This window comes from Desulfobacula phenolica (genome assembly GCF_900105645.1).
GTDB lineage: Bacteria > Desulfobacterota > Desulfobacteria > Desulfobacterales > Desulfobacteraceae > Desulfobacula > Desulfobacula toluolica.
Genome location: NZ_FNLL01000002.1, coordinates 519044 through 573891, shown reverse-complemented (window position 1 = coordinate 573891; position 54848 = coordinate 519044). Strand labels below are relative to the sequence as shown.

General features: G+C 42.9%; 52 protein-coding genes and 2 pseudogenes (1 of these 54 cut by a window edge). 14 read left to right on the top strand and 40 right to left on the bottom strand.

The features are described 5' to 3' along the window. The 8 genes from BLT94_RS05015 to BLT94_RS04975 all read right to left on the bottom strand — a co-directional run. Nucleotides 1–377: 4Fe-4S dicluster domain-containing protein (locus BLT94_RS05015; protein WP_139168982.1), on the bottom strand; the 377-nt coding region annotated here is incomplete at its 3' end. A gap of 35 nt (nucleotides 378–412) precedes the next feature. Continuing rightward, on the bottom strand, nucleotides 413–946 hold the full coding sequence (locus tag BLT94_RS05010; protein ID WP_092231076.1) for a 4Fe-4S dicluster domain-containing protein: 534 nt from the start codon (nucleotides 944–946) through the stop codon (nucleotides 413–415). Between the two features lie 17 nt (nucleotides 947–963). Beyond that, a complete protein-coding gene (locus BLT94_RS05005; protein ID WP_014955906.1) occupies nucleotides 964–2970 on the bottom strand; it encodes an aldehyde ferredoxin oxidoreductase N-terminal domain-containing protein in 2007 nt (668 codons plus the stop codon). Between the two features lie 421 nt (nucleotides 2971–3391). Next, the gene (locus BLT94_RS05000) at nucleotides 3392–3844 is read right to left on the bottom strand and encodes a GNAT family N-acetyltransferase (protein ID WP_092231073.1); all 453 of its coding nucleotides are present in this window, start codon (nucleotides 3842–3844) and stop codon (nucleotides 3392–3394) included. 270 nt (nucleotides 3845–4114) lie between these two features. Then, nucleotides 4115–5251: a 6-oxocyclohex-1-ene-1-carbonyl-CoA hydratase gene (oah, locus tag BLT94_RS04995; protein WP_092231071.1), complete on the bottom strand. Its 1137-nt coding sequence runs from the start codon at nucleotides 5249–5251 to the stop codon at nucleotides 4115–4117. A 76-nt stretch (nucleotides 5252–5327) separates the two neighbouring features. Next, nucleotides 5328–6077 carry an SDR family NAD(P)-dependent oxidoreductase gene (locus tag BLT94_RS04990; RefSeq protein ID WP_092231069.1) on the bottom strand — a complete coding sequence of 250 codons (750 nt, stop codon included), beginning with the start codon at nucleotides 6075–6077 and terminating at the stop codon, nucleotides 5328–5330. A 29-nt stretch (nucleotides 6078–6106) separates the two neighbouring features. After that, on the bottom strand, nucleotides 6107–7219 hold the full coding sequence (had, locus tag BLT94_RS04985; RefSeq protein WP_175530275.1) for a 6-hydroxycyclohex-1-ene-1-carbonyl-CoA dehydrogenase: 1113 nt from the start codon (nucleotides 7217–7219) through the stop codon (nucleotides 6107–6109). 435 nt (nucleotides 7220–7654) lie between these two features. After that, nucleotides 7655–7837 carry a DUF2080 family transposase-associated protein gene (locus BLT94_RS04975; protein WP_014955911.1) on the bottom strand — a complete coding sequence of 61 codons (183 nt, stop codon included), beginning with the start codon at nucleotides 7835–7837 and terminating at the stop codon, nucleotides 7655–7657. Nucleotides 7838–8494: 657 nt separating this feature from the next. Between BLT94_RS04975 and BLT94_RS04970 the strand changes: the two genes are divergently transcribed. From BLT94_RS04970 to BLT94_RS04960, 3 genes are all read left to right on the top strand, one after another. After that, on the top strand, nucleotides 8495–9490 hold the full coding sequence (locus BLT94_RS04970; protein ID WP_014955912.1) for a TRAP transporter substrate-binding protein: 996 nt from the start codon (nucleotides 8495–8497) through the stop codon (nucleotides 9488–9490). Between the two features lie 94 nt (nucleotides 9491–9584). Then, entirely contained in the window at nucleotides 9585–10079 is a 495-nt protein-coding gene (locus tag BLT94_RS04965) for a TRAP transporter small permease (RefSeq protein WP_092231061.1), read from the top strand. Next, nucleotides 10076–11392: a TRAP transporter large permease gene (locus BLT94_RS04960; RefSeq protein WP_092231058.1), complete on the top strand. Its 1317-nt coding sequence runs from the start codon at nucleotides 10076–10078 to the stop codon at nucleotides 11390–11392. Before BLT94_RS04965 ends, BLT94_RS04960 begins: the two co-directional genes overlap by 4 nt. A 217-nt stretch (nucleotides 11393–11609) precedes the next feature. Here BLT94_RS04960 and BLT94_RS04955 read toward each other — a convergent pair whose 3' ends face one another. The 12 genes from BLT94_RS04955 to BLT94_RS04900 all read right to left on the bottom strand — a co-directional run bounded on the left by BLT94_RS04955 (nucleotide 11610) and on the right by BLT94_RS04900 (nucleotide 24364). Then, nucleotides 11610–13004, bottom strand: coding sequence for a sigma-54-dependent transcriptional regulator (locus BLT94_RS04955; RefSeq protein WP_092231055.1), 1395 nt, complete (start codon nucleotides 13002–13004; stop codon nucleotides 11610–11612). Next, entirely contained in the window at nucleotides 12979–14523 is a 1545-nt protein-coding gene (locus tag BLT94_RS04950) for a two-component system sensor histidine kinase NtrB (RefSeq protein WP_092231052.1), read from the bottom strand. The genes BLT94_RS04955 and BLT94_RS04950 overlap by 26 nt, the downstream gene beginning before the upstream one ends. Further along, the gene (locus BLT94_RS04945) at nucleotides 14520–15026 is read right to left on the bottom strand and encodes a hypothetical protein (RefSeq protein ID WP_092231049.1); all 507 of its coding nucleotides are present in this window, start codon (nucleotides 15024–15026) and stop codon (nucleotides 14520–14522) included. Before BLT94_RS04945 ends, BLT94_RS04950 begins: the two co-directional genes overlap by 4 nt. Continuing rightward, on the bottom strand, nucleotides 15019–15591 hold the full coding sequence (locus BLT94_RS04940) for an EMC3/TMCO1 family protein (protein WP_014955918.1): 573 nt from the start codon (nucleotides 15589–15591) through the stop codon (nucleotides 15019–15021). The genes BLT94_RS04945 and BLT94_RS04940 overlap by 8 nt, the downstream gene beginning before the upstream one ends. Before the next feature lie 221 nt (nucleotides 15592–15812). Next, complete coding sequence (locus BLT94_RS04935; RefSeq protein WP_014955919.1) at nucleotides 15813–17507, bottom strand: sulfite exporter TauE/SafE family protein; 1695 nt, start codon at nucleotides 17505–17507, stop codon at nucleotides 15813–15815. A 38-nt stretch (nucleotides 17508–17545) separates the two neighbouring features. After that, nucleotides 17546–17917 carry a hypothetical protein gene (locus BLT94_RS04930; protein WP_092231046.1) on the bottom strand — a complete coding sequence of 124 codons (372 nt, stop codon included), beginning with the start codon at nucleotides 17915–17917 and terminating at the stop codon, nucleotides 17546–17548. Continuing rightward, entirely contained in the window at nucleotides 17914–18690 is a 777-nt protein-coding gene (locus BLT94_RS04925) for a 2Fe-2S iron-sulfur cluster-binding protein (RefSeq protein ID WP_014955920.1), read from the bottom strand. The genes BLT94_RS04930 and BLT94_RS04925 overlap by 4 nt, the downstream gene beginning before the upstream one ends. Then, nucleotides 18683–19132, bottom strand: coding sequence for a CBS domain-containing protein (locus BLT94_RS04920; protein ID WP_014955921.1), 450 nt, complete (start codon nucleotides 19130–19132; stop codon nucleotides 18683–18685). Before BLT94_RS04920 ends, BLT94_RS04925 begins: the two co-directional genes overlap by 8 nt. Nucleotides 19133–19173: 41 nt before the next feature. After that, nucleotides 19174–19389, bottom strand: coding sequence for a peptidase associated/transthyretin-like domain-containing protein (locus BLT94_RS04915; RefSeq protein ID WP_014955922.1), 216 nt, complete (start codon nucleotides 19387–19389; stop codon nucleotides 19174–19176). A gap of 94 nt (nucleotides 19390–19483) precedes the next feature. Further along, the gene (locus tag BLT94_RS04910; protein ID WP_014955923.1) at nucleotides 19484–21649 is read right to left on the bottom strand and encodes an NAD(P)-binding protein; all 2166 of its coding nucleotides are present in this window, start codon (nucleotides 21647–21649) and stop codon (nucleotides 19484–19486) included. Nucleotides 21650–21666: 17 nt separating this feature from the next. Continuing rightward, nucleotides 21667–22182, bottom strand: a complete 516-nt coding sequence (locus BLT94_RS04905; protein ID WP_092231043.1) for a 4Fe-4S dicluster domain-containing protein — start codon at nucleotides 22180–22182, stop codon at nucleotides 21667–21669. Between the two features lie 100 nt (nucleotides 22183–22282). After that, on the bottom strand, nucleotides 22283–24364 hold the full coding sequence (locus BLT94_RS04900) for a molybdopterin-dependent oxidoreductase (RefSeq protein ID WP_014955925.1): 2082 nt from the start codon (nucleotides 24362–24364) through the stop codon (nucleotides 22283–22285). Nucleotides 24365–24821: 457 nt separating this feature from the next. Here BLT94_RS04900 and BLT94_RS04895 point away from each other — a divergent pair, with 457 nt between their 5' ends. Continuing rightward, on the top strand, nucleotides 24822–25637 hold the full coding sequence (locus BLT94_RS04895; RefSeq protein ID WP_092231040.1) for a M48 family metallopeptidase: 816 nt from the start codon (nucleotides 24822–24824) through the stop codon (nucleotides 25635–25637). Nucleotides 25638–25653: 16 nt separating this feature from the next. On the opposite strand, the gene BLT94_RS04890 is transcribed toward BLT94_RS04895, so the two are convergent. The 3 genes from BLT94_RS04890 to BLT94_RS04880 are packed head-to-tail and all read right to left on the bottom strand — an operon-like array spanning nucleotide 25654 to nucleotide 28143. Further along, nucleotides 25654–25980, bottom strand: coding sequence for a gamma-glutamyltransferase (locus tag BLT94_RS04890; protein ID WP_245742952.1), 327 nt, complete (start codon nucleotides 25978–25980; stop codon nucleotides 25654–25656). Nucleotides 25981–26020: 40 nt separating this feature from the next. After that, the gene (locus tag BLT94_RS04885; protein ID WP_092231035.1) at nucleotides 26021–27376 is read right to left on the bottom strand and encodes an ATP-binding protein; all 1356 of its coding nucleotides are present in this window, start codon (nucleotides 27374–27376) and stop codon (nucleotides 26021–26023) included. Continuing rightward, the gene (locus BLT94_RS04880; RefSeq protein WP_269764188.1) at nucleotides 27373–28143 is read right to left on the bottom strand and encodes a response regulator; all 771 of its coding nucleotides are present in this window, start codon (nucleotides 28141–28143) and stop codon (nucleotides 27373–27375) included. The genes BLT94_RS04885 and BLT94_RS04880 overlap by 4 nt, the downstream gene beginning before the upstream one ends. A 193-nt stretch (nucleotides 28144–28336) precedes the next feature. On the opposite strand from BLT94_RS04880, the gene BLT94_RS04875 reads away from it, so the two are divergent. From BLT94_RS04875 to BLT94_RS04860, 5 genes are all read left to right on the top strand, one after another. Further along, nucleotides 28337–29299, top strand: a complete 963-nt coding sequence (locus BLT94_RS04875; RefSeq protein WP_092231033.1) for a DUF2860 family protein — start codon at nucleotides 28337–28339, stop codon at nucleotides 29297–29299. Between the two features lie 22 nt (nucleotides 29300–29321). Then, nucleotides 29322–29528, top strand: a complete 207-nt coding sequence (locus BLT94_RS21755) for a hypothetical protein (protein ID WP_139168980.1) — start codon at nucleotides 29322–29324, stop codon at nucleotides 29526–29528. A gap of 72 nt (nucleotides 29529–29600) precedes the next feature. Beyond that, the gene (locus BLT94_RS04870; RefSeq protein WP_092231030.1) at nucleotides 29601–30971 is read left to right on the top strand and encodes a TolC family protein; all 1371 of its coding nucleotides are present in this window, start codon (nucleotides 29601–29603) and stop codon (nucleotides 30969–30971) included. A gap of 14 nt (nucleotides 30972–30985) precedes the next feature. Then, nucleotides 30986–32119, top strand: coding sequence for an efflux RND transporter periplasmic adaptor subunit (locus BLT94_RS04865; protein WP_014955930.1), 1134 nt, complete (start codon nucleotides 30986–30988; stop codon nucleotides 32117–32119). A gap of 1 nt (nucleotide 32120) precedes the next feature. Next, the gene (locus BLT94_RS04860) at nucleotides 32121–35237 is read left to right on the top strand and encodes an efflux RND transporter permease subunit (RefSeq protein ID WP_092231027.1); all 3117 of its coding nucleotides are present in this window, start codon (nucleotides 32121–32123) and stop codon (nucleotides 35235–35237) included. Nucleotides 35238–35463: 226 nt separating this feature from the next. Here the strand turns inward: BLT94_RS04860 and BLT94_RS04850 are convergent, their stop codons facing one another. The 8 genes from BLT94_RS04850 to BLT94_RS04820 all read right to left on the bottom strand — a co-directional run bounded on the left by BLT94_RS04850 (nucleotide 35464) and on the right by BLT94_RS04820 (nucleotide 40504). Then, the gene (locus tag BLT94_RS04850) at nucleotides 35464–35880 is read right to left on the bottom strand and encodes a hypothetical protein (protein ID WP_092231022.1); all 417 of its coding nucleotides are present in this window, start codon (nucleotides 35878–35880) and stop codon (nucleotides 35464–35466) included. A gap of 145 nt (nucleotides 35881–36025) precedes the next feature. Further along, a complete protein-coding gene (locus BLT94_RS04845) occupies nucleotides 36026–36313 on the bottom strand; it encodes a hypothetical protein (RefSeq protein WP_092231019.1) in 288 nt (95 codons plus the stop codon). Nucleotides 36314–36352: 39 nt separating this feature from the next. Next, nucleotides 36353–36916 (bottom strand): MEKHLA domain-containing protein, encoded by a 564-nt coding sequence (locus BLT94_RS04840; RefSeq protein ID WP_092231015.1) that lies wholly within the window; start codon nucleotides 36914–36916, stop codon nucleotides 36353–36355. Between the two features lie 64 nt (nucleotides 36917–36980). Continuing rightward, nucleotides 36981–37520 carry a tRNA wybutosine-synthesizing 3 family protein gene (locus BLT94_RS04835; RefSeq protein ID WP_092231010.1) on the bottom strand — a complete coding sequence of 180 codons (540 nt, stop codon included), beginning with the start codon at nucleotides 37518–37520 and terminating at the stop codon, nucleotides 36981–36983. Next, entirely contained in the window at nucleotides 37490–37678 is a 189-nt protein-coding gene (locus tag BLT94_RS04830) for a hypothetical protein (protein ID WP_245742950.1), read from the bottom strand. The genes BLT94_RS04835 and BLT94_RS04830 overlap by 31 nt, the downstream gene beginning before the upstream one ends. A 534-nt stretch (nucleotides 37679–38212) precedes the next feature. After that, nucleotides 38213–39346, bottom strand: a complete 1134-nt coding sequence (locus BLT94_RS04825) for an MBL fold metallo-hydrolase (RefSeq protein WP_175530274.1) — start codon at nucleotides 39344–39346, stop codon at nucleotides 38213–38215. Then, nucleotides 39321–39848 carry a hypothetical protein gene (locus BLT94_RS21930; protein WP_175530273.1) on the bottom strand — a complete coding sequence of 176 codons (528 nt, stop codon included), beginning with the start codon at nucleotides 39846–39848 and terminating at the stop codon, nucleotides 39321–39323. Before BLT94_RS21930 ends, BLT94_RS04825 begins: the two co-directional genes overlap by 26 nt. Beyond that, complete coding sequence (locus BLT94_RS04820; RefSeq protein WP_092231004.1) at nucleotides 39845–40504, bottom strand: hypothetical protein; 660 nt, start codon at nucleotides 40502–40504, stop codon at nucleotides 39845–39847. The genes BLT94_RS21930 and BLT94_RS04820 overlap by 4 nt, the downstream gene beginning before the upstream one ends. A 630-nt stretch (nucleotides 40505–41134) precedes the next feature. Between BLT94_RS04820 and BLT94_RS04815 the strand changes: the two are divergent. The 4 genes and pseudogenes from BLT94_RS04815 to BLT94_RS04800 form a co-directional block, all read left to right on the top strand. Further along, a pseudogene (locus BLT94_RS04815) lies at nucleotides 41135–41410 on the top strand (type II toxin-antitoxin system RelE/ParE family toxin); the annotation flags it as partial. 3 nt (nucleotides 41411–41413) lie between these two features. Continuing rightward, the gene (locus tag BLT94_RS04810; RefSeq protein ID WP_092230999.1) at nucleotides 41414–41716 is read left to right on the top strand and encodes an addiction module antidote protein; all 303 of its coding nucleotides are present in this window, start codon (nucleotides 41414–41416) and stop codon (nucleotides 41714–41716) included. A gap of 139 nt (nucleotides 41717–41855) precedes the next feature. Beyond that, entirely contained in the window at nucleotides 41856–44444 is a 2589-nt protein-coding gene (locus tag BLT94_RS04805) for a PEP/pyruvate-binding domain-containing protein (protein WP_092230996.1), read from the top strand. Nucleotides 44445–44467: 23 nt separating this feature from the next. Next, the gene (locus BLT94_RS04800; protein ID WP_014955945.1) at nucleotides 44468–45475 is read left to right on the top strand and encodes a protein-tyrosine phosphatase family protein; all 1008 of its coding nucleotides are present in this window, start codon (nucleotides 44468–44470) and stop codon (nucleotides 45473–45475) included. 14 nt (nucleotides 45476–45489) lie between these two features. On the opposite strand, the gene BLT94_RS04795 is transcribed toward BLT94_RS04800, so the two are convergent. The 9 genes and pseudogenes from BLT94_RS04795 to BLT94_RS04760 form a co-directional block, all read right to left on the bottom strand. Further along, nucleotides 45490–45852: a response regulator gene (locus BLT94_RS04795; RefSeq protein ID WP_092230993.1), complete on the bottom strand. Its 363-nt coding sequence runs from the start codon at nucleotides 45850–45852 to the stop codon at nucleotides 45490–45492. Further along, nucleotides 45827–47863, bottom strand: a complete 2037-nt coding sequence (locus tag BLT94_RS04790) for a two-component system sensor histidine kinase NtrB (protein ID WP_092230990.1) — start codon at nucleotides 47861–47863, stop codon at nucleotides 45827–45829. Before BLT94_RS04790 ends, BLT94_RS04795 begins: the two co-directional genes overlap by 26 nt. A 16-nt stretch (nucleotides 47864–47879) precedes the next feature. Continuing rightward, nucleotides 47880–48806, bottom strand: a complete 927-nt coding sequence (locus BLT94_RS04785; RefSeq protein WP_245742949.1) for a phosphate/phosphite/phosphonate ABC transporter substrate-binding protein — start codon at nucleotides 48804–48806, stop codon at nucleotides 47880–47882. Between the two features lie 134 nt (nucleotides 48807–48940). Continuing rightward, on the bottom strand, nucleotides 48941–49705 hold the full coding sequence (locus tag BLT94_RS04780) for an IclR family transcriptional regulator (protein ID WP_014955949.1): 765 nt from the start codon (nucleotides 49703–49705) through the stop codon (nucleotides 48941–48943). Between the two features lie 545 nt (nucleotides 49706–50250). Further along, nucleotides 50251–51015, bottom strand: coding sequence for an IclR family transcriptional regulator (locus tag BLT94_RS04775; RefSeq protein WP_092230987.1), 765 nt, complete (start codon nucleotides 51013–51015; stop codon nucleotides 50251–50253). Nucleotides 51016–51164: 149 nt separating this feature from the next. Further along, a complete protein-coding gene (locus BLT94_RS04770) occupies nucleotides 51165–51521 on the bottom strand; it encodes a 4Fe-4S dicluster domain-containing protein (RefSeq protein ID WP_245742961.1) in 357 nt (118 codons plus the stop codon). 78 nt (nucleotides 51522–51599) lie between these two features. Continuing rightward, nucleotides 51600–51674: pseudogene (locus tag BLT94_RS22270) on the bottom strand (4Fe-4S binding protein); the annotation flags it as partial. 30 nt (nucleotides 51675–51704) lie between these two features. Further along, nucleotides 51705–53645 carry an aldehyde ferredoxin oxidoreductase family protein gene (locus BLT94_RS04765; RefSeq protein WP_014955952.1) on the bottom strand — a complete coding sequence of 647 codons (1941 nt, stop codon included), beginning with the start codon at nucleotides 53643–53645 and terminating at the stop codon, nucleotides 51705–51707. 1 nt (nucleotide 53646) lies between these two features. Continuing rightward, nucleotides 53647–53928: a hypothetical protein gene (locus BLT94_RS04760; protein WP_041279209.1), complete on the bottom strand. Its 282-nt coding sequence runs from the start codon at nucleotides 53926–53928 to the stop codon at nucleotides 53647–53649. A gap of 298 nt (nucleotides 53929–54226) precedes the next feature. Between BLT94_RS04760 and BLT94_RS04755 the strand changes: the two genes are divergently transcribed. Next, a protein-coding gene (locus tag BLT94_RS04755) for an aldehyde ferredoxin oxidoreductase N-terminal domain-containing protein (protein ID WP_092230984.1) crosses the window boundary here: on the top strand, nucleotides 54227–54848 show its 5' portion. The gene runs 476 nt beyond the window's last position; 622 of the gene's 1098 nt are visible here — the first part of the coding sequence; it begins with the start codon at nucleotides 54227–54229; its stop codon lies beyond the right edge, outside the window.

Here is a 54848-nt window from a genome sequence, read left to right as displayed (position 1 = left end):
TTACGGTCTCCCTGCAAGGGGTTGCCTTCGGAAATCAGACTGGCTCGGGCAGTACGGGCAGACCGGACAGAAGTTGGAAAAACTTCATATTCGGTTGCCACTCTTCTCAGGGCCACGCTGACATCTATCTGTTTGACGCCTCTGGGGCACTGTGACGGGCACATTCCGCAGGTTGTACAACGCCATATATCTTCGCCTTCTATTTCAGTTAAACCAAAAGCCGCCTCTCGAATGAGCTTGCGCATGCTAAAGGGTCGAACCTTATTCCACGGGCAAACCGAATCACACAATCCGCACTGAAAGCATAACTTGAAGACGTCTCCACCGGCCTCTTTTATCTCATCTATTACTTCTATGAAGGGGGCTATAGTTTCCACTGTCTTTATTAATCCTCTTCTTTTGCCTTATTGATTTAGTCTTTCTGTGACAGTCGGGCAACGGCATCCATGATTTTATCCAAGCCATATTTGTTTGCCAATGATTCCAACCCGATCTCCATATCCTCCTGCTCTTCCTGCTCTTCGACTTCTTCTTCTCTTTCTTCGATGGTCAGCGCATCAACCAGGCACCACTTGACACACAAGGGTTCTTCTTCGCCTTCGCACATATCGCATTTAAGAGGAAGACCGGAATCAGGTTCTTTAAATTCATCCCTGGATGGGCAGGATGCTCTACAGAAGGAACACTCATCGTATTCTTTGCCGTCAATTGTATATTTGTCTCTGCCGGCACATTCAGCAACAGTATATTCTCCTGCATAAACCGGAACATAAATATCTCTTAGCGGTTCTCGAATAATTCTGATACGGGATCTGGCAGGGTTATTGCTGCTATATTTAGGTGAAGCGTGAAAAGCCGAGCAGATGACTTCACAAGCTCTGCAACCATTGCATTTATCTACATCAATTTTTATTGTTTTAATTATTTTCTTCTCTTTATGACCCAAGGTTCACGCCCTCCACTCTAATTATTCTCTTTTTCAACTGATGACTCTTCTAAAGGAGCGTCTTCAGCATCCGTTAAGATTCCCCGCTCTATAAATTCCTCAGCCACATAGTCCAAACCCATCTTATTCAAGAATTCTTTAGTCGGAATACCGTCATTGTTCCACCCTTTGAGTTTGTAGTAACTGTCCAAGAGTTCCTTTTCAAGTTCGGGAAATCTTTTCTTCCAGTGATCTTCAGGCGGTTTTTCATCTTTTCTTCTCATGCCTCGTCTTATATTAAAGGCTCTGACTAAGGTTCGATATCTTGTGGCGGCCGCTGTCAATTTTTCCTCATCCATCTCAATTCCGGCACCGGCTGAAATAAATTTAGGATAATTGTGGATGTGATACGGCGGTTTTAAAGGAAAGGATGACAGACCTGCACATTGGCCTAAAGCATCATCAATGTAGTGCATTCTTTCTTGCCAGTCAACAATATCACAGGTCATTTCAACTGTTGGATAGAATGGAAGTGAATTTTCTCCGCGCAATTCCCAGTCGATAAAATATTGCTTGAATTTTTCATGGGGAACCTGAATCCAGTCCTCACAAAATTTTTCTCTGTGTTCTTTTTTGGGAAAAGGCGCTTGAGGGAACTGGCCTTCAATCTGAGTAATGTTCATTTTTTCGCCGGTACAATACATAAGAAAATAGATCGGATTGAGCATGGACAGTTTGAGCGGCAGTTGTTCGTGTTTTTTGATATTATTGTGTGCATATTCTTCCGCACCATTGCCGATCTCTTTGGCTGCCCAATAAGTACCATTGGCCAAAATATCTCCGATTCCTTCACGATTGACAATTTTGTCAAGCAGATAATAAAACTTGCCCTCATTGTCTTCCGGAAGTCCTGGAAAGTCATCTTCGCTTAAAATACCGTTTTCCAGAAGTTCAAGGCCAAAGGCCATGACCTGTGGAGTTGAAAATCCGTCCAATCCATACTCTGTAGCTTTTTGAGCGATTCGTAAACCAAAATCCAAATCTGAAAAAGCACCCATTGTATAAGTTAACTTTGTGAAGCATTTCATCATGTAGGTCGGAAGTCCCGGTAAAGAAAGCGTTGCACCGCATTTCATGGGGCAATTAAAGCAGGAAATCAGCCTTGTTCTGGCATTTTCCAGGGTTTCTGTCCAGCTTGACTCGACTTCTTCAGTCCAGAATCCTTTTCGACGGGTACGGGAATTTCCCCACATAAAATTTTCAGTGTGCCATTTTTCATCATGAACTTTCATTTCCTGGGGAGATCCAAGTCCGGCAAGGATCGGCATAACTCCAGGGATCGGGTTTCCGTCCCGGTGTTTGATGTATTCCAGAACGCCGTTACAAAGTTCCATAAATTCAGCAGGCTGGGAAAGGTTGATGTCCTTTGTTCCCCGGACAACAATGGCTTTTACGCCTTTGTCACCCATGACAGCCCCTATGCCACCTCGACTTGCACTGGATCTGCCCTGCTCGACAGAAGCATAATACACCCTGTTTTCACCGGCAAGCCCGATAGCGGCCACCTGAGCTTTGGGCTCGTTGAGTTCTTTTTTAATGATTTCAGCTGTTTCAATAGCACCTTTTCCGTGCAGATGAGATGCATCCCGTATTTCCACCTTGTCATTGTTGATCCACAAATAGACAAGGTCTGGAGATTTGCCGCGAAGGATTACTTTATCATAACCGGCATATTTTAATTCCGGTGCCCAAAATCCTCCCATCATTGAAAATGCCATTAATTTGGTTTGAGGCGAAATGGTCGTAAGAATGGTACGATTACAACCGGTCGCAGGTGTCCCGCACAAAAGGCCGGCACCAAAAATTAATAAATTTTCAGGAGAAAAAGGTTCAACCTCAGGGGGAACCCTATCCCATAATATCTTGGCGTTAGTACCTAATCCCCCAAGATAAAGCTCTGTATCTCTTGGGTCGGTTGCGACTTTTTCAATATTTCCTCGGGTTAGATCAACCTCTAAATTAAACCCTGTCTCTGCATACCTCATTTTATCCCCTTCTCCTTGCTGTCAAAATCCATGCCATTAGTTCAGAGCTAATAAGCCTTTAAAATCGAATCAAAAAATCGCGCTTTGGCAAAAAAACGCCTACGGTATCTGATACGATGTGATCACTTATAAGCTACATCGTAACTATATGTCAAGAAAAAAAATAGTTGTTTTAAAAAATACAATAGCTTTGATTGATTGATGTTGCAGGCATATCTTAAAAAAATGCAAAAAGAATGTTCATAGTTTTGAAGTGGTTGGCATGGGCTAAGCTGATTACACGGGCAAAAATTTTCCTTTGACTGCATTGAGGAAAATCGTCGCCGGAAGGCCTGAAAACGAAGAAGCAGCTTTACCCTTTGAAGTCAAAAAGGGTAAAGCTGTAAATTATTTGATTTGTTTGCATCAACCGGATTTTCCCTTAAATATCCAGCTCAAGGTTTACCATGTCGCCTTTCTGGAAGCCCAGGCTGTTGAAAAATTCCAAAAGTAGCGGGTCTCGTCGTTTTACAAAAGTAGTGATGGTATCTACCCCCATTTTTTTAAGCTCATGTGTCATTTTTTTGAACAGCATCTTTGCGATTCCCTTTCTCTGATAGTCCGGGTCTACGCCAATGGTATCAACCCATCCGATATTCTCGGGAACACCATATTCCCATCTGCTTGCACCTCCGATAATAAAACCGATCACCTTACCATCCATTTCAGCAACAAGAGAGGAAAATTGCGGTTGTTTTGACACTAATTCAAGCTTCATTTCCCAATATTCAGGCCTTGATTTTCCCAGAACCTTGACGTCTATTTCAATGATTCGTTCCAGATCCGAGGCAGCCATTGTTCGAATAACAGGTGAATTAAAAGATCGATAAGTCATATTACCCTCCTTGATTTAAAGAATTAATTTAATGATAAAATAATTCGTCAGAAGACATAACAAGCCTATCATATAAATCCCATCATGTCCAAAAAATCTATGGTGTTGAACAGGAGAGTAAGATCGTAGGTTTGAAACAGGGAATAGCGTTTTTTTTAAATCTTTTGTTCCAAAATTATTTATGGTTCAAAGCCGTTCTTAAGGCTTTGAACCATAAATGTTTTAAACTATGTATCAGTAATTATTGATACGATATTTTTTGTTTTGATACTATTCTTGAGGTTTACCCATTACTTCAGCAAACATTTCATCATTCCACAGTCTTGAATCTGCAACGTTTTGACGGAATTTGATAAAATCAACCGTATCCTGACCGGTAATTTTCTTGGTATTAAAAGCGCCAAATCCCAGGAATGCTTCGCCGGACATGTTTGCAGCCAGCCAATGTCTGTGATCATTTTTCATTGTATCCCAGAAGAATTTCTTTTTCTGACGGATGCCGTCAATGGATTTGATCAGGCAGCCAGGGAACAGGTTGGCAAACTTCCAGATTACAGTGTTGACTTCTTTATCAAGAAGTTCAAAATCCGCGTTGGCCTGGTGCTGTTTGATCAGTGCGCGACCGTCTTTGAGATCCTGTCCGGTTTTGTATTCGCCGTAAACAATCTCACCGTCTTGAACATATGTGTCAGTGATGATAGTTGGGTTTCTGACCCACTCTCCGTCTATTTTAAGAACAGGAACAACCTTGGAAAGCATGCCTTTTGCTTTCATTTTATAGGCTGACCACATCTCGCAGGATACGCAGTTCCACATTGCATCTTCAGCTGTCAGGAACCAGGGGAGAAAATCCGAAGATCCGCCGGCAGGTGCTGAACCATGTTTGGGGCCTGCCTGTCCAAAAATAGCAAGGTCGGAAGATATGGCAATATCACATGCCAGACCGATTTCCTGGCCACCGGCAACTCTCATGCCGTTAACACGGGAGATAACAGGTTTTTTGCAGGCAAGAATTGAATCAACCATGTGGTTGAACAATTCCATGTACTGGCCATATTCATCACATCTTTTTGAATAAAATTCTGAATACTCTTTTGTATTCCCACCGGAACAGAAAGAATAGGGGCCTGTGCCTGTAAACACAACAGCGACAACGCTTCTGTCAAGAGATGCATTTTCAAACCCTGCAATAACACCCTTTACCATGTCTGTGGTATAAGAGTTAAACTGTCTGGGGTTGTTCAAGGTGATCCAGGATACAAACAGTCCATCCACAACATTGCCCTTTGGGTCGGTCAATGGTTTTTTTTCATACACAGTGCAGGGCGCTTCTGTTCCCCAATGGGGATTTCTATGCAACGCATGATCTTTAACTTCGTTTTCTCTTGGCATCCACTCAAGACTCATCTTAAATCTCCTTTAATATTTAAATTTTATGGTTTTTTATTTGCCATATAATATTATCATTTATTTCAAAAAATTATTATCCTATATAGCCGCCGTCCACACCCAGTACCTGTCCTGTGATATAACTTGCATCATCAGAAGCCAGGAATACGAATGCAGGGGCAACCTCTTCGGGTTCTCCAAATCTGCCAAGCTGAATTCTGCCTTCATAAATCTTGCGAAGTTTTTCATCTGACTGAAGTTTGCCTGTCATATCAGTTTTTGTGATTCCGGGGCAAATAACATTTACATTGATTCCGTATCTGCCAAGTTCACGGGAAGCAGATTTTGAAAATCCAATGATTCCGGCTTTTGCAGATGCATAATTGATCTGGCCAATGGTGCCGAAAATGCCTGCAGTTGAAATAACGTTAATGATCTTGCCGTATTTTTTTTCTTTCATGTAGCGACCGGCAGCCTGTGTTGTATTGAAAGCGGCCTTCAAATGGATATCAATAATGGAATCCCAGTCTTCTTCTTTCATTTTTAGCAGCATGGAGGGTTTTGAAACACCGGCGTTATTAACAACAATATCAACTCCGCCCAGCTGTTTTACACATTCATCCACCATGTTCTGTGCGCTTGTGTAATTTGCAACATCAGCTGCCACAGCAACACCTTTGCGTCCCAGTTTTTCAATTTCTGCAACCGTGTCTTTTGCTGCCGCATCATTAGAGTGGTAGTTTACAAGAACATCCGCTCCTTCTTTTGCATACATCAGGGCAATAGCTCTTCCGATGCCTCGGCTTCCACCGGTAACAATGGCTTTTCTTCCTTCTAACTTCATTTTTTAATCCTTATAAAATATTAAAAATATTAAAAATCAGGTACAAGTACGATTCTCTTATCAGGAGACTGCTTGTGAGCTTCAGCATAAGTTTCCTGTATGGTACTCATAGGCCTGGTCTGGACAAATTCTTCAAAATTGATTTTTCCGCTGGTAACCATACTCAAGACGGATGGATAATATTCCGGCAGACATCCCCAAGAGCCGATCAACTCTGCATCAAAGGCCATGAGTCTTGAAATGGAATATTCAACCTTTTGCGGACCAAATCCGACTATAACCATTTTTCCTACAAAGCTTAAGAGTGCAAGACCCAGCTCCTGGCCTGGTTTGGTCCCGGATACTTCAAAGATTTTCCAGCCGGTTGAGGGCAGGCTGTTCTCTTTTCTGAATGCTTTGATTTCACCGGCAATTTCTTTCGAGGTTTTACCCATTGAATTAACGACAAAATCCGCACCGTTTTTCAACATGTTATCCAGGCGTTCCTGGTTAATATCAATGGCAACTACATTGGCAGCACCAAGGGCTTTGAGAATCTGGACCATATATTGTCCAACACCGCCGACACCGATGACAATGGTGTTATCACCCACTTGAACGTCCGCACGTTTTGCTGCCTGAAAAGGAGTGGTGGCGGCATCAGCAACAACAGCAAGTTTTTCAAGAGGGATGTCTCCACGATTTGTTACTTCGCAAAGATCAATTGCAGGTACTGGTATGTGGCTTGAATTTCCGCCATAAATTCCCATGCTGTTACCAGGCATTTTCTGGGCAAGGCATCTGTTGCCACGTCCTGTTTTACACAGATAGCATTTTCTGCATGGCATGACCGCAGGGATGATTACTTCTTTTCCAGTCCAGGATTTTACGTCATCGGCTGCTGCCACAACAGTTCCGGAAATTTCATGGCCCAGTGTCAGAGGAGGCTTGTTTACAGTGGGAACACCAAAATAAAAATATCCAAGGTCTGTATGGCATACACCACAACCTGCTACCTTGACCAGTACCTCTCCCGCCTGAAGTTCAGGAACATCAATTTCGGTTTTTTCAAGTTTGCCAGGCGTTACTTCACCGGTTTCTCTGTCTTTTTTAAATGGTGTTACCATTTGCCAAGTCTGAATTTTATCTGGTACAGTTGTCATTTTTTTTCTCCTTTTAATTGTCAACAGTGTTTAAACCTTCCAGCAGAACCGGCAAAAAATTTTTACTTAAATTCGGATGCCGGGTTTTTGCACAAATTTTGCTTGAATGAATCATTTGATTCATTATCACCGTCATCAAGCATCTCCAAGTGTGTTTTGAAGGTAATGCCGGATCATTTCGTTTTCTTTTTTTCTTCCAGACAAGATTGTAAAAATCAATATCTTTATTATCCATATCTGGCCGATAGCATTGATCACTGCATTTGCTTTGATGGTAAAGGTTTTCTCCGTTGAAACGGAAATATCCGGCTACTGCCGATTTTCTTTACCAGTTCGGCCTTTATGTTGTCAAGTCTTCGACCTTACAATTGTTTCCGGATATTTTTATCATATGTATTTTATTAATTAAAAATATCATCCTGATAGGTTTATTAATTAGCATTTTACTACTTTGACTTTTTTACCAATCCACTCAGGCGGAAGGTAAACCCTTCCACTGTTGCCGCTTGAATTAACGATTTTTTTGATCATTTCTTCACCATAAATCTCAAATTTAACCTTTTTGCGATTGTGATCTGATTCAAGCTTGTCATGATAGTCTTCATCGCCACTTGTCATGATGCCTCAAACTCCTGTTTACAGCGTAGCCATGAAATGGTATATATCAGCTACTAGTTAAACATTTTATAGATACATTGCAGCTACACGTCAAGAATTTATTTTTATTTTTTTTATACCGGTCTTTATCTGTTATTGTATCTATTATCATCTAAATCAATATTGTTAACACCTGATATATTCAAATTTTATAAAAAAAATAAGTCAGTTATAATTAAAAATTGTTTCTATATTAGTTTGCATATCAACCTTATTAGGATCTTGTCCGGTTCGTTTTGCAACCTTATGCCTTCTTAAATGGTTGAGATTTGACTTTTTTTGCAGTGGGTTGGGAAAGATTTATATTGGGGCTTTGTGGTGAGCGGTCTTAAAATTTTGACGCAATGGCATACTTTTTTATTGTAAATATTTAGTTGTCATATCAACCAAACTAATGTATTTTTTTATTCCCCAAAACTTTTTTTTTCCTTGACATGGTTTTGTCCTTTTAAATATAGTGATTAAACCTACATTAGTTATAGTTTCATTGTAACACTATTAATTGCATTTCCGGTGAAAGGAGGTGAAACCCCAGGTAAAACCGTAAGATTGTTCCAAATTACAGGGTCAGGAGCTGATCTTGAGTTCCATTACATTATTTTTTAGGAGATCGACAAAATGAAAAAGATTACATTTATAGTTTTTTTGATTTTTTGTTTTAGTTTAATTTTGGGGTTTAATGCAACGGCCAAGACTCAATTAACCTATTCAAATTTTTTTCCCCCCACACATTTTAATAGTCAACTCGCAGAAAGCTGGTGCAGAGAAGTAGAAAAAAGAACCAACGGTGATGTCATTATCAAATATTTTCCAGCAGGAACGCTTACCAAAGCCCCACAGACTTATGACAGTGTCGTTCAGGGAATTGCAGACATCGGCATGACGGTTCTTGCCTATTCAAGGGGGCGTTTTACCGTGGCATCTGCCATTGATCTTCCCATGGGCTATAAAAGCGGTGTTCAGGCAACTAGAGTTGCCAATGCGGTTTTAAACAAATTTCAACCCGAAGAATTTGATGATTCAAAAATGATGTTTCTTCATGCCCATGGACCAGGTCTTATCCATACTCGTGACAAAGCTGTTTCAACCATGGAGGATCTCAAAGGCCTTAAGCTCAGGGGCACCGGGACCAGTGGGCTTGTGCAGGCTGCACTGGGTGCGTCTCCGGTTGGCAAATCCATGAGAGAATGTTATCAGATGCTTCAAAAAGGTGTTGTTGACGGATCTTCTCATCCTATTGAGGCTAACAAGGGATGGAAATTAGGCGAGGTTGTTCATTATATGACTCAAAATTTTTCAACCGCTTATACCACCACAATGGCTGTTTTTATGAACAAAAACAAATGGAATAAACTTGGTCCTGCCAATCAAAAAATCATAGAAGAAATAAACGCGGAATGGCTTGTAAAGCATGGAGAAGCCTGGGATGAAGCCGATAAACTAGGTCTTGAATTCTTTTTGTCTAAAGGCGGAAAAGTGATCAGCCTTTCGGATGATGAATCAAAAAAATGGGAGACTGCTGCCTTTCCGGTTATTGAAGATTATATCCGGAAAGCAGAGGAAAAGGGTGTGGATGGAAAAGCGGTCGTGGATTTCATCAAAACCAATATGTAATATTGACGCGTTAATCCACGGTAAATGACCGGCTGGTTCTACTAAAGCCGGTCAATTATTTGTTTTAGATTTTAGTTTATAAGCAGGATATTTTATGAACATTTTCTCCAAAGGGCTGGATAAATTTTCCGGTCTCTTAAAAATCATCGGTGCTACCTCTTTGACAGTCATGATGCTGCTGACGGTTGTTGATGTAATTGGTCGTTTTTTCAAGCATCCTATTTTCGGCTCTGTTGAGCTTGTCGGTTTTCTGGCAACCATTGTGGTTGCAACGGCTTTGCCATATACATATAAAGTTGATGGTCACGTCGGCGTGGAAATACTTGTACGTCTGATGTCTAAAAAAAAGCAGATTGTTCTCGAACTTGTAACCCGTACGTTGACTTTTATATTATTCTGCCTGATCACCTGGCAGATGTTTCTGTATGCAATGGATATACATGAGACAGGCGAAGTTTCCATGAACCTTGAATTTCCCATCTATTACATTGTATACCTGCTCGCTTTTGGTTTGTTGATCTTCACTGTTACCATAATAGAGTCTATTTTTCAAAACATTAAAAAATTGAGAGAATTAAAAATAAAATGAGTCCAACTATTATTGGTATAATCGGTATTGTCATCATGATCATCATGTTTCTGACAAAAATGCCAGTTGCTTTTGTCATGGCAATTGTCGGCTTTGTTGGATTCAGCGTCATGATCACACCGGATGCCGGCCTTGTTCTTTTATCGAGAAATGTGTATGAAGTTTTTGGGTCATACGATTTAACAACAATTCCTTTATTTATCCTCATGGGACAGCTTGGATTTAACTCGGGTATCAGCAAACGGCTGTATGATGCCGGTTATAAATTCATGGGAAGTATCCGGGGCGGACTTGCCATGGCCACAGTTTCCGCTTGTACGGCTTTTGGGGCAGTCTGCGGCTCCAGTCCGGCCACAGCAGCAACCATGGCTACGGTCGGTCTTCCTGAAATGAAACGCTATAATTATGATGATGAGTTGGCAACCGGTTCTGTGGCATCAGGTGGTGGTATAGGTATGATAATGCCCCCCAGTGTGGTTTTGATTATTTACGGTATTTTGACAGAGCAATCCATTGGTGCGTTATTTGTGGCTGGAATTTTTCCTGCATTGCTTGTCACCTTGCTGTTTATTATCTCCATTTATATCCGCTGCCGTATGAATCCGGAACAAGGTCCTGCCGGTGAAAAATTCACATGGATTGAAAAACTCAAGGCTTTGATGGGTCTTGGTGAAACACTGGTCATATTTGTCCTTGTGATCGGGGGCATCTTTATCGGTCTTTTTACTCCGACAGAAGCAGCTGCCATTGGTGCTTTCGGCGTTCTTGTCGTTGCCATCATCAGAAAACAGATCACCTGGGCCGGATTCGTAAAATCCCTGCTGGAAACCTTGAGAACTTCATGTATGGTACTTATGCTCATCGCCGGTGCGGTGATTTTTGGAAAATTTCTTGCTGTTACAAGAATCCCTTTTGAAATCGCAGGATGGGTCAGTGAACTCCAAATGTCCCCCTTCCTGGTGATGGGGGTTATCATCGGGATTTATTTTATCGGCGGATGTTTCATGGATGCTCTGGCCTTTGTTACACTAACCGTGCCCATTTTTTTCCCTGTAGTCATGGAGCTTGGCTATGATCCCATATGGTTTGGTATCATTATTGTTATGGTGACGGAAATGGGAGTGATGACACCTCCTGTGGGGATTAATGTTTATGTGGTTTACGGAGTGGCAAGAAATGTACTGGAACAGGAAATTCCCTTGGAAAAAATATTCAAGGGGATCGTCCCTTTCCTTATTGCCGTTATTTTGGGTGTCATCATCATGATGATTTTCCCGATCATTATCCTTTATTTGCCTAATCTCATGTATTGACACAGAGTATAAAAGGCGAAAATTTATTACTTTCAGGCTTTTCTCCTATTATTAAATCCCTCCATTTATATCAAATGGAGGGATTTTTTATTTTTTCAGAAATATAAATTTTATCGTAACAAGCTCATGGTAAAGAGGATAAGCTTTGTTTCTAAGCTTTGTTGTTAAAAAATGTAAGAAAAATTTACGTTTTTTGGATTTAGATTTATATATTCAATTAACGGAAAAGTTTCGGATCAATATCAAACCGTTTCATGATCTGCTGCAAAGCCTGGCGGTCCATGCGGCAGTGTTTGGCAGCCCGGGTGATATTGCCTTTGCTCATTGAAAGCCTGGCCCCGATATAATCGTGATTAAATTCCCTTAAAATTTTCTCTTTTGCTTCCTTATAGGACAAGGATGCCAGGCTATTGTTGTCAAGCCCCGGAAGATTTTTTGTTGTTTGAGCCAAATCTTTTATGGGGATATCGCAAATGAGCAGGGTATCGGTCTTTGAATACAAAATGCCCTGGACAAGTATATTTTCAAGCTCTCTTACATTTCCGGGCCAGGGTTGTTTCATCAGCAGGTCCATCACATCGCTGGAAATTTTTTTCAATTTTTTTTTCATTTTTTTGCAATGTTTTGCCACAAGGTGTTCACAAATTAACGGGATATCGGTGATCCTGTCTCTTAAGGGCGGCAATTCAATGGGAAGTACATTTAAGCGGTAAAAAAAATCCTGTCTGAATTCATTGTCAGCCATTTTCTGTTTCAGGTTCCTGTTGGTGGAGGCAATGATCCTGATATCCACTTTTTTGACCTTTGTACTGCCAAGGGGTTTGATCTCTTTTTCCTGAAGCACCCTGAGCAGTTTTGTCTGGATGGAAGGCCCGATATCCCCGATTTCGTCCAGAAAAATCGTTCCCTTGTCGGCTTCCTGAAAAAGCCCTTCCTTGTCTCTGGTGGCATTGGTAAATGCGCCTTTTTTATATCCGAACAACTCACTTTCCAAAATATGTTCGGGAATGGTCGGGCAATTCACCGGGATAAAGGGTTTGTCTTTTCGAGGACTCAAAGCATGGATGGATCTGGCTGTTAAATCTTTTCCAGTTCCTGATTCCCCTGTGATCAATACAGTGACATCACTTGCTGCAATCAGGTTGATTTGATCAAACACCCGCTGCATGGGTTCGCTTTTTCCGATCAATTCAAATGGATCTGTTGCCTTTTCTTTTAACAGCCGCTTGTTTTCTTTTAACAACAGACTTCTTTCAAGGGCTTTTTGGATTTTGAAAATTATTTCGTCCTGTTCAAAAGGCTTGGGAATAAAGTCATAGGCCCCTTTTTTGATCGCTTTTACAGCCGACTCGATATTGCCGAATGCAGTGAGCATGACCACGGTCAGATCAGGGTAATGGGTTTTAATATGTTCGAGCAGTTCAAATCCGCCCATGCCCGGCATCCTGATATCGCAGATAACCAGGTCAAAAACTTCCTGTTCCAGGATGGACAGGGCCATTTTTGCTGAAAACGCCCTGGAAACCCTGCAATCAATTTCCGGTTCAAGGGTTCGCTGCAAAAGCCTTGTCATATCCTGTTCATCATCAACTGCAAGTATAAGTGCCGTCATTTTTATCCTGCCTTTTTTTTGCCTGTATCCCGGATCTGTCGGCGGGAAGGCTGATGGTAAAAACCGTTCCTTTGCCTTTGCTGCTTTTTACACGGATATCACCCTGGTGCCGTTTGATAATTCCATATCCAACAGAAAGGCCGAGTCCCGTCCCCTGTCCAACCGGCTTGGTGGTGAAAAACGGATCAAAAATTCTGGATAAATTTTCTTTTTCAATCCCCTTGCCATTATCCTTTACCATGATAAGGATTTTGTTTCCTTCTGTTTTCTGAGTGGCAATATCAATTCTGCCTTTCTTGTCAACTGCATGACAGGCGTTGATGACAAGGTTCACCATCACCTGTGAAAGCTCCTGGTCATTGCCGATAATATTGAGCCTGTCACCTGTGTGCGGATTTAATGTCATTTCAATATTTCTGAAATCAGAATGGTTGGATAAAAATTTTACCACCCCGTCCACCACCTTGTTGATATCAACAACACTCAATGTGGAAGGGCCTTTTCGTGAAAAAGATAGCAGATCCGATACAACGGTTTTGCAATTGTGTACATGCTTTTCTATGATTTTAAGATCTTCTTGATGCTCTGGTTCCTGTTTTAACAGCAATTGTGTATATCCCAGGATAATCCCCAGGGGGTTGTTGATCTCATGGGCCACACCGGCTGACAATTCACCTAAGGCTGCCAGCTTGTCTGCCTGGGCAATCTGCTGTTCCATCACTCTTTTTTCATTCACATTCTTGATGATAAAATGATAGGATTTTTCACATCCAAATGCGCCATAATCAACCCCGGCAGTCATCAGAACCAGCAGGGACGAGTTATCCGGTCTTAAAAATTCCGTTTCCTCGTTTAAAATATATTCTTTTGAATCAATCTTGCTGCTGATTTTTTCCCATTCAGACAAATCAGTGAAAAAACTGCCCACAGTCATCTTTTTTAGGATCATTTCATCCCGGCTGTATCCTGTCAGTTCTATGCCGGCCGGATTGATTTCCATGATTTTAAAGTCTTTGTCCGTTACCATGATGGTATCCAGAGATTGCTCAAATATTCTGCGGCACTTATGCTCGCTGCTGGTTAGCCGTTCGGTTCTTTCAATAACTTTATTTTCCAGAGTCTGGTTGAGATCCATAAGTTTTATGTGAGTGTCCTCAAGTTTTTTGCGGCTTGAATGAATTTTTTCGTTAATGTTCCAGCTCTGGTTGAAAAAAAGCGTGATCAGCCCCACCAGCATGAAAGACCCGGTGTTTACACTGCCGGAATAGGAGGTGATTGCTTGCCAGGCATCTGCATTGGATGTGAGAATGAGAAACTGTCTTAAAATATGGCCGAATGATCTGGATACGGCAAATACTGTAAAACCCGTACTGATCCACAACAGGTACAGAAAAACCGCATTGTCAGAGTCCATTTCCCGCAACCTTTTTGCCTTGTAAAGGCAGAGAAGCGCCACCACCACCATGGCCACAGACCCTATCACATCCACGGCCAGTATGGGAACAAACGAGATTATCATGATCTCTCCTTTTTGGCCATCTGCTGCTGATGTTCGCTGACAAGACTTGAAAGCCCTTTGTAAAAAAGGATCATGGCCGGTACGCACAGGAGATGATCCAGTTTTAAACCATAATAGAGCCATGCCAGGAGCGCTGAATTGTTTTGAGCCACCACTTTTATCCGGGTCAGGGAAAGGTTCTCTATTTTTACGGCATAAGCCTGGTTATCCAGGAAATGGGCGATAATGACATCAAGGTTCCAGACAATAAAAAAAAATGCTGAATACTGGATCAAGCGCCATCCCTTTTGTTTGTCCAGGCCTTTTCTTTTGATGGTGAAAATAAGGGTCACCATGGAAAAAAGAAAAAAAAGGTGCCCTGCCTGGTGGGTGATGATTCCTTCCGAATTGATATGAAGCTGTGTGGCATATAGGTTTGTGGGCAGCAGGATAAAGTATGCTGCCACAAGTATTGTCAAAAGTTTGAACATAGGTCCGGGGGGGTGCGGGATTTTGTTAACCATTGCGTTTTTTAAACACCTTTTTAAGAATGGCCAAGAGGATAAATGCAAGGAGCAGGCATATAACGAACCAGAACAAAGAGCTGACATTCACCTGAAACGAGGCACCAAACCAAAAGGTAAATATCCATTCATTTCCAAACCGGGTTAAAAGGGTTTGGGGTGTGTAAATTTTCGTCACATAGGCTGCCGTCAATAATATTGGAAGAACAGTTGAGATCAGGTTCTTTAAAAGACCTTCAAAAAAATAATCATAATAGGCCTTGTTTAATTGTGCCTGGTCGATATTTTTTGCCAGAGCTTTTGCTTTTTCCCTGTCCGGATGTTTCATTGCCTCTTCTCTTACTTCCTTCCAGTGGGAAAAATCTTCTTTGAGCCTCACATATCTTTTGGTCACATAAACTCGTGCTATTATTCGTGTGATGCAGACGACAACAAAGGCAATAAAAAATATCACAAATCCCGGACCCAGAATCTCAAGGGGGGATAAAATGGTATCGAAAAATACCACTGCCCCGCTTAAAAAAGCTTCAATGGGAACCCATACCCTGTCTAAAAAATCGTCCATAAAAATTCTCCTAAGGATCTAAAAAGACAAACAATTTTATTCAGGTTGTAAATTTTACGATCCTAACATAAAACCCGTGGCTGATTCCATATTATAGAGATTCAGCACACGGGTTTCAAGGTTCATTACCCCTTATATATGAAAGCCCTGGCAAATCCGGTATTGACTTTCAGGTTTTGTTGCGGGCAAACTTGAGCAAATGCCGTGTCTGCACGTGGCAATCATATCCAGATTTCAATCTTAAAAAATCTGAAGAACAAGAAAAATAGTGTAATGGCCAGAACCACTTTTAAGGTCATTTCAGAGAACATTTTCTGTGCCCGGCTGCCCAGCATGCCACCGGCAAATCCGCCGATAATAATGGCAATGGCAAGAGTCATGTCCGGCAAATAGCCGGTCATCAAATAGCCGATGAACGAACCGATACTGGAAAAACAGGTGCCGATAAGGGAGATGGGAACCGCCACATACATGGGAAGCGCGCCCAGGGTGGTCATGGCGGGAACCAGGAGAAATCCCCCGCCGATCCCAAATGACCTGGATACCACACCAATGGCAACCCCCAGGATAGCGAAAAGCAGCGGGTTAATTCTGAACTCTTCACCCCAGAATTTAAACCTGTAATCCATAAGACCTGTTTTTATCGGTTCAATACTGCCCATTTCAGCGGAACGTCCTTCTGCTTTGGCAGCAGCGATCTCTTTGTTGAATTTCTGGGTCATGGCCTTGATGTTTTTTCTTTTGTTCATGGCCTTGGGTGTCATTTCCATAAGGGTTTTGATGCCCATGATAACCACCAGGACAGCCAGCCATTCTTTATAGGCTTGCATGGGAAGAACCGCAGACACATATTTGCCCAGCCAGATGGAACCGATAAAAATTCCCACGCCAAAGGAGAGTCCCACCGGCCATGCCACCCGTTTTTCAACCATTGCGTACCGCCAGAAAGATCCCAAGGGGGAAAACAGGGTAAGGGCCATGTTGGAGGGCTTTAACACATTGGCGGCATTGATGCCCACAGGTCCCATTGTGTTGACAACCAGTACCTGAAAAGCAGCCATTAGCATGCCGCCGGCTGCACCAATCATTGAAAAATAAGTGCCCACAAGAATAGCGCCGATGACGATCCACAAAGGATTCATATACCTGAAACCCTTGTTGAGCCAGTATCCGTTTTTTTCTATGGTATAATCGCCTAATTTGGCACTGTTCACATACACATCAAATTTGGTGTTGGGAGGGGTATGCCTGAAGGATTTAAAAGAAACGGTAAATTCACCCGTGGTTTTATCCAGCTGAACAGAAGTGTCCTTGTCCCAGTAATTGCCGCTGGACTGGTCAGTGATAACGCTTCTTGAAAAAATAACCACCTTGCCTTTACGGTTGCCTTCTTTGACAATGGTATTGATACCATAGGCGTTTTCATTGGCCCACCTGAAAAAATTCCATTGTTTGTCCGTGGCGATTGGACCCATCATGGCACGGGCCGTGGCATCCACATCGTCAAAATTTTTTTTCAGGTAAAACATGGTGGTGCTGTAGATCCCGTTGCCTTTGCCCAGCAGGACAGAGGGACCGCCGAACTTTTTCTTGTCCACTTTGCCGAATTTTTCAGGTACATTTGTGATCAGATAATACAACGGCGAAATGGCCGTATCCATATCAAAGGCCCCTTTTTGGGTCTCTTTTTTAAATTTTTTGACTTCATGGACACCATTGGTGTCTTTTGGGGCAAACATCTCCTGCTGGGCAATGGCCAGGTACAGATCCTGACCGGGAGCGATTTTGCCTTTGATCTGAACCACATCTCCCGCCTTATACGAGGATGCAGATATGCCGGTTTGGGCATATGATACCTGGGCAGCAACAAGCAACACCATTGCCATCATAAAAAAATACATAAAAAGTTTCTTCATTTGACTCTCCTTTTTTTTAAACATGCACATAACATAAATTATAAATTAAAATATCTGACAGCCAGTTTTGCTCCCAGGTAACTTGTAATTCCCGATACTGCCATATAGATCAACAGATCATACATGTTCAGCGAAAACACATCTTGAACCATGGAACCTGTAAAATTTATGATGGCAAAGGTTGCAGCTCCTCCTCCCACACCCAGCACAAACGAAAAAACAGGGATGGAAAAAATTTTGTTTTTCAGCACTTCCACCAGCCTGTAACCTGACATGGCACCATTAAAGGCAATGAGCAGCGGCAGGATAAAAAAAAGTTTATCCATGGGCATAAAGGTTGAACAAAATACCGCAAGAACCAGTGTTCCTCCAACACCTGTAAAAATGGATTTTAAAGCAGAAACAGTCATTTTTTTATCCTTTCTCTTTCCGTAACAGCCCGGTTTGACATCAATTTTATACAGGATGGACACAGATGGTGATGTTCCTTTGTATCCGGGTGGTCAAGTGTGCTTTCTTCCACATGCCTGAGAAACCGGGTTGTGGCATAACGGTTTCCGCACCCCTCACATCTTTCCAGCGGAAGCCGGCCTATGGTCTCACCTTTTATGGAAACAGTTCTGACATTGTCCCGGTCCGTTACCTTGATGGTATTGGTCGGACAAAGATTGGCACAGGTGCCGCACCCGATGCAGCGTCCCGCCTCCGGCATCACACGGTTGCCGTTTTGGGTTTTTACCATTTTCAAGGCCCTGGCCTTTACAATCTCATTGCAGACCCTGATACAAAGCCTGCACCTGATACATCCGTCGGGCGGCGGGCTAACGGCAACTTCAAACGCCTGTGCAAGTTCCCTGATCCGGGCGGAATCCGGTGCCATCTGCAACAAGGCGTTAAAGGCTTTTTTCCGATGGGTCTTTACAAGCTGTGATTCGGTTTTTACAGACAGGTTTTCTTTGACTTTGAGAATGCACGACAGCATCACCACCTGCCTGCCGGAAGGAGATTTGACTTCAACGCCGCAAAGCTTACAGGACCCGGACGGTTTCAGGGCAGGGTGGTAACACAAATGGGGAATTTGAATCTGGTTTTCCTTGGCTGCCTGGAGAATGGTCTGGTTTTTTTTTGCCAAAATTTTTTTGCCGTCAATTGTAATGGCAATCATGGAGCTTTTATCAGTCATGAGCTGCATCCTGAAGATCTGAAATATAGTCTTTGAGATAGTGAAGCTCCTGGGTCAGAACACCGACATGTTTTTTCACCAGATCTTCCAGGCAGATCATTCCCTTGATCCGACCGTCTGACACCACAGGCAGATGGCGGATTTTAGCCTTGATCATCATTCCCATGGCATTGTCAATTGTGTCTTCAGGTTCAACCACAATCAGTTTGGATGTCATTACCTCTTTGATTTGAATAGTGCTGATATTCCTGTCCGGGAAAAGGATGTGGCACCGTACCAGGTCCCGTTCCGTGAAAATACCCTGGGATGCTGTTTTTGTCATTACCACCAGGGCGGATACACTATAGCCGGACATTAATTTCAGGGCCTGCTCAACTGTCTGGTCCTGATCTATGATATGAAAACAGCCGGCATTGTCTTTTAAAAGATTTTTTACCTTCATTGTTGTTTGTTCCTTTTCTGGGGAAGGCCTTCCTTACTTTTTCAGGGTTGCCCGATCAATCTCAAACAATCCTGGGGCAGCCGGTGGGTGCCTTTACCCTCAAGGCTGACCTCGATTAATGCATCAGGATCATTGATGGTATTATCCGGGTCAGTCACAAATCCGTGAATCCCGATAAAATCATCCATATAAGGTTCCCATGCCTCGTCTTCTGATTTTTTAAACACCTCGATTTTATTGCCTCGCTGGAACTGCATGATGTTTTCCTTTTTTTTATATGAAAGGACTTTTTGACCTGTTGTAGTCAGATCTCTTTTATTGTTTGCTGTGGCAGCTCAACCTGCATGGCAGTTATTTGGGTTTTGCCGGTCGTGTGGCCACATGATTTTTTGCACTCAATTTTCGCTGGCAAATATCGCATAAAAGTCCGTTAGCAGGTGCTTTGGTGATATTTCCTGTTTTTTGGGCTATAAACTGCATATAGGCTTTTGAAGGCAGAACAGCATGGCATTTTTCACAATATTGAATTTCTTGTTTGTTCAAAATAATGCCGCACAGCTTCAACAGCCGCTGCCCTTCTTTTTCTTCAATCACCATGGCCTTGTTTTCGCAGTTTGCCGCACAAGCCCCGCAGGTAATGCATCGTTCGGCAGTGGCCTTAAAATCTGTTTGTGACGGTTCGTCAAAATCCAGGTAGCCAAGCTGCAGGGCATCAATCCCCATCTTGTCACGGCAGATTTCCACACATTTGCCGCACCTGCGGCAGATATCGCACCGCAGGCAACGCCCTGCTTCCCGGCGGACACTTTCTTCATCATATCCCAGCTCTGCCTGTTGAAAAGTCGTTCGCCGCCGGTCCACGTTCAGCATGGCCATTTTTGGGCGTTTCAGTGTCATTTTCTGGTCGGCCGACATTTCAACAGGGGGCTCTATGGTATGCCTTACCGGAATTTTGGGCATCCTGGGCTGGGGAATATTGTTCAGATACCTGTCAATGGCATCGGCTGCCCTTCTGCCGCCCCCAATGGCTTCAATCACTGTGGCAGGCCCGGACACTGCGTCTCCGGCAGCAAACACACCCGGCATGGTGGTTTCCATACTGGCATGGTTCACCTCAATGGTTCCCCTCCGGGTCCAGTTTACCCGGTCAAAGGCTTCCATGCCATTATCATCCACATACTGGCCAATGGCAGGGATCACAGCATCTGCCCGGATGGTGAAATCCTTTCCCAGTATGGGCACCGGGGCCAGCCTGTCCGAGCCTTTTTTCTTGATCAGTTCGGCTTTAATACAGTCAAGCCCTGTGATCACGCCATTTTCCCCTTTGATCTCTTTTGGAATGGTGAGAAAAGAAAACTCGATTCCCTCCTCTTGCGCCTGTTCAACTTCTTCAATATCCGCAGGCATCTGGTTTCTGGATCGCCTGTAGGCAATTGTCACCTTTTGAGCCCCAAGCCTCAGGCTGGTTCTTGCAGCATCAATGGCCACATTTCCACCGCCGACAATCACCACATGTCTGCCAGGAGCATGGTGATTGCCAAGGGCCACGTCCTTTAAAAAGGTTACGGCATCCAGAACCTTTGGAAAGTCTTTTTCTCCTTTAATGTCCAGACTCCAGGATTTATGAGCGCCAATGGCAATAAAGAATGCGTCATAGCCTTCTTTTTTAAGGGCATCAAATGTGACATCCTTTCCAAACCGGGTGTTATAGGAAATCTGGACCCCAAGCTCCTCAATCATTGCCACTTCCCTGTCAATCACCTCCCTTGGCAGACGGTATCTTGGAATGCCCACCATGAGCATGCCGCCAGGAAAAGGAAGAGCCTCAATAACCCTGACCTTGTATCCCATGAGAGCAAGATAGTAGGCGGCTGAAAGACCGCCCGGGCCGGCACCTACCACACAGACTTGCTTGCCGTTATCCGGTTTTTTTTCAGGGTTTTTATATGCCCGGTCCGACATGGCTCTTTCTGCTGCAAAGGCTTTGAGAAATTTAATGGAGATGGGCGTGTCAATCCTGGCACGCACGCACATCATTTCACAGGGCCGGGTACAAACAAGGCCGCACACCCAGGGGAAAGGGTTGTCCCGCCGGATCACTTCAATGGCCTTTGCATCCTTTCCCCGGGCGATCAGTGCAAGGTAGGTGGGCACATCAATTCCGGCCGGACAGGCCATCTGGCAGGGTGATGGTGCCAGCTTGCCGCAGTCGTGGGACGGGCAGTTTCTTGAGTCAATATGGCTTTGAAAGATCTCCCTGTGTTCCTTCAGGATGTTTTTCAGAGTTTTTCCGGTTTCATGGTTGGGCAAAGGGCTGTTCTCATAAAAATATTCTTTGACAAGAGAATCAATGGCAGACAGGTGATCCAAACTGCCGGCACCCTCTGCAATCTCTTCGGTCAACTGCAGAATCTGTTCGGAGATTCTCCTTCCCCTGGGATCTGTTAAAACTCCTGAACCGATCTGTTCAGAAATATAGATAATGGTTTGTCGAACCGGACAGGTTTTTTCCGCCATTTTTACTCCTTTACCACTTAAAAACTGCTGTTTTCAAGGGATGCCACAGATGCCGCATGCCGTTCCCGGCGGATCTGGGTCATATCTTCCACGTTACCGAATTTCAGGCAGCCTGTGGTGCAGGTGGTTACACAGGCGGGTTTTAATCCCTGATCAATTCTGTCTTTGCAATAATCGCATTTTTTAACTTTTTCCGTTTCCGGGTTCCACTGGGGAGCCCCCCATGGACAGGCCGATACACAGGTTTTGCAGCCCACGCACAGCTCTTTGTCAATAAAAACAATACCGTCACCGGGTCTTTTCTGCATGGCCCCGGTGGGACAGGCAGAGACACACCATGGATTTTCACAGTGAAAACAGGGCATGAAAATAAAGGACATTTTCGGCAGCCCTCCGATAAATTTGGGGCCCACCTGGATGATCTGGCAGAGTTTGGGGCCTTTGGGAAGATTCTTATTGGACTTGCACTGGATTTCACAGGCATGGCATCCAATACATTTTTTAATGTCCTGGAACAGATAATATTTACTCATTCAACGCCTCCAATCTTGGTTGGGTCTGCTGTGAATTTTTTGTTGACTTTTGTTTGTCAGGCTTTGTTTGTCAGACATGTGTTCTTAACCTTTTTGTATGCTAAAGCGGGGTGACCGATACAAAGGTATCGTGATAGGCCGGGCTTCCCCCGATCTTGTCATAAACGTTTTCCTGGATCAAAGCATCTGAAAGCCCTTTGTTAAAGGATCGTTTTGCCCGTCCTGCCTGATGCCCGTATCCATGGAGCATGAAAACGCTTTCCGGATGGATCAGGTCTGTGACAAAGGCTTTGATCTGTCCTTTTCCACAAGCTGACGTCACTTCAACCACGTCTTTGTCTTTTATGCCCAGTTCATTTGCCTTGCCTGTATTGATCCACAGAACATTTTCACTTTCCAGCTCATTCAAGTAGGGCACATTCTGTGTGGATACATGAGTGTGAAGGGCGGATCGTCCCACTACAAGACGAAACTTTCCGGCTTCAGGTGCGGGTACGGGTTCGTATTCTGGGAAAGATTCAAACCCGGCATTTTCCAGCAGGGATGATTTGAATTCGATTTTTCCGGAAGGTGTTTTAAAGGGAATATTGTTTTTGTCCCAGAAAATCTGGTCAGCCCCATAGGCGACAAAGCCCTTTTTCTTGAAATCTTCTCGTGTAAAACCGGTTCCTTCAAGCTGCCAGTCCACAAGTTCGTCCATGCTTTCGTAGGGGAAATAATCACCGATCCCCAGTTTTTGAGCAATCCTTTTTAATATCATGGCACCGTCCATGGTGTCGTATCTGGGCTCGACTGCTTTTTCCCTCATATACATCTGGGGTTTAAGGCCGTTCATCTGCTGGATGCAGTCGGTTCTTTCAAGGTATGTGGATTCCGGCAGGATCACATCTGAATACCATGCAATATCCGAGTAATTGATATCAATGGTCACGATCAGCTCCAGCTTGTCCAGTGCCCGCCGGGTCTGGGTTGTGTCGGCAATGGACATGAGCGGGTCCATGCGGTAGGCAATCAGTCCTTTGATGGGGTAGGGATCTTCATTCAATACAGCATGGGGAAAGATCTGGGCCACCCCGTGATTGGGATCAGGCAGAGGAAAGTCCGGGGTTCCGACCTTGTCAAATCTGGGTACGTCAATTTTGGGAAATTCCTGGGCGGTTAATTTTCTGGCAGCTTTGCCGCCAACTTCGCCCGGCCCCTTTTTAAAGAAGATGCCGCCTTTGGCTTCCACGCTTCCCATGAGGGCGTTGAGCATCAGTATTGAGCGGCGCATATAAATTTCATTGGTATGGCTGGCTCCACGATATCCATAATGAAAAATCACCGAAGGCTTGTCTTTGCTGATTTGCCTTGCCAATCCAACAATTTCGTCAGCATTGATTCCGGTTTCCTTTTGCGCCCATTCAGGAGTATACTCTTCAACAAATTCCTGGAGATCACTGAGTCCATGAACCCATTTGGACACAAATTCCGCGTCATAGAGCCTTTCTTTTAAAATGGTATGAATCAATGCATAGTTCAGGGCAAGATCGGTTCCCGGCCGGATCATCCAGTATCTGTGGGCCTTGGAAGCGGTTATATTCACTCTCGGGTCGATGTAGGTCAGCTTTGCACCGTTTTCCAATGCTTTCATCAGGCCGTTGACCTCTTTTAAAGCAATGGACTCAAAAATATTTCTGCCATAAAGGACAATGTTTTTTGTATTCCCGTAATTGATGCCGATCTGGCCGTCATTGTATCCGAAAAGAGACCGGCAGGCTGTATTGACAGATCCCTTGCACAGGGCGTCATGGGTGAAATGGTTGGGGGATTTTAACGCTTTTAAAAAGGTCTTGCTGACATGGGTGGCCAGCTGGGTTCTTTCGCAAAGGGCAAGGCTGTGGCCGCCGTTTTCATCTGTGATCTCCTTGATCCGTGTGGCCACATAGTCAATCGCCTCATCCCAGGATGCCTTTCTCCAGTTGCCTGAGCCCCGTTCACCGACCCTGATGAGCGGGGACTGCACTCTCTGGTCATCATAGAGCATGGATTTGCCGGCAGACCCTCTTGGGCAGAGACTGCCTTCAATGCCGGCAACATGCTGATTTCCTTCGATCCAGTCTACATGCCCGTCTTTGACCTTCACCCTTATGGGACACCTGACGGAACACATGAAACACAAACTGAAAACTTCTTTATCCATAATTGATTGCCTCCTTATAGCAAGCTTTTATTCTGCAATATGTGACTAATTTGTATTGCCAGAAGCGTGCCGGTTTCTTTTGATTTGAGATAAAATCAGCAGCAATACAGGATAACTATTTGAAATTTTATGAGATATGACTATGAAATTTAATTGAATAATTATGAGGTAAGCCATTTTGGATATTATTTCAAGGAGTCAGATTGTTTATCATGGTTTTTTTTAACACCGGAAAACGATGGATTGATAAAGATCTTATATGTTAAAGCATTCAACTGCCATAAAAATTAAGCGCAATGAAAATATTGCACTGCATTTTTTTTATTGCACCAGTTGATAAAAAGACATCGTTTTATCTGCTATAGCTTGCAAATGAGATATTCCCAGGAAAAGTATCAAGTAAGTTGAGTGTAAAAAAAATATTGTTCTGATTCTGCAATTGGGTTAAATGTCTTGTATGAAAAAATATTTTTTTATCATAATAATTTTGTTCTTGTCTCTTTTTTCCGCCGGTTGTGAAAATACAGATTTTTCAGTTGTAACGGATGCTGGAATTGATGCCATAAAAGCTGTTACATTAAGTGATGAAAATGTAAAAAAAATTGCTTTAAAAGCTTCCAGGCAGTCAGATATAAAGCATAAAATCGCTCCGTTATCCAATTTATACGGAAAAAGGCTTTATAATCTCATCGGTACAAAATATTCTTCGAACGGATATGATTTTAATTTTAAAGTTTATCTGTCTCCTGTGGTAAACGCCTTTGCCATGGCAGATGGAACAATTAGAATTTATAGCGGTTTAATGGATATGCTCAATGACGAGGAATTGCTTTTTGTGCTTGGCCATGAAATGGGCCATGTCGTTGAAAAACACATTAAAAAGAAAATTCGACTTGCCTATGCAGGACGGGCCATTCGAAAAGGCATTGCTTCCCAGGAAAACATTGCGGGAGATATAGCAAGGTCAAGCTTTGGTGGCCTAATTGAACTCCTTATAAATGCTCAGTTTTCTCAGCAGGAAGAAAGAGAAGCTGATGATTTTGGAATTGCATATCTTCAGGAAAAAGGTCTTAACCTTCAAAGTGCGGTATCAGCATTAAAAAAAATTGCAACCCTTGGCAATAAGCATTCTTTTTTATCAAGTCATCCTGCACCGGAAGTAAGGGCCAAAAGACTTCAAAACCAAATTGACAATCCAGAAAAACCCGGTGATCCTTCTCTTGTTGAACAAATTATTTCCAGATTGAAAGAGTGGAAAAATATTTTAAACTAAATTTTCTGTTCTCGCTTTATTTTCGTTTCATAAGGTGCTGGAGCAATGGATACCCCCGGAATCCTTTTTCTGAAAACAAGAGTGCCGGTTTGTATATCTCTTTGTATGGTAGATTACCGAATTTTGAATGCAGGTGCAGGGTATCCACTCCGGCCATAAACCCCTGAATCAGAACTGTTTCCCCTCCTCTTTCAGAGATTGTCAGCGGTTGATCTTTGGCAAGGGGGGAACGGTATCCTGCATTCATTGAATATACCTTTCGGGTTTTACTGTCATAATAGACACAGGACATGATTCCAGCAAAACTGTTCCAGCTTTCGCCGGATAGTACAATTTGAGCCATTGCTGTGGCAAGAGCTGCATCTGCTTCAGAACCACCCTGTTCAAGGATATGCTTTCCTGCCCTTATTGCCGGAGCTTAGCTGGTTCACAGGAAGCTTGATTGTAAACCTTGCCCCCTTGGCTAAAGATTCATTGACCGATATTGACCCCCTGTGCCACAGGGCAATCCTTTTTGCAATGGCAAGGCCCAGACCATATCCGCCTGATTTTCTGTTCCTGCTTTGGTCAAGCCTGAAAAAGGGTTCAAAAATTTTATCCCTTGCATTTTCCGGGATTCCAGGACCATCGTCATCAACGTGTATGCTGCAGATTTTTTTTCCCGGCTCAAAAATAATATCTATATTATTGCCAGCATATTTTGCGGCATTTCTGATAAGATTTCTCACAGCCCAGCCAAGGTATACAGGCTCAAACCTTGTGATAAATCTGTCCATTTTGTATTTGATTTGAAAACTGATTTTTTTTTCAGATATATTATTTTTTTCAGTATCAATAATAGTTTTCAGCCAGAAAACCATCTCATGTTTTGAAAGTCCTCCGGATGTTTCAGGCTCTCTTTCAAATTTGGCATAGGCCAGCATTTCATCCACAAGGGATTCTATCTCTTCAACATCCTTACCTATCTCATTGATATAATTTTTGCCGCCATGGCCAGGTATCAGGGAATCAAGGAGCATTTCCAGGCTGAACTTGATCCTTGCCAGGGGTGTTCTGATCTCATGGGACACACTATTACCCAGCTCTTTTTGTGATTCAAGAAGCTTCTGAGTCTTTTTGGCCATATTATTAAAGGCGACAGCTATCTGTGTCATTGAGGAAACTTTCGAGACTTTCACCCTTGCCTTGTGATTCCCTGAAGAAAATTGAGTTGCTGTCTTTTCTATTTTCTTAATATCCCTGTGCAGAAAAAAAGCCCAGACCAGGGCAGGAAGAATAAGGGCCACAACGGCAAGGCTCCAGAAAATGATCATCACCTTTAATTCCAGCTCATCACCGGGATAGGGGCCTTCCATTGCCTGGGCCCGGAAAGACCCAGACCCCACAAGGCGCTGAACCAGCATATCCTTGTCTGGTCTATATATTGTCTCAGCCTCAATAATAAGGCCTTTTAAAAAAGCCTCTTTCTCGTTATCTTCAATTTTAAGTTCATCAATTCTGTAAATAGCCAGGTGATATCCAAACCGTGGCCTTAGCTTTTTAATTTCCAAATCCTGGGCATCTTCATCCAGACCGGCAAGCCTCTCACCAATCAGAAAGAAGGTTCCCCTTGCAAGATCAGCATTTGCTTTTATCGTTTCTTCTTCAAAAATTTCATCCATTATCGGACTGACCACATAAAAAACCCCAAAAAGGCCAACAACCAAAAAGACATAAATTGTAATAAATAATCGTTTCATGGGGCAGGCTTATAGTCCCAGGCATCATCAACAAAGAGATAACCGCTTCCCCAAACAGTCTTTATCCTGAAGGGATGTTCCGGGTTGTCTTTTAGTTTTTTTCTAAGTCGAGATATGGCAACATCCATTGAACGGTCTATACCATCATATTCTATACCTTTGACAGATTGATATAAAAACTCCCTGTCCAGAACTTTGCCTGATTTCAGTGCCAAGAGACATAAAAGGTCAAACTCTGTGGTGGAAAGCTCAATTACTTTATGGGCCAGTTTTACACTCCTGGATGCCGGGTTAATCTCCAGGGAACCAAATTGAAGCTTTTTCTCAATAGAGTTTTTAGATTCCATGGGTACATGGCTGGATCTCCGAAACAAGGCCCTTATCCTTGCAAGCAGAACCCTCGGTTCCACAGGTTTTTTTACATAATCATCAGCACCCAGTTCCAGACCTGCCACCTGGTCCATGTCATCTTCCTTGGCAGTAAGAATGAGAATAGGGCCCTGATAATTTGCCCTGACATCCCTACAGATTGATAAACCATCCTTTCCCGGAAGCATGAGATCAAGGATAACCAGATCCGGATCTTCACCCAGAATTCGATCCCCAGCCAGAGCCCCGTGGTGTTCCAAAAGGATTTCATAACCCTGCTTTTCCAGATATTCCCTGACAAGCCGGGATAATCTCAAGTCATCTTCCACAAGCAGAATTGTTTTTTTTATCTCTTCCATATGTTCAGTTTTGTTTTTATTTAATGATTTTAATTTCAAACAGAAGAATACCACATCATATTTTTATAAACCAATGAAAAAATGTTTCAAATTGTAATTGTTTCCTTTGATTTTCTGTTACAAATTTTAACGTTTTTCAACACAATTTCAACAGATTTTCATTTTCATACAATGTATTCTCAGTCCAGTAATTTAAAATGAGTTTTTTAATATTAAACAAGGATAAAATAAAATGAATAAAGTTATACTGTTAGCTGCATCCTGTTCATGTGTACTTTTTTTACTATCACTGTTTTTTGTTAATGCCTATGCTGGAGCCCCCCCTGAAGGAGGCTTTTCAGGTTATCTGTTTCTTGGTGGTGCCTATGGCAAGAAAGATATGTCCTTAAATGATGCCTCTGATTCTGAAAACAGCACAATCAACTCCCTTACCCAGTCCTCAAAAAGTATTTCTGAATTTTCACCATTTTTTGGAGGAAGTCTGAATTACACATTTGCCCAAACCGGTACAACCTTGGGGCTGGGTGGTGATGATGGAGCAGGGGCTTTTATTTCCCAATATATGGGTAATTTCGGTACCATAAGTCTTGGCATGAATTATTCCCAGGAAGATGTATGGGAAGACCCATTTTTACTAGGAGTAAAAAGAAAAGAAACCGACATTGAAACCATTGGATATTTTTTGACCTGGGAGCAGATTATGGATACAAGTTTCAGCTTAAGCTATGGTTTTCAAACAATTGATATTGACAAGGATCTTTCAGGAAAAAGGGATAAACGCCTAAAAAGGGACGGAGACATCCATACCTTAAATATAGGGTGTAATTTTTTTGAAAATGAAGCCCATGAGATTTCTGCAGGACTCACCTATGACTATGCTGATCTTACAGGATCAAGTTCTGCTTATAAGGGAATGGGTCTTGAATTTAGCCACATGCTGAAAGGAGATGACTGGGAGATTGAAACCGGCATTTCCTTTTTAAAACGTGATTATGACAAGAGCCATCCTGAATTTAGTAAAATCAGGGAAGACAAGGAGTTTGAAATTGAAAGTGCCTATACCCTGTTCAACCCTCTGGGATTTAATGATTTCTTTGTCACAATTTCTGCATCTTACTCTATTAATGATTCAAATATAAAGTTCTATGAATCATCAGAGTTAAGCTCAGGTCTTGGTTTTGGATACATTTTTTAATCCTCCTGTCTGAAGAGTTTTAATGAAAGGCTATTTGCAGTATTTTGCAATCAGCTTTTTTTCAGGTGGTTGTGCGTGGGTTTGGGCAATGGATACAAAAATTACAATTAGAACGGAGCATTTGGTTTTTAAAACAGGTGTCAAGGTTTTATCTCTTTTTTTATTAATTTTTTGGATTAGGCAAAATCTTTTGGCAGACAAGATATTTTTTCCACTTTGTTCAACATAGCTCAGTTTTTAATCCAGACCGGGTTAAGGAAGGGTTAAGATAAAAATAAAAATTGTTAAAGGAGAGATAAAAATGTTCAGAATATACGCCGTTATGTTGGCGTGTTTAATGATATTGTTAACCCAGGGGTGTGCCTCCTTGTTTGACAGATCTTTTAAACCCATGTTCCCCGACCTTCCGGATAAACTGGTCCTGGCGCCTGACAAAAGTTCAGATCTTAAGATCACGTCCACACTTCTGGATATATTGGATGACCCAAGTGCAACAGCGCTTGTGGATGAGGCCGTGAAGAACAATTACAGTCTAAAGGCTACGGCATTACGCCTCAGGTCTTCAGGCTTGCTTCTTTCAAGAACCAATGCAGACAGACTGCCTAAGGTGGATGCAGGGTACAATGCATCCCGAAATAAATTTGCAGATGATTTAAATTCTTTGTCCAGCCATAAGGTGTCCCTCTCTGTTAGCTGGGAACTGGACCTTTGGGGGAAACTTGCCGACCGTCACATGGCGCAGGAAAAAAAATATCAATCTGAAAAGTTCGATTACGGAAGAGCGCTGGACTCGCTGGCAGCCAGGGTACTCCAGGGCTATTTTAATGTCAAAGCAAACAAACTTAAGCTGGATATCCAAAAAGAACGGGTGAAAATTTATCAAAGCATTGAAACAACTATTATAAATAAATACCAGGCAGGTCTTGGAACCCTTGATGATATTTCCACGGCAAAGACAAAAACAGGTGTTGCCCAATCAGGTGTGGCAACAGCCATGGATGAGCATGCCAGTGCTGTCAGAGACCTGGAAGTCCTTTTGGGCAGGTATCCGGGAACTAAACTGGATTTTACCGGGGATTTGCCGAATATCGGGTTTTCTGCGCCTGCAGCACCGGCTGCCATCCTTGCAAACCGACCTGATGTTCAGGCAGCCCTGTCAAGGTATGATGCCGCAAATTTTTCTTCTATTGCAAGCCAAAAAGACATGCTCCCGGGAATCACGCTTTCTGCAGAGATGTTCAAGCAGACCCCTCAATTTACTTCATTGGATTCAACAGGGTCTTCCCGGTGGATTGTGGGGAATCTACTGTACCCCTTATTTAATGCTGGAAAATTAAAAAACGAGGCCGAGGCGGCCGGCATAGAAGCCGATGCTGCTGCCATGGATGTGGCTTATACAATTATTACGGCAATGAAAGAAGCAGAGAATGTTTTTGCGAAATCAAAATACCTGAAAATGAGGTTGTTCCATCTGGAAAATGCTGTCAAACATGCAAAGCAGAGCAGTCTGTATTATGAGACGTGCTATAAAAAAGGGCTTGCAGATATTATCGCCCTTCATACGGCCAGGGAGCAGGAACTCAATTTGATGTCGGACATTATCGATGTAAAAGCATCCAGGATTTTTAACCGTGTGGATATGGCTTTGACCCTGGGTGTAACAATTTTTTGAAAAAGGTAAATCATATGAAGATTTCCAATAGATTAAAAAAATGGCTGGTGTTTGGAGTTACCACTGTGATCTGCACAGGAATAGTTGTGACCTTGTATTCAATGGAACCGGATAATCAAGTGGAGTTAAAAGAGGCAGCTGCATTGAAAAATGTGACGATTCAAGAAATCCTGCCAGGGATTCATCAGCCATGGATAAAAGTATATGGGGAAGCTGCGTCCAAATGGTCCACCACATTACGTTCACAGGTGAACGGACCGATTGTTCATATTAATGAAAATCTGCAACCGGGAAAGCATATCAAAGCAGGTGAAATTATTTTAGAAATTGATACGGTTGAGTATCAGGCAAATCTTGCAATAGCCCAGCTTGAACTGGAAAATGCCCGGGTAAATTTATTGAAAACCCAGCGTCAGGCAGACCAGGCCATGCTGGATTGGAAGCGATCCGGATTTGGCGATACTCCCTCATCCAGTCTTGTTTTTTATGAGCCGCAATTGGCGGCTGCCAAAGCACAGGTTGTCTCTGCTAAAAAAACATTGAAAAAAGCAAAAAAAGATCTGGAATATACAAGAATCACGTCTCCCTATTCAGGGCTTGTGGTTGAACGGTTTGCAGATAAAGGGGAAACGCTGTTTTCTGGGGACTCCATCGTAAAGATAGAGAGCGCAGAAGATATTGAAATCCGGGTGAACCTGGGTATTGACCAGGTAAGACGCATTGGTGACTGGCAAAATGCACAGGTTAAAATTTTTGATCCCACCGGCAAGGCTCAATGGATTGGAAAAATTGTCAGAAGCAGTGGCATACTGGATACAAAAACCCGCCTCCAGGGATTTTACATCGTCCCTGCAAAAAAATCATCCGGGATTTTACCCGGTATGTTTGTCACAGCCTCCATTTGTGGAAAAAAACAAGAGAATCTGCTGGCTTTGCCAGAGTCATCCCTGACCCGGGATGGATATATCTGGTACACGGATGATAATGACCTGCTGAGAAATATAAAAGCGGCCGTAACATTTTATGAGCAGGGACGGGTCTATATAAAAAATACGGGTCATTTTGATCATATCCGGGTGGTTGTTTCCCCGATTCAAGCCTATATATCCGGAACAAAGGTGAATCCGGTACTGGAAGGAGAAAGTTAAAATGAGCGGAATATCAGCATGGTTTACAAAAAACCCGGTGGCAGCAAACCTTCTGGCGCTGCTGGTGATTGTCGGGGGAGTTTTTTCCCTCATGGGGCTGAGGATTGAAGGTTTTCCTAAAATTCCGCCCAGTTATATTTCCATTGATATTGCTTACCCGCAGTCGAGTTCGGAGCAGGTGGACTCGGGGATCACTCAAAAGGTTGAAAAATCTCTGGAAGGATTGGCAGGGGTTAAAAAGATCAGCTCATATTCCAGTGAAGGGGCAGCTAAGATATTGGTTCAAAAAGAGACAGACTATAATATGATCCGCCTGCTCAATGATGTAAAAACAAAAGTTGAAGCAATTGATAATTTCCCGGATAAATCATCAAAACCGGTAATCAGTGTAGATGAATTTAAAGATTTTGTCCTGATTGTTCAAGTCTATGGGGATGTATCCGAACAAACCCTGCAGCAGTCAGCCCGGTTTCTGGAAAAAGAATTGCAGTCTGATCCGAAAATATCCAAAATTGAATCATTTGGAAAAAAGAGCAGGGAGATGCGGATTGAACTGGATGCACAAATGCTTAAGGCATACAAAATTTCCATTGGTCAGGTTGCCGCCATTGTTGCCAGGGATAATGCAGAGCAAGGGTATGGCCTGCTCAAAAACGATACAAACCGGATTATTATCCGGTCTGATGTAAAAATAGAGCATTATGACCAGTTGATGAATCTGCCGATTATCACAAGCTCTGATGGTGCCAAAATATATTTAAAAGATGTGGCACGGGTGATTGAAGGCTATGAAGACAGTGATACAAAGGCACTCTACCAGGATCAAAACTCGGTTGGAATCGTTCTTTACAGCAGCAATAAAGGGCATATGCTTGAGGTGAGCAAGGCAGCTTATAAAGTGGTGGAAAACCTTAAAAAACAAGTTCCGGATGAAATTCATATCGATATTTGGGCAGACTTCAGCACTTACATGAAAGACCGGCTCATCCTTTTACAGTCTAATGCCTGGCAGGGACTTTTGATTGTGTTTGCTATCTTGGCTGTATTTTTAAATTTCAAGCTGGCCTTCTGGGTGGCCATGGGAATTCCGTTTTCCATAGCGGGTGTTCTGGCCTTGATGGGAGAATCATTTTTAAATTACTCCTTAAATGATATCACCACCTTTGGCATGATCATTGTTTTAGGAATTCTTGTTGACGATGCAGTGGTCGTGGGAGAAAGCATTTTTGAAGAACGCAAGAAAAACCTGGACAGGATAGAGGGAACGATAAAAGGGGTACACAAGGTGGCAGTGGCCACCATATTTGGTGTGCTGACCACGATAGCTGCATTTTATCCGCTGATGCTGATTAAAAATGATTTTGGCAAGATTTTGGCCAGTTTTTCCGTGGTGGTTTGTGTGGCGCTTATATTTTCTTTGGTTGAAAGCAAACTGGTGTTGCCTGCCCACCTGGCATCAATTTCCATTACCCCTGAAAAACCTGAAAATATCTTTTTAAAAGGGTTTTATAAGGTTCAGGAATCTGCTTCCAACGTTCTTGTTTTTTTAAATCAGCAAGTTTATACACCGTTGCTGGTTGCAACCTTAAAACACCGGTATTCAGTTCTAATTATTTTTATCAGCTTGGCAATGGCGGGTGGGTGGCTGCTGAAAATGAATTATGTACGAACTGTTTTTTTTCCTGAAATTCCAGGTGATGTGATCAGTGTCAATGTAACAATGGAATCGGGCGGTTCATCTAAAATGACATATGAAAATGCCGACGCCATTGATGCAGCCGCAGCAGCCATTAACCGGGAATTAATGGAGAAACACGGCACAAATGAACCGCCGATCAGAAAGATCATGACCGCTGTAACAGGCAGCCAAGGTATTGAAATTTATGCAGAGCTTCAACCTCAGGCCATGCGGGTGGTTAACACCTTGTCGCTGTTAAAAATGTGGCGTTCTCGAACCAGCAATCTTGAAGGCGTACAAACTATAGAATTCAGAGGCAATGCCGAAACCGGCGGTGGGTTTGTATTGAAGGCAGAATCCCATAATATTGTTTCACTCAGGCAGGCGATAAAAAAACTTAAGGCCGGGCTCAAGGAAATGCAAGGGGTTCATGATTTAAGGGATGATTTTAAATCCAGTGCGCCGGAACTCAGGCTGAACTTGAAAAATGAGGCCAGACATCTGGGGGTGACACCGGAAGATCTGGCTTCCCAGATTGGTATGGCATATGGGGGATTTGAGATTGATAAATTCCAGAAAGACAATGATGAAATCAAACTTCGCATAATCTATAAAAAAGATCAGCGTAAATATATTCATCAATTAATAGAAACTAGAATTTCATTGGCTGATGGATCTTTAATTCCTTTGACTCAAGTGGCAAATATAGAATCACGTTTTTCATCAGGATTTATCCATCGAATTAACGGGAAACGGGTGGCTGAAGTTGAGGCAGCTATAGATAAAAGGATTGTCAGTGCGTCAGAAGTATTTGATGCACTCAAACAAAAGGTTATTCCTGCAATTGAACGCACTTTTCCGGATGTGAAAATTTTGGCAGGTGGTGAATTAGAGCAGGAGGGAGAGGTTAAGGGTGGCCTTGTAAAGGCCTTAATCATGATCATGCTTTTGATCTATGCCTTGCTGGCGGTTCCACTTAAATCCTATTGGAAACCTGTTGTTATAATGTCGGTTATTCCATTCGGATTCACAGGTGCTGTGGTGGGACATTTGATTGCAGGGGTTCCTTTAAGTATTCTTTCTTTTTTCGGCATGTTGGCCCTATCTGGAATTGTTGTTAACGACAGCCTGGTGATGCTGACTCGGTTCAATGATATAATGGCCCAAGGAAAGACAGTGAACAAAGCATTAACAACAGCCGGGTCAAGTCGGTTTCGAGCAATTTTTTTAACCACGGCCACCACGGTTTGTGGTCTGATGCCTTTGCTGTTTGAAACATCGGAGCAGGCCCAGTACCTGATTCCGGCGGTTGTTTCTCTTGCTTATGGAGAATTGTTTGCAACCTTTATCACTCTTTTGCTGGTCCCTTTGCTAATGAATATTGCCTATGATATCCGGGAGGTGTTTGCGTCAAACCAGTCGGCTCAATATGTATGTTAAAGCTAACTTACATTCCGGCGGGTGAGCTACACCCAAAGCTAAAGCTTTTGGGCTTCCTGCTTTGCAGAGGATTGCTTGATATATTGAAAGGTATCAAGACTTACATCCTCTCCACAGCAATAAAAATAAGTTTCCATAAGGCTAAACAATTTGGCAGGGACAGTTTCTTTTTATAAAAAAACCTGTTCATAAGTCATTTGATCAAACTTGACGCATAAACAAAGCGCTATTCAAGTTTACTCATTTCCTGCCCCATCTTTTCCATCGCAGCTTGTACTTTGCCGTCCATCATATATGTAACCATTTTCATCATAGCCTCTGGAATCTTTGCAGAAGCAGCTTCGAGTCGCTTGATGTCCGCTTCCATCCATTCAGGCATCTTACCCTGTTTGTATTCCGGGTAGTTTTTTTCAAATTCCTTGAGTTCAGGAATAAGTTTTTTCATGCCTTCTGTATAATTTTCAATGGCCGCAACCATGTCGTCAGCATTTTTAGCACTGACAAGTCCATTTACATAGTCTTCAGTAACATTGGCCTGGTTTTTTATGATTGATTTGGCATCACTGTTGGCATTTGAACTGCAGCCTAAAACAAGAAAAGCAGTTAACAATACAGTAGCAAGAATTCCATGAATGCGTGTCATCGGTATATCTCCTTTGTTTGTAAAGATTTGCTGATTAATCTACATAGTGACGGAACTGTAAGATATCAGATTCATGGATATGAAAATACTGGAAGGTATGTGGCCTGTCAATTTAAAAATTGACCTGGAAAAAAGGGATGCCATGTTATTTAACCATTTTTTGAAGATAAGTTTCCATGAGGCCAAATAATTTGACAGGGGAGAGTTCCTTTTTATGTGGAAAAAGTTCTTTTTGTATACAGTGAAGGTTTATGATCAGCCTTTCTTTATCAATCCAGTTGTTAAATTCACCAAGGTCCATATCCAAAGCTGCATTAACAAGGGGCATGTTTTTTTCAAGCCTGGGTTTTCCCTGATTATAGATAAACTCAAAATATGCTTTTACTTTTCTGATACCTTTTTTGTCTGTCACAGGACCCTTATCATGAGTCATTTTGCAAGTCTCCTGAATGTTGTGGGCTGATTTGTTGATTTAAAAATTTTTGCTGGTTGTTTTTTTTAACAAAACGGCCTGACCTCTGTAAATGCCTCTTGTATCGGAGATATTGAAAAACAATCCTTTTTGAATTAATATTTTTTTCCCTTTCGCGGACACTCGCTCAGCATCAAAGATTACTTTTCCCATAGCAAGACACTCTCCAAGTAGATTGTTCCTTTCATCTTGGAAAGAACTCGGGGCACTTTTGAATGATGCAAGAGCTGTTTGTTCTTGATATGTCCTTTCGAAAATAAGCAAGGCTGCCCGATTGGCATAATTATAGATGTTTTCCCGAATACCTTGTCCATCATCGCGTATATCATGACTCAATATAGCTTGGGGGGCAAAGAATACAAATTCTGCTTTTTCTTCAGGGGTAAGTCCTTTCGACATTTCAAACATCGGTCTTCCATAAGTTGCCGCGAAACTATCCAGAAGATTTTGCGTATGTTGCTTGATAAATTTATTTCCAAAGTTGATAATTTCTATTCCAGATTCTTCATAAAGAATCGATCCTTGATTATTTGTTTTGAAAAGATTGTCATCTGATTTTATCATGGGTTATTTCCAATACAATGTTTTGTTATTCATGAAAAGGCAAAATCAACATGCACTGACACGTCTATCTTGTTTTTTTCACAGCAAGCAACTTTTTTAGATGAACAAAAAAATCATTTCGCACATTTTGTATTTTCAAAGCTTCCTTGTAATCAAGTATGGCTTTGTCTTCAAACTTAAACCTGTCCGGTTCAACCTGTAATGCATAAGAATTGGCCTGCCTTTTCCAAAACCATTCTGCGCTGCCGAACTGAATGTTTTTGGGATCAATAACAGTAATTTTTTCCAAATCATTCAAAAATATTCTTCCCAAATCACTGTTTTCAATGCACAAGGCAATGTAGGCTATTCTGTACTCCACTCTGATAACAGTGTCTGTAATCGGCAAGGGTTCCAGATTATAAGGATCATTCTGACCTGTGTAGACAAAATGCCCATGGCAACTTTGCAGTGTGAAACAATAAGGCAGTTTGTTAAAAGCATTGACAAGATCCATTATGGGTCCATCAATCATGTCTTCGCTCAGACCGGCCAGACATTTCTGTCTTTGATCTTTATAATGCGGGTTTTCCACTAATGCTTCAGGTTTTGTAAAGGTTTCCAACTGTACTCTTCCTGTCCATGGGAATTAATCTGTTTGATCATATCCAGATCCATGCCGGCATCAATCAGGATCAGTCCCTGGTTGCTTTGTGTATCCACCATATAAACAGAACACTCATTGTCGCCCACATGGTAAATATTTTCAATAATTTGCTTCATGGATTAGCGAATAATAAATTTGTGATTTACAGTCAAGCAAGAAAATTTTTTGTCCGGATTCTGTTAACATATTTTCGGTATTCATGATAATTTGAATCTTGGTATATTTCATACAGGGATAATAAACGTTGAGTAGCCGTTTTTACTTTTTAGGATGGTCATAACTATTAATAATAGTCTGGGGGTTTTTTTTGAATTCTGAAAAACCTGGACTATAGCCAGTAGTCAACGCCTAAAAAATTCATCAAGATTGGATCTGGTATCATTGATTATCTGAACACCTTATAGCAGTTTCCATAAGGATAATTATGATAATTATCCTTAAGTCAGACCGACCGACTTATTACCGTTTCATATGAAACTCTGTCTAACATACTGCAATAATAAGAGTTTCATTTTTCGTTGTGGCAGCTCAATCTGCCATGTATGTTTTATATAAAATTTATCGTTTTGAAATCCTGCCCGCCAGTGTTCTGGGGTCGCTGTAAGATTGAGTATAAAATCAAGGTGTGATTAATGATTTTTGGATTGGATTTATAAAGAAGTTGCTGGGGGAAGGCAGTTAACCTCAATCTCTGAAGGGTCTGAAAAACGCAATTGAATATGCCCAACCTCACCATCTAATATATGGCGCTCTTTCACAGTTGCTTTCAGCATTTTTTCTACGGTATTTTCTCTCTTCGGTTTTTTTCCTTTTGGTACTTTTGTACAAAAAAGAACTGGTGAGATGGCCTTTATACGTTCGATGTCACTCTCTTTGGGTATTGATCCACGGCCTCCAATCTTTGATGTTAACAGGCAAACTGGCTGAGTATTTACCATTTTCTCCCACACATCATCAGAATGGCCGTTTTCAGAGCCATGATGAGGGATTTTAAAAATTGAAGCCTTTCTTTGAGGGCGTTGTTTTGAATTAACTATGGCTGTCCAACCAGTACGTTGCTCTTTGGTTTCCTCTAGATCAGAACCCAACAGGAGGCAAATATCGTTAATTTGTACCCACAGCACTATTGCATTATCGTTTTGTTTAGGTGCTGGAATAATATTTCTTAGATCTTTAGCCTTGGGCAGTAAGGATGCAAATAGCTGAAGTGCATCATGATAAGATTTACTGGAGGGGGACAGTGCACGTATGTTTATTTCAAGATCATCGTTTATTTCCTCAAATATTAATGTGTCTTTCATAATCGGTGACAGGTAATCATACTTATAGTCCGGATTTGCCTCTATATGCTTTTTTAAAGTAACAACAATTGATGCAAATTCCTTGGTGGCAGAGGTGTTCTTATCTAATATGGGTGTAATGTCTGATCCTGAGTATGCTGAAAGAAAACTTAAAAATTCGTTTTCAAGTAGGGCTGCTGGATAGCAAACTCTTGTTTCTGAACATTCTGAGACTATCTGAGCAGCTCCCCGAATATGGTCTGAATGCCAATGGGTAATCACCAATACTTCGACTGATTCTGCTGGTGTCACTCCAATGCTTTTCAGATATTCCGTCGATATGGGCTTTTTCGTCTTAGGATTTAAACAGGAATCAACAATAAGCCATTTCCCTTTTCCAAGATGTAATACAATGCATTCACCAACACCGGGTCCAAAAAGGGATATCTCAAATTCATTCGGTCCTGGAGGGATTTTATTAATCTTTTTTGAAGAATGCAGCAAGTTCTGCCCCTGTGTTGATAGCTTTTTTGATTTCTTTGTGAGTCCAGAGTGGTAGCCTGCGAAATCTAATCTTTGATTCCTTTTTCCGCCCCCTACCAGGGAAATCAGCATAACTAATTGACCAGTAAAATACCGCCCCTGGAGTAAGCAGACTTAAATCGCTGGGTGTTATTTCCTCGATATCCATGGATACTAATTCATCAGATAATTCCGGATTTGTTTTATCAGAAATGATAGCATAAAAGGTATCATCAGAAACTTCAGTAACCCTTCCTTCCCATAGCTGCAATAATTGATAGCGTCCTTTAAGTGGTTTTAAATATTCTGGAACAATTTTTGGAGGGGCAATTCGAGGTTCGTTTTCTATATCTGTTTGATTATAGTCGTTATTGAAGTCGGAAAGAGAGTCGTCTGAATTTGGTTTGTTAAATTTTTTAGGGATAGAGAAGTTGCCACCGCTCTTTGTGTTATATGGATCGCTCAATTTCGGCGCTGTATTCATCTATCTAAAGCCTTTGTAATTGTGTTCTCTGCTATTTTCTTAGCGAATAGTATCGCTGCATCCCAATTTCCCATCAGAATGTCTGGCGGGTTAAGAGACTCTTTACCCTCAGCTTTTTCGATGTGGTTATTCACACCAATGTTTATCCCATAACCTTTTGCTCTTACAGGGCCAATAGTGACGTTTATGTATCCATTATATTCATCCTCTCTTGGGCTCTCGACTGCTAAAGATTTCATACCAACAGGCTTAGGTAATGTCTCTTCCCAAATAGATTTTGGGGCTAAACAGTTCCCAACTGAATGCCAGTCTTCTGCATTTCCTATGTCATATGTGACGTTGTAGTTTAACCCCATTTTTTCTATAGGGATATGCTCTAAAATCGTAAAAACAGAAACAATTAAATCCTTAAGGGGCATGAATTGAGATGGGTCGTTCGTTCGAGCAACAAACTTGTCATGCTGAACCTGAATATTGAGCCATGAAAGGGAAAATCTTGCTATATCTTGATGTATAATTTCAACATCTTGATCCGCCAAATCATCCTCTGATATTAGACCGTTTCGCAGTAGCCATTCAGGGTGGAATATTGCTGGATTGAAAGAGCCAACCAGAACTACACTGGCTTCCTGAAATATTGGTTTCAAGTTGTTCATTTGCCTTTTCTTGTTTAAGGTTCGAGTTGAATAAACGATTATTTAATATTCATTAATACTTATAAGCACCATCATAATGTGCTTGTCAAGCACAAACCCGAAAAACTTATCGGCTTATTCATCTTAATACATACATAAAGTTGAATATTCCAGACTCAAGACTACTTGCATGATAATGGCTGTGGCTTTTAACGGAAAACTGTTTTGATTTGTATCGGTATCTTTAAAATTTCTGACTGCTGAATTTATAATCGACCTCCACAACCCCCGGTTTGAAATGCGAGGACTATTGGCAATAATCCAAACTCTTCAGAATTTAAAAAAAAACCCAGACTATCCCTGTTATTGAATGCTGTTTTGAAATAGGCATAGACTAAGGATCATACCATTATTTCCCCTTTAGGTTCTATTTGACTTTTTGTATTCGATCGATTACATATTATATATGTATACGGTTAAAACTGGGGCGTCTAAATCTTCCATTTGCGCTTGCTCAGTTTTTGGGCCTCTTGCTATGTGCTGAAAAGCCTTTCAAAACAACTTTCTAAGTCAATATGGCCAGGTCCAAAAAACCGAACAAAAAAAATGACTCGGAAAGCGGATTTTTAGACACCCCAGGTTAAAACATTACCCGAATTTGACAAATGGCTTAACAGCTTGAAAGACCGCATTACACGGCTTCGCCTAAGCCGCCGCCTTGATAAAGCACAGCGTGGCAACCTCGGTGATGTAAAACCAGTGGGCGAAGGCGTCTTTGAAATGAGGGAATATTTCGGTCCAGGCTGGAGAATGTACTACGCCAAGCGGGGTGAAACTTTGATCGTCATGCTTGGTGGGGGGGACAAGGACAGCCAGGAGAGCGACATTGCCAAAGCTAAACAGCGGGAAGCCATTTTGGAGGATTGAACCATGAAAAAACGAATTACAGATCTGCCGGATTTTGATATGGCACAACAGCTTAAAAATGAGGAAGACATTGCTGCTTACATCACTATGGTGATTGAAGACGGTGATGCCTCCGAGCTGGCCCACGCTCTGGGGGTCGCTGCCAAGGCACATGGTATGAGCGAAGTTGCCAAATCTTCAGGAATAACCCGTGAAGCCCTGTATAAAGCGCTTAAACCAAACGCTAAACCTCGATTTGACACGATTAATAAGGTCTGTGCAGCCCTTGGCGTTCGTCTGATAGCTCAGCCTGCCAACCCTCATTGAGCCTTAATATATAAAATTTAGCGAATCAAACCGAGATGTTTGAGGCGAGGACTAATCGTCTGAGAAGCTCCGTTTTTTAGGCGGTATAAGACCAATAAGCATACACAATAGCGGGCTGATATAAAAAAGCGTATGGATCATGCTGATTAAAAATTTATTCAGATACTGGACTTACCAGGTGTTTTTTCCTGGAACCGTTTTAAGGGAAAAATACGAAGCCTTTAAGACCTTACTGGAATATGATAAGGCTGCCCATGAATTTATGGCAACCCTGGAAGAGATCTATTATACCCCTAAAAAATGTGATTTTCAGGCGGTTGTAAAAAATTATGATCAGTTCAGCCATGCGGTTTCAGGAATGGTTGACGCGCTGTTAAGCATTTGCCCGTCACGCTATTGGAGTCTGAAAGACTATTATAAGAAATTTGATTTTTATAACCGGTTTATGCTGGCTCCGCCTGAGTTTGAATTTTCTCCTCCTTTTACCATCTCCTTTGACAAGGCCGGATCATTTGGTGAAGCTGTTGCAGGCAACAAAGCTTTTTGCCTGTCCCAAATCAACCGGGATCTTCACCTGCCAACACCAAAAGGGTTCGTCATCACAACTCAAGCGTTTCATTATTTTATGGAAACCAATGACCTGCGCCATCCGATAAACGAACGACTGGCCTGCCTGGATATCAGTGATACGTCTTCCCTGGAACGTATTTCCCGTGAAATTGAGGCCTTGATTTTGAATGCCGATGTGCCCGAAGATATTGTCATGGCAGTGACTGATGCCGTAACCGCCCTTGATTCTGGAAATGGGAGTGATTTAAGGGTGGCGCTTCGAAGCAGTGCTGTAAAAGAGGATGGCAAAGCCTCGTTTGCCGGTCAGTATCAGACCCTTTTGAATGTCGATAAAACAAAAATTTTAAACGGGTATAAACGTGTTATTGCAAGCAAGTATTCGGCTTCAGCGCTTTTTTACAGGATCAGTCAAGGCATCCTGGACGATGAAACCCCTATGGCGGTACTGGTGCTTGAAATGGTTGATTCAAAAGCAGCCGGTGTTTTGTATACCGTGGATATGGATGATTTGTTGTCTGAAAATTTGATGATCCATTCGGTTCAGGGGCAGGGCGGGAAGCTTGTGGAAGGGGAGGCAGTGCCGGATGTAATCACGGTATCGAAAAAAGATTTGGATCACATTGTCAGCATAACGCCTGCTGCCGGAGCGGGACAAATAATTTTTGATGCACAAATTCAACCCGGAAAGGAAGGTCAGCATCCAGCAGGCAAGCGTTTTTTTCTTGATAAAGCCACTGTTTTAACTCTTGCCCGATGGGGGATGCTGCTGGAAACCCATTTTAATTGCCCTCAGGATATTGAATGGTGCCAGGACAACTCCGGCAAATTGTTTGTCCTTCAGTCCAGGCCTTTGAACAGTCCTTTGAAAAGTTCCCTGAACAAGACTTTGACCAAGTCTTGCAAAACGGCAAAACCGTACCCGCCCATTGAAAATAAACTTCTTTGTTCCGGCGCAGAATCCGTCTGTCCTGGAATAGGGTGCGGCAAGGTTTACCGGCTGAATCAATTGTCAGGGTTAAGCCAGGTTCCGGCGGGGTCTGTCCTGGTTGTCGAACATGCCTCTCCTCAAATGGTTACAGCCATTCATAAGGTGGCTGCCATTATTATCGGCAGGGGAAGCCGTGCCAGCCATTTTTCATCCATTGCCAGGGAGTTCGGTGTTCCGGCCATTGCCAATGTGACCCATGGGTTTCATGACCTTGTTCAGGGTCGCCGGGTAACTGTGGATGCGGACAGGGGAATGGTATACGATGGGGTCGCAGTTTCTTTGACGGAAAAGGCCGCCTTGTTGAAAACAGATTTTTTTACGGACAGCTCTTTTATGGCCAAGCTGCGTTATGTGATTAATTTTTCAGCCAAGTTAAAACTCACAGATCCCGGTTCCAGGGATTTTAAGCCCGAAGGCTGCAGATCCCTTCATGACATTATCAGGTTTGCCCATGAAACAGCGGTCAAAGAGATGTTTTTGTCCGGCAATCGAAAAGGCAGCCGGAAAAAAGGGGCCAAAAAACTTATCTTTCCTGTCCCCATGCTTTTTTATGTTCTTGATGTGGGCCGTGGAATCAAACCGGATCAGAAAGACAAAAAAAACATACGGCCGGAAGATATTTCAAGCATTCCCATGCAGGCGGTATTAAAAGGGCTTTGTGATCCGGGCATCTGCTGGTCTGAAACCACTCATTTTGATTGGGAATCTTACGATAAAATTGTTATGGCCGGCGGCATTATCAGTGCTGATGATGCACAGTTTGGCAGCTATGCTGTTGTGTCAAAAAAGTATTTGAATGTAAATTTCAGATTTGGATATCATTTTGTCATCTTAGATACCATGTGTTCGTCTTGTGAACAGGATAATTATATCCTTTTCAGATTTTCCGGCGGCGGAGGAACGTCTGCCGGAAGGAGCCTGCGGGCCGGTTTTATCAAGGGGGTTTTAACCCGGCTGGGATTTATGGTCGAGATCAAGTCAGATTTGATTGATGCCGAGTTCAAAAACGGATCATTGCCCACAATGAAAAAAACACTGGATACGGTCGGACGTCTCTTGGGTGCCACAAAACTCATGGATATGTATTTGAAGGAAAACATGGACATGACATGTTTGATAGACGAGTTTATGGCCGGCCGGTATGATTTCAGATCCGCCATTAATAAATAATGATACAATTGAAAGGAGGCTCAATGTCAGCATATCCATTAACATGGATCACAGACAGCCTTGCCGTGGGATATGCCCCCATGTCCTATGCCCAGCTGGATGCCATAAAAGCTGCTGGAATCAATGCCATTGTAAACCTTTGTGCTGAATTCAGCGACCTGCATGACATTGAAACCGCTTCAGGCTTTGAGGTTTATTATCTTCCTGTCTGGGATGAGGATGTCCCCAAAATGGAAGACATGGAAAAGGCCCTGGCCTGGCTTGATGAAGCCATCTATCTGGGAAAAAAAGTGCTGGTGCATTGTCGGCACGGTATCGGCAGAACCGGAACTTTTGTCACCTCCTACATGATTCGAAGAGGCATAGGGCTGAAGGCTGCTGCAAAAAAATTAAAGTCCTCCAGTGCAACTCCCTCCAATTACGGCCAGTGGAAATTGTTAAAGAGGTATGGTAAAGCCTCGGGTATACTGACAATCCGGGAGCCTTCCCTGGAGTTTAAAAACAGGGTTGACCTGACTCTTTTCTTTTCCGAGTATGAATCCTTGATCAAAAAAATTGATGCAGAAGTTGATACGCAATCCAGGGCGAATCATCCTAAATGCGGCAGAGGAGATCAAAGCTGCTGTGTTAAAGCCTTTGATCTTCAATTTGTTGAAGTGGTTTATCTTCACTCCAAAATAAACAGACAGTTTGCATCTGCTCAAAGAGAGAGGCTCATCAAAAAGGCGGTTGCTGCAGCAAAAAAAGAGGGTGCCCTATGTCCTCTCAATGATGGTTTGGGATGTGAAATTTACGAGATAAGACCGGCACGATGCCGGATTTACAAGGCACTTGAATTTTCAGCAGACAAGCAAGAGATTCGGGAGATGCTGTTTGAACTCTCCCAATCCTTATTTCTGGCCTTTTCCGGCAAGTTTTTGCCAAACGCCGACTTTACCTTTTCCTTGGCAGACACGGTTTCGGGAAAATTTGTTCAAACCTATTTTCATTATATGGCCGGCATTGAAAAAAAATCTCATGAAGTGTCATGAAGCCTTGTAATGCTTCATAAAACTTTAAGAACCTCTTCCACCTTGTCTTCCAGTTCATCTTTGTCAATGGGTTTTACGCAGTATTCGCTTGCACCCAGTTTTAAACATTGCCTGGCTGTCTCAATGGTGGGATAGCCTGTCAGCATGATCACCCGGATGGACGGTGACCGTTTTTTCAATTCCTCCAGCACCTCAACGCCGCTCATTTTTTTTAACTTGATATCCAGGATGGCCAGATCAACCGGATTTGTTTCCACAAAGGCAATGGCATCTTCTTCTTCCGTAAAAGCAAATACGGTATGTCCTTTTCTTTCAAGAATTCGTTTGATCAGGTTGGCTGCATCCAGTACATCATCCAATGCGAGAATATTCGCCATTCAACTCTCCTTTTTTTCGATTTAAGCCGGAGGGCAATACCACAATAAATTGACTTCCTCTGTCGTTTTTTTCGCCTGATAATGGAGGAGAAAAAACATTTATGGTTCCGTTATGCTCTTTTATAATCCCGAATGTCACTGACAAGCCCAGGCCGGTTCCCTGGTCCGGGCCTTTGGTAGTGTAAAAGGGTTCAAATATTTTTTTTATATTTTCTTTTGCAATCCCATGGCCTGTATCTGATATGGATATTGTGATTTCGTTTTGTGTCTCCCCGGCTCCTGTGTCAACACAGATGCTGCCGTCTTGTTGGATGGCATCAAATGCATTGTTCAACAGGTTGATAAAGACCTGTTTGATCTTTTCCTTATCGCCTCTCATCAGTAAGGGGGTTTTATGATATTTGCGCATTACCGTCACATGATTCAAGGAAAATGTATGTTCAGCCACTCCTAAAACTTCTTCCATGGCCTCATTTATATCAAATTCACTGATAATGCTTTCACTGGACCGGGAAAAATTCAACAGATCCGCAACAATTTTGGAACAGATTCTGGTTTGCTTGACAATGGTTTTTACATCTTCATGAATTTGTCCTTTTTGCTCAATATCTTCCAGCAGCAGTTGGGCATATCCGAGGATAATGCCAAGTGGGGTGTTGATCTCATGGGCAACCCCTGCGGCCAGACGCCCGACAGATTCCATTTTCTGGGCATGGGTGAGCTGTTCCTGGACAGCCTTGAGCTGGGTGATATCCCTGCCACTGCAAACAAGCCCTTTTACCCGGTCTGTTGATTCCCGGACAGGGATTTTTACAACATGCAGCCACCTGGACCCGTTTTGGCCGGACAGCCTGTTCTCCTTGGTAAGGGGAAGGCCTGTTTCAAGCATGAGTTGATCCTCTTTTTCGTACAGTTTTGCCAGTTTGCCTGCAAACAGATCATTGTTTTGTTTGCCGATAATTTCGTTTTTATTTTTGTTTAGTATTTCACAAAAAGCCTTGTTGACGGATATATACATGCCCTTATGATCCTGCAGGGAGATGAAATCCGGTATGGCATCTAAAATTGTCTGGAGCAGGGCTTTTTGTTCGTTTAAAATGCTTTCAGCGCTCTTCAGGTCGGATAGGTTTCCTTTCAAGGATAATGTCATGGCATCAAAGCTTTCAGCCAGGCTCTGAATTTCATCTCCTGAACAGTTTTTATGGACTGTGCATTGCAGGCAGGAATCTATTTTTTTTGCAAATTCACCTTCAACGCATGTGGGACAAAGAGTTCCTGCCAGATACCAGCACCTGTGGTGATAATTTTTGTATGCCGGGCAGTCTTTTTTGCGGCATTGCATAATGTCCCAGCAATTTTTTTTCAGCATGGGGGCGGTTCTCACATCCAGGTTCCCCCGCAATGCCTGTTCTGAAGAGTTGTGAAGTTTTTTAATGCTTTTTGTCACGGGATTGAGCAGCAGAGTTCCGACAATAGCGGCAGCCAGTATGGTTGCGATAATGGTGACAACAGCGGAAATCATGATTTTGTTCACCGCTTTTTGAATTCGTGTCTGGAAAAGCCCTACTCTTAATGTTCCCAGCCGATTTGCATTGATGGCCACAGGCACGGCATAATCATAAATCAATTGATCACCTGTATCCAGCAGCTTCAAAGATTCCTTCTGGTGGTCCAAAACCGTGTTTGCCGTCTTGAGTGCTATGGGGAATCCCTTTTTGAATGTGTGGATGAGCGCATTTCCTTTTTTGTCCAAAACAAAGGTGTAAAAAATATCATCGCTCAATTGTACTGTCTCATCCACCAGAACTTTCATTTGCAAAAAATCCATTGCCAGCATGGGTTCGACCATACGGGCGGAAAGGTTTGTGCCTATGGAACTTCCGCGGGTTTTTATCTCTTCTGTCAAAGCGTCTTTCATGACCTGGCTGACCCAGAAGAAAAGCACAAGGCCCTGGATCAGGAGTAAAGCAAAAAGGCCCAGATATATTTTGCCGCGAAATCCCGGTTTCATTTATCCTGTCATTTCCTTATTCATCAAGGTTTATGCCCACCCGGTCAGCCAATTGCCGTACAGAGTTGAAATCAGAATCAATCGAACCCATCACCCGAATAAAATTGGCAGCTTCCAATATATCACGATGTGTTTTGTGGTTGAAATCCAGTTTTTCAAGGGCTTGTTTTAACTTTTGCACGATTTGTTTGTCCAGGTCTTTTCGTGCGGCATAAACCCAGCCCGGATAGGGTTTTGTCACTGAAATAATCCGTATTTGATTGATATCAATTTTATCGGACATCACATCCAGAGAGCCTTGCCGAATGGTTCCCATATCATATTTACCCGCATAAACCGAAAGGATGACCTTTTCTTGTTTTCCTCCGGGGCCTGGTGCAAAAGCAATCTCTTTAAAATCTGTTTTCCGGATGCCATGATCAATGAAATGACCAAGGGGATACAAATACCCTCCTGCTGATGTTGAATCAACGGCAATCCAGCGTTTTTGGCGGCAATCGGCCAGGTTCTGGATGGCGGTATTATCTTTTCTGCAAATAATCTGACCTCTGAATTTATCTTTTCCCGCCGGCTCTACAATGCGTGCAAAAGCCCTTGCTCCATATCTATGGGCAATTTTTACATAAATAAACGGATTGGAATATGAGATGTCAATTTTTTTCTGGCCCACCATTTTCATGTGTTCGTCAAATGTGTCCGGAAAAATTTGTCGGATATTTAATTTGGTTTCTTTTTGTAAATACTGAACCAGAGAATGGTGACGCATATAGGATTCTGTATGGGAATACTGGGGAAGATAGGCATAGGTGACAACACCGGGTTCTTCCTGGAGTGTCACCTGTTCTGTTATCGTTAAATCAACTGTAACCGCAGACTCATTCTCTCTACAGCCTGAGAATAATAAAAAGAAAAGAAATAAGCCCCATACATATTTCACAAACATAACTCCTTTGTGATTGTTCTTTACCCTTATGATGAATCAAGCATACCATAAGGATAATGGTTTGACTAAAATTAAATCAGCTAAACCGGTAATATAAGCATATTGCTAAAGGTATAGTGCTATGGTGGCGCATGTTATAACAGAATAGATAACTTTTTGCTGATGCGGTCAGCAGCGGTTTTGGTTTGTTCGATAATGATCTGTATCTTTTTGTCTGACATGGATGCTTTGAATCCAACAACCCAGATCGCAGGGGTATAAGCACCACACCTTTTAATAGGGGCTGCCGCCGCCCTGACGCCTAAAATATATTCTTCGTCATCGGTTGCAAAGCCGTTGTCTCGAACTTTTTCCAATTCTTTTGTATACTGATTTTTATCCATAATAGTATTAGGCGTGAATTTGACCAATGGATTTGAATCCAGGTATTTTTTTAAATCCTTTGGTTCCATCAAAGATAAAAAGGTTTTCCCGATGGCCCCGGCTACCAGTGGAAGGGATGTTCCAATAGGAGAGGATATTTTAAGATCTTTTCTGGATTCAACAATATCGATGATCGTTGCGCTGTCACCATTTCTGACCCCCAGGAAAACAGACTCCTGGCACTGCTCCATCAGTTCCTCCATGATGGGTTTGGCAATATTTTTAAAATCAATTCTTTCATAGGCTGCTTTTCCAAGTTCCATGAGCGTAATGCCGATGGTGTATCGTTTGGAAATGGAATCACGGATGATGGCTCCCTGATCCTCTAAAGCAGCGGTAATGCCGTGAACCGTGCTTTTGCTTATGTCCAGACGGTTTGAAATTTCACTGATCCTTAATCCTTGAGAGCTTTTTGAGATGGCATCCAGAATAATAAAGGCCTTTTTAACAATTGGTGCTTGATATTTTTTTGTCATTGTTCGCCATAATGAATTTTTATTTTATATAAACAGTTAAAATCAGCTTGACAATCGTATAATATTATTAACGGTACCCGTGGTCATTATTATGAATTTTAAAAAAAAGCAATAATTAATTATGAACACAAAAAATACAAAAGGGGCTATTGCCAAGATAGTCTGGGGAGATAACAAGGCTTTGAAGGGAAAAATCCCCATAGGATTCGGCTAAATGTTTAATTGCACCCAGTAATTGTCAATGCCATACGGATGCTGAAATAAATGCTTGCTGGAAGCTTATGATAGAGTTCAAAGGCTTTTGGGTGATGACTGATTTCGCAAAAAACAGTAAATAAATGTTCCCTTTTAGGGGGGGGGGCTGAGGCCATCGGCTCTGCGGTTGGAGTATCACTTGCTCTGACAAGAAAAAACGAGAAAAAAATCAAAAACAGGTGGTTGACCGTGTGCGAGATTATCTTTTTCGTGAGGCAAAAGTGTGATTGAATGACGTAACAGCTATGAACCCTGGCTATGGTATTTTTGATGGCATCGGGGGTCCTGAATCAGAACTCGAGGGCCAGCTTTTTGCTGATTTTTTCAGCTGCAAACTGTGTCTGCTCGATAATGGCGGGCATCTTTTTATTCGACATGGATGCTTTTAAACCGACAACCCAGAGGGCAGGAATGTGGGCGCCGTATTTTTTGATGGGGACGGCAACGGCACGGACACCGGATAGATATTCTTCATCATCCTTGGCAATGCATGACTGTCTGACCTTTTCAAGTTCTTTTACATACAGGTCGGAATCAATAATAGTGTTGGCGGTGAATTTTACCAGGGGGTTGGCATGCATATACTTTTCAAGATCATGGGGTTCCATCTGGGATAAGAACAGTTTGCCCACGGCACCGGCCATTAACGGCAGGGTAGTGCCGATGGGAGAACTGATTTTAAAATCCCTCCTGGATTCAACAATGTCGATCACAGTGACTTGCTCGCCGTTTCGGACGCCCAAAAAAACCGATTCCTTGCACAGCTCCATCAGATCTTCCATGACCGGGCGTGCAATGTTTTTAAAATCGATCCGTTCATAGGCGGCTTTGCCCAGCGTCATAAGGGTAAGACCAATGGTGTATCTTTTGGATACCGAGTCCCGCACGACGGCACCCATATCTTCCAGGGCGGCCGTAATGCCGTGAACCGTACTTTTGCTGATGTCAAGACTTGAGGAAATCTCACTGATTCGAAGTCCATGGGTGTTTTTAGATATGGCATCCAGGATGATAAATGCCTTTTTAACAATTGGGGCCTGATATTTTTTTGCCATCGTTCACCATAATAACTTGTCTAAATGATACCGAAATATAAAGGCCCCATTAAATTAAATCAACATAATGGGGCCTTGTGTTTTTCAACCGCTCTCAAAAAATCTGATTAGGATCGTTACAAAAAATCAAGTTGTTTTTGAGTCGGTCCTTAAGCAATATGTTCTTCAAGAAGCGCTGCCTGTTTCTTTACCGTTGACAGGCGAAACGCAGCCTCTCTTTTCTTCTCGATGCTGACATCGCCGCTGTCTACAAATTCAATTGCATTTACGTCACAGAATCTGACACACTGGGGGTCTCCGTCACAAAGATCGCATTTGGCCACTTCTCCGTCGATGGCATTGTAGTTCATGGCACCGAAAGGACAGACCGAAACACAAGTCCGGCAGCCGATACAAACGTCGTAATCCACTTCGACCCGATTCAGCTCTTCGTTGCGGGATATGGCGTTGACAGGGCAGGCGTTCAGGCAGGGCGCGTCCTGGCATTGTTGACAGGAGACAGGCACGTAAAGGCCCTCCATCTCCCACTTCATCACGCGGATGCGGCTTCGGCTCGGGTTGGATGCGCCGTGATGCTTCACCGCACAAACCTGTTCGCAAAGCCTGCATCCAGTGCATTTTTCATGATTGATCAATAAAACCTTGCTATTTGATTGCATTGTGTTCTCCTTTTCTATACGGACGGCCTGTTACACCAGGTGTGAGGGTTCATTTTCAAGGCCAAGTTCCTTAAGCGTACTCTTTTTGGGAATACCGTTTTTGTCCAGCCCTTTGTGTTCGTAGAATTCATCGACCATGACATCGAATTTTTCTTTGATAATATATCTTCCGATGACGTCGATGGCCCCCCTCTTAGCAGGTTCGTCATGATAGCGATGATTCAGCACATCACCTTTTTCCGGGTCGTTACGGGTCAGCCCCTCCCGAAGGTTGAACATACGTTCGAGCATGTTGTTTCTTCTTGCGACTTCCCAGATCTCCTCGGGCGTCATCTCAATTCCCGTGTTCAAGTAAAGCACCGTGGGCCAGTTTTCGAAATTGGGCAGGGTGGCTCCCAGGAAAGTGGTGTGGTATTTGCAGATACCCAGACTGTCCACGGCCATGTAGCAGTTTTCCTGCCAAAAGACCTGCCAGGGTTTGCCAATATATTCGGTATGTTCTGAACTTAAGGGGCCGTCATAGGGAATCGGTGTGCTGTAGATTCTGCGCAGAACCTCTTCCGGCAGGTGGTAGAGGTCTATGGCCGGCCGGCTTCTCAGATGGTCGGAACCTCTGGATCCTGTTGCAATATTGAGTGCAAGTGCGGGGGTGGCACGTTCGTCCGAATGCAGGTTGGCCATACCCTTTACCTGGATGAGATAATCAAAGGAGTTTTTTCCCACATCCTTAGAGGCCGGGATACCGCCTTTTGCCAGAACATCACCCAGCCATCCCTTGCGGTAGCAGATACGCTCGATCATTTCCAGGACAGCTTCATCGTTACCAAAGCGCAAATCAATGCCGTCTGTCTGCTCTTTGGTAAGAAGGCCTTCTTCAAAACATTCCATGGCCCATGCAATCATGCTGCCGGTTTCAAGGTTGTCCATACCGAACTGATCTACAAGATGGTTGCCCGCCAGAACTGTTTCCGCGCTCGTACACCCGACTTCTCCGCCAAAAGCACCCTGGGAAGTGTATTCCGGACCTTCGTCGTATTTACCTTTGTATTTTCCAGACGGGATTTTATACTGGGCCCGGCAGTGAACCTGGCAGCCGAAGCAGCCTGCCATATGATAGGGTCCCATGGTTTCAGTGGCAATATCATCAATGCGTTCCGGTTCGATGTCATCGGCATATTCCAGCTGGTTGTACCTGAAATTTTCCGTCCTGACACCGCCCCAGGAATTGGTGGCGCCCCAGATAAAGGGTGTGCCCAAAGTGCCCTGGGTCTGGCTTACTTTTGCACCGGTGATCTGCTCGATGAACTTTTTGTTGTATTCCAGCGCTTCAACGGGATGGGTGATTTTGACGTCCATGGTGCCGCGGCAGGCAACAGCCTTCAAGTTCTTGGATCCCATGACAGCACCCATACCGCTTCTGCCGCCGGCATTTTTGACACCGGTCATCACGTTGGCATAGGCTACAAGATTCTCACCGGCAGGCCCAATGACAAGACTTTTCACTTCTTTGTCATTCAAATCATCATGAATGGCCCACTGGCTGTCGGTAACGGTTTTTCCCCAGATATTGGCCGCATCCCTGATTTCGATTTTACCATTATTTATATAAATGTAGCTTGGTTTTTCCGCTTTGCCTTTTATGACCAGGTGGTGGAATCCGGCCCAGGCCATTTCAGGTGCAAAAAAACCACCCATGTTGCAGCTTCCCAGAAGTCCGGTAAGGGGTGATTTTGCCATGACATGGGTTCTGGCGGTGGCGGATGCTAAAGTGGCACACAGAATTCCTCCGCTGATGATCAGCGCGTTGTCGGGTCCAAGAGGATCACACCCCTGTTTCGTATGGTTGTATAGCAGGTAGGCGTCAAGGCCTCTGCCGCCCAGAAATTTTTTCCTAACTTCCATAGGTATGGGCTTTACCTCAATGTCGCCGGTGGTCAGATTGATATAGGCGATCTTTCTGTCTAATGCCATGTTATTTGCCCCCTTCTTTTTCAGCCGCTTTTAATTTAGACTCAGTAACTTCTTTGAAACGATCCTGTGCGATCTTTCTGTTAACATCCCAGACTGGTCCCCTGATTCTCGGTAGTGTGGGATTGATCCAGAAAATACGAAACTCCATGCCGCAGGTTGCGCATTTGGCATGATCTGCGCCTTGCTCAGGAACGATGCGCTCCATGCAACTTGGGTTGTGGCACCTGACTTTACCGAATGTCCTGGTTTTCTGCAGACTTTCCGCGCCGGTTAATTCAGCCATTGTTACCCCTCTCCTTTTTTAGTTATCGAAAAAGTTCGCTATGATGTTTTTTGCCATCTGGGCTTGTTCACCATAATAAATCTTTTTCCGGTTTTAGACCCTGTTTTTTTATCTTAAATATCAAATAATGAAACACTTTCAGACATCTGTTGCTGTTTTTTGCTTGACATCTGTGATGATCATCTGATATTTGATTATTCAATATAGCGAACAAAACTTAACTTTGTCAAGTTTTAAAATTCAAATGGCTTGACAAATAATTTAAAAAGCTTTCCGTGATAAATGAGGAGGAAAGGATATGACGACGGACCGAAAAATTGCACTTGTGGACCTTGGCCGGTCTGAGGTGGAAACGTTTCCGATATCAATGGATCTTGAACAAAGATTCCTTGGCGGCAGTGGTGTTGCCACCTACCTTTTTTGCAAGCATGCGCCAAAAATGTGTGACCCGGGTTCCGCCGATAATATATGCATCGTCAGTGCGGGATATCTGAGCGGTACTTTGAGTGCGCCCCTTGGGACGGCTGTGTTGACAAGCAAATCCGCTGCCACGGGTCTTATGGCCAGGGCGTGCGTAGACGGTCCCTTTGCCGCGCAAATGCGCCGGGCCGGTTTTGAACACCTGGTGTTGAAAGGACGGGCTGAGAATGAAACCTGCCTGCTGATCCAAGACGGCTGCATTGAGTTTAAAGAGATACCCGGTCTAAAGGATAACGGTTTGTCGGAACAGCGTGCAATGCTCCGTAAAGAGAACCCGGGAATTGAGGCACAGTTGGTCTGTATCCAAAAAAATGGAGGCGGTCTGTTTTTTGCCGCAGATGCCTGTTTGGACTTATCCAAGGACGTGGAGGGTATGGAACCGGACAAGAGCGGTGTGGCGGAAGTCTTGGCGGCAAAAAACGTCGTGACCCTGGCCTGCT

Excerpts from the sequence above, each read along its gene's own strand:
- BLT94_RS04905 (WP_092231043.1), bottom strand. The coding sequence starts at position 22,182 with ATGAGTAAATATTATCTGTTCCAGGACATTAAAAAATGTATTGGATGC.
- BLT94_RS04790 (WP_092230990.1), bottom strand. The coding sequence starts at position 47,863 with ATGAAACCGGGATTTCGCGGCAAAATATATCTGGGCCTTTTTGCTTTA.
- BLT94_RS04930 (WP_092231046.1), bottom strand. The coding sequence starts at position 17,917 with ATGACTGTTTCTGCTTTAAAATCCATTTTTACAGGTGTTGGAGGAACA.
- BLT94_RS04780 (WP_014955949.1), bottom strand. The coding sequence starts at position 49,705 with ATGACAAAAAAATATCAAGCACCAATTGTTAAAAAGGCCTTTATTATT.
- BLT94_RS04920 (WP_014955921.1), bottom strand. The coding sequence starts at position 19,132 with ATGAAGGTAAAAAATCTTTTAAAAGACAATGCCGGCTGTTTTCATATC.
- BLT94_RS05000 (WP_092231073.1), bottom strand. The coding sequence starts at position 3,844 with ATGACTTATCGATCTTTTAATTCACCTGTTATTCGAACAATGGCTGCC.
- BLT94_RS04890 (WP_245742952.1), bottom strand. The coding sequence starts at position 25,980 with ATGGCTCAAATTGTACTATCCGGCGAAAGCTGGAACAGTTTTGCTGGA.
- BLT94_RS04960 (WP_092231058.1), top strand. The coding sequence starts at position 10,076 with ATGAGTCCAACTATTATTGGTATAATCGGTATTGTCATCATGATCATC.
- BLT94_RS04895 (WP_092231040.1), top strand. The coding sequence starts at position 24,822 with ATGAAAAAATATTTTTTTATCATAATAATTTTGTTCTTGTCTCTTTTT.
- BLT94_RS04850 (WP_092231022.1), bottom strand. The coding sequence starts at position 35,880 with ATGACACGCATTCATGGAATTCTTGCTACTGTATTGTTAACTGCTTTT.
- BLT94_RS04765 (WP_014955952.1), bottom strand. The coding sequence starts at position 53,645 with ATGGCATTAGACAGAAAGATCGCCTATATCAATCTGACCACCGGCGAC.
- BLT94_RS04965 (WP_092231061.1), top strand. The coding sequence starts at position 9,585 with ATGAACATTTTCTCCAAAGGGCTGGATAAATTTTCCGGTCTCTTAAAA.
- BLT94_RS04970 (WP_014955912.1), top strand. The coding sequence starts at position 8,495 with ATGAAAAAGATTACATTTATAGTTTTTTTGATTTTTTGTTTTAGTTTA.
- BLT94_RS04935 (WP_014955919.1), bottom strand. The coding sequence starts at position 17,507 with ATGAAGAAACTTTTTATGTATTTTTTTATGATGGCAATGGTGTTGCTT.
- BLT94_RS04785 (WP_245742949.1), bottom strand. The coding sequence starts at position 48,806 with ATGTTTGTGAAATATGTATGGGGCTTATTTCTTTTCTTTTTATTATTC.
- BLT94_RS04760 (WP_041279209.1), bottom strand. The coding sequence starts at position 53,928 with ATGGCTGAATTAACCGGCGCGGAAAGTCTGCAGAAAACCAGGACATTC.
- BLT94_RS04990 (WP_092231069.1), bottom strand. The coding sequence starts at position 6,077 with ATGAAGTTAGAAGGAAGAAAAGCCATTGTTACCGGTGGAAGCCGAGGC.
- BLT94_RS04845 (WP_092231019.1), bottom strand. The coding sequence starts at position 36,313 with ATGACTCATGATAAGGGTCCTGTGACAGACAAAAAAGGTATCAGAAAA.
- BLT94_RS04820 (WP_092231004.1), bottom strand. The coding sequence starts at position 40,504 with ATGAACAACTTGAAACCAATATTTCAGGAAGCCAGTGTAGTTCTGGTT.
- BLT94_RS21755 (WP_139168980.1), top strand. The coding sequence starts at position 29,322 with ATGAAAGGCTATTTGCAGTATTTTGCAATCAGCTTTTTTTCAGGTGGT.
- BLT94_RS04885 (WP_092231035.1), bottom strand. The coding sequence starts at position 27,376 with ATGAAACGATTATTTATTACAATTTATGTCTTTTTGGTTGTTGGCCTT.
- BLT94_RS04840 (WP_092231015.1), bottom strand. The coding sequence starts at position 36,916 with ATGATAAAATCAGATGACAATCTTTTCAAAACAAATAATCAAGGATCG.
- BLT94_RS21930 (WP_175530273.1), bottom strand. The coding sequence starts at position 39,848 with ATGAATACAGCGCCGAAATTGAGCGATCCATATAACACAAAGAGCGGT.
- BLT94_RS04945 (WP_092231049.1), bottom strand. The coding sequence starts at position 15,026 with ATGGTTAACAAAATCCCGCACCCCCCCGGACCTATGTTCAAACTTTTG.
- BLT94_RS04860 (WP_092231027.1), top strand. The coding sequence starts at position 32,121 with ATGAGCGGAATATCAGCATGGTTTACAAAAAACCCGGTGGCAGCAAAC.
- BLT94_RS04805 (WP_092230996.1), top strand. The coding sequence starts at position 41,856 with ATGCTGATTAAAAATTTATTCAGATACTGGACTTACCAGGTGTTTTTT.
- BLT94_RS04910 (WP_014955923.1), bottom strand. The coding sequence starts at position 21,649 with ATGGCGGAAAAAACCTGTCCGGTTCGACAAACCATTATCTATATTTCT.
- BLT94_RS04810 (WP_092230999.1), top strand. The coding sequence starts at position 41,414 with ATGAAAAAACGAATTACAGATCTGCCGGATTTTGATATGGCACAACAG.
- BLT94_RS04915 (WP_014955922.1), bottom strand. The coding sequence starts at position 19,389 with ATGCAGTTCCAGCGAGGCAATAAAATCGAGGTGTTTAAAAAATCAGAA.
- BLT94_RS04775 (WP_092230987.1), bottom strand. The coding sequence starts at position 51,015 with ATGGCAAAAAAATATCAGGCCCCAATTGTTAAAAAGGCATTTATCATC.
- BLT94_RS04955 (WP_092231055.1), bottom strand. The coding sequence starts at position 13,004 with ATGACGGCACTTATACTTGCAGTTGATGATGAACAGGATATGACAAGG.
- BLT94_RS05005 (WP_014955906.1), bottom strand. The coding sequence starts at position 2,970 with ATGAGGTATGCAGAGACAGGGTTTAATTTAGAGGTTGATCTAACCCGA.
- BLT94_RS04975 (WP_014955911.1), bottom strand. The coding sequence starts at position 7,837 with ATGACAAGTGGCGATGAAGACTATCATGACAAGCTTGAATCAGATCAC.
- BLT94_RS04950 (WP_092231052.1), bottom strand. The coding sequence starts at position 14,523 with ATGATAATCTCGTTTGTTCCCATACTGGCCGTGGATGTGATAGGGTCT.
- BLT94_RS04925 (WP_014955920.1), bottom strand. The coding sequence starts at position 18,690 with ATGACTGATAAAAGCTCCATGATTGCCATTACAATTGACGGCAAAAAA.
- BLT94_RS04870 (WP_092231030.1), top strand. The coding sequence starts at position 29,601 with ATGTTCAGAATATACGCCGTTATGTTGGCGTGTTTAATGATATTGTTA.
- BLT94_RS04830 (WP_245742950.1), bottom strand. The coding sequence starts at position 37,678 with ATGAAGCAAATTATTGAAAATATTTACCATGTGGGCGACAATGAGTGT.
- had (WP_175530275.1), bottom strand. The coding sequence starts at position 7,219 with ATGACAACTGTACCAGATAAAATTCAGACTTGGCAAATGGTAACACCA.
- BLT94_RS04940 (WP_014955918.1), bottom strand. The coding sequence starts at position 15,591 with ATGGACGATTTTTTAGACAGGGTATGGGTTCCCATTGAAGCTTTTTTA.
- oah (WP_092231071.1), bottom strand. The coding sequence starts at position 5,251 with ATGAGTCTTGAGTGGATGCCAAGAGAAAACGAAGTTAAAGATCATGCG.
- BLT94_RS04800 (WP_014955945.1), top strand. The coding sequence starts at position 44,468 with ATGTCAGCATATCCATTAACATGGATCACAGACAGCCTTGCCGTGGGA.
- BLT94_RS04865 (WP_014955930.1), top strand. The coding sequence starts at position 30,986 with ATGAAGATTTCCAATAGATTAAAAAAATGGCTGGTGTTTGGAGTTACC.
- BLT94_RS04875 (WP_092231033.1), top strand. The coding sequence starts at position 28,337 with ATGAATAAAGTTATACTGTTAGCTGCATCCTGTTCATGTGTACTTTTT.
- BLT94_RS04900 (WP_014955925.1), bottom strand. The coding sequence starts at position 24,364 with ATGGATAAAGAAGTTTTCAGTTTGTGTTTCATGTGTTCCGTCAGGTGT.
- BLT94_RS04795 (WP_092230993.1), bottom strand. The coding sequence starts at position 45,852 with ATGGCGAATATTCTCGCATTGGATGATGTACTGGATGCAGCCAACCTG.